The following is a 56,894-nucleotide window of genomic DNA, read 5'->3' as shown; positions in this document are numbered from 1 at the left end:
GACCGACAAGGTCACGACGCTCGACCCCGCCGGCTCGTACGACAACGGCTCGTTCGCCGTGATGAACCAGGTCTTCCCGTTCCTCATGAACACCCCGTACGGCAGCCCCGACGTCGCCCCCGACATCGCGGAATCCGGCGAATTCACCTCGCCCACGGAATACACGGTGAAGCTCAAGAAGGGCCTGAAGTTCGCGAACGGCAACGACCTCACATCCTCCGACGTGAAGTTCAGCTTCGACCGCCAGCTCGCCATCGCAGCCGACAACGGTCCGTCGAGCCTGCTCCAGAACCTCGAGAAGACCGACGCGCCAGACGACCTGACCGTCGTGTTCACGCTCAAGTCGGAGAACGACCAGACCTTCCCGCAGGTGCTCTCGAGCCCGGCCGGGCCCATCGTCGATGAAGACGTGTTCTCGCCCACCGAAGTCACCTCGGACGCGGACATCGTCAAGGGCAAGGCGTTCGCCGGCCAGTACGAGATCTCCAGCTACAAGTTCAACGACCTCATCGGCTACAAGAAGTTCGACGGCTACAAGGGACTCCTCGAGCCGGCGAAGACCGCATCGGTCAACGTGAAGTACTACACGGACGAGTCGAACCTGAAGCTCGACGTGCAGAAGGGCAACATCGACGTCGCCTTCCGCAGCCTGTCCGCCACGGACATCGCCGACCTGAAGAAGGACGACAAGGTCAAGATCGTCGACGGCCCCGGCGGCGAGATCCGCTACGTCGTGTTCAACTTCAACACGATGCCGTACGGCGCGACCACGCCGGAAGCCGACGCCGCGAAGGCGCTCGCCGTCCGCCAGGCCGCTGCCGATCTCGTCGACCGCGACGCGATCGCGAAGGACGTCTACAAGGAGACCTACACGCCGCTGTACTCCTACGTCCCCGCTGGCCTGACCGGCGCGACGGAATCCCTCAAGGGCCTCTACGGCGACGGCAAGGGCGGTCCAGACGCCGACAAGGCGAAGCAGACCCTCGAGGCCGCCGGCGTGACCACCCCGGTCAAGCTCAACCTGCAGTACAACGGTGACCACTACGGTTCGGGCTCCGGCGACGAGTACGCCGCCGTCAAGGACCAGCTGGAGCAGGGCGGCCTGTTCGAGGTCAACCTGCAGCAGACGGAGTGGGTGCAGTACTCCAAGGACCGCACGGCCGATGTGTACCCCGCGTACCAGCTCGGTTGGTACCCGGACTACTCCGACGCGGACAACTACCTGACGCCGTTCTTCCTCGAAGGTGGATTCCTCAAGAACCACTACAACAACGAAGAGGTCAACTCGCTCATCCGTGAGCAGGTCTCGACGGTGGACACCACGCAGCGCACCAAGCTCATCGAGGAGATCCAGGACAAGGTCGCAGCCGACCTGTCGACGATCCCGCTGCTGCAGGGTTCTCAGGTCGCGGTCGTGGGCAAGGACGTCAAGGGCACCACGCTCGACGCTTCGTTCAAGTTCCGGTACGCGCCGATCAGCAAGTAGCGCGAAAGATATCTGATGGTCAGCTAAGCTGACTGACACGTCCGGCCGGGGTGGGCAGCAATGACCACCCCGGCCGAACTGTCTGACATCATGGGTCTCGTGCATCGAGGAGGATTCACCGTATGACGACTGCTGTCGCGTCACCACCACCGAAAACCGCTCGGAAACGGTCGTCTGGAGGTGGTCTCTGGCGCTACCTGCTGATTCGTTTCCTGCTGATCATCCCCACGATCTTCATCCTCGTGACGCTCGTCTTCGTGCTCATGCGCCTCACGGGTGATCCGATCACGGCGGCCCTCGGCGGCCGACTCCCACCGGAACAGCTGGCGGAACGCATCAGTGCCGCCGGGTACGACCGGCCGATCATCGTCCAGTACTTCGAGTACGTCGGTCAGATCTTCACGGGCAACTTCGGAACCACGATCTCCGACAACCGTCCGGTGACCGAGATCCTCCTGACCTACGGCGCGGCAACCCTCGAGCTCGCGTTCTACGCGCTCATCGTCGCGTTCATCGTCGGCATCCCGCTCGGCATGATCGCCGCCTACCGCCGTGACAAGTGGCAGGATGCGAGCCTGCGGGTCTTCGCGATCCTCGCCTACGCGACGCCCGTCTTCTTCGCCGGTCTGTTGCTCAAGCTCATCTTCTCGGTGTGGCTGGGCGTCCTGCCGGTCGCCGGTCGCGCGTCCACGGGGACCGACCTCAATCTGCAGACCGTCGAGAATCCGACGGGCATCTACCTCATCGACGCGATTCGATTGGGCGATGGCGATGCGATCGGCGACGTCCTCTCCCACGCGGTCCTCCCGGCGCTCGCGCTCGGCCTCCTGACCGCCGGCGTCTTCCTGCGGCTCGTCCGGACGAACGTCATCGGCACGCTCGGCTCCGGCTACGTCGACGCGGCCCGCTCACGCGGCGTGAGCGAGTACCGCCTCGTGGCGAAGCACGCCTACCGGCCGGCGCTCATCCCGATCATCACCGTCATCGGCCTCCAGATCGCGCTCCTCCTCGGCGGCGCGGTCCTCACGGAGACGACGTTCGAGTGGAAGGGCCTCGGCTTCATGCTGAGCGAGTACCTGAAGGCCCGCGACTTCGTGGCGGTCCAGGGGATCGTCGCCCTGCTGGCGGTGATCGTCGCCCTCACCAACTTCATCGTCGACATCATCGCGGCGATCATCGACCCGAGAGTGCGGTACTGACATGACCACCTCACCAGTCGTCACGCCCGATTCCGCAGTGGATTCCGCATCGGCAAAACGGCCGCTGCGGGACCGTCTGCCCGTCGTGAAGCAGTTCCGCCAATCGGTCGGTCTGCAGCGCGGGATGCTCGTCGTCGGCCTCGTCGTCACGGGCGTCTTCATCCTCATCGCGCTCTTCGCGCCCTTCATCGCGCCCTTCAAATTCAACCAGCTGCGCGGCCCGGACGGCACCTTCGGCACCCAACAGCCGCCCGGCCCCGTCAACCTCCTCGGGACGACGGTCGGTGGATACGATGTGCTGTCCCGCGTGCTCTGGGGTGCTCAGACCGCGTTCCTCGTCATCGTGTGCGCGCTCATCCTCTCCCTGTTCATCGGGGTGCTCCTCGGCCTCGTCTCCGGTTACTTCGGCGGCTGGCTCGACCGCATCCTCGTCGTCGTGTGCGACGCCGTGTACGCGTTCCCGTCGCTCCTGCTCGCGATCGTCATGTCGATCGTGATCAGCCGCGGGCAGTCCAGCCTGTGGGGCGGCATCCTCGCGGCGGCGATCTCGATCACGGTCGTGTTCATCCCGCAGTACTTCCGGGTCATCCGCTCCGAGGTCGTCCGCATCAAGGGCGATGCGTTCGTCGAGTCCGCGAAGGTCATCGGCGCGTCGAACTCCCGCATCATGTTCCGGCACATCCTCCGGAATGCGACGAGGACGTTGCCGCTCATCATCACGCTCAACGCGTCCGAAGCGGTCCTCACGCTCGCCGGCCTCGGCTTCCTCGGCTTCGGCATCGAACCGACCGCCGCCGCCGAGTGGGGCTACGACCTCAACCGCTCCGTCTCCGACGTGACGAGCGGAATCTGGTGGACCGCCGTGTTCCCCGGTGTCGCGATCGTGCTCGTCGTCCTCGGCATCACGCTCGTCGGCGAAGGCCTCAACGACCTGTCCGACCCGCGTCTGCGCGGTCGTCGTCGCGTCGGCGCCTCATCCGGCGTCGTCGCCGCGACCTCGAGCATCTCGACCCTCGGCGGGACCCCGGACACGCCAGGCGGTGCCGGGTTCGAGGACGCGGAGGCGCTCGGGCTGATCAGCGACGACGCGGCAGCGAGCGATGCAGAGACCCGACGAGAGGACGAACGATCATGAGCGACCGCACCACCGACATCGTCACGATCACCGACCTCGGCGTCTCCTTCTCCACCGACGCCGGCGCCGTGAAGGCGATCAACGACATCTCCTTCTCCGTCGCGGCGCGCGAGATCGTCGCGATCGTCGGCGAATCCGGCTCGGGCAAGACCGTGACCGCGAAGACGATCCTCGGCCTCCTCCCGGAGACCGCCGTGGCGAGCGGCGCCGTGATCCTGCGGAGCCGCGACGGCGCATCGGAACAGGACGTCATCTCGGCGAACCCCGAACAGCTGCGGCAGATCCGCGGAGGCGACGCGGCGATGGTCTTCCAGGAGCCGTCGACGGCCCTCAACCCCGTCTACAAGGTGGGTTGGCAGATCGCCGAGGGCCTGCGCGCGCACGGTTCGTACACGAAGGCCGAGGCGCGGGCGAAGGCCATCGACATCATGCGTCGGGTGGGCATCCCGGACCCGGAGGAACGGGTCGACCACTACCCGCACCAGTTCTCCGGCGGGCAGAAGCAGCGCATCGTCATCGCCATGGCCCTCGTGCTCGACCCCGGCCTGATCGTGGCCGACGAACCGACGACCGCGCTCGACGTGACCGTGCAGGCCGAGATCCTCGACCTCCTGCGCCGGTGTCGCGACGAGTTTGGGACGGCGATCGTCCTCATCACCCACAACATGGGCGTCGTCGCGGACCTCGCCGACCGAGTCGTCGTCATGTACCAGGGCGACATCGTCGAAGAGGCGCCCGTGCGCGAACTGTTCGCGACGCCGAAGGCGGACTACACGAAGCGGCTGCTGGCCGCCGTGCCGCACGTCGGCCGGGGCAAGAGCGCCGTCGTCTCCGAGGTGGGGCGCGTCGCGGAACTGGCGAAGGCCGCACCCGTCGTGACCGCGCGCGGACTCGAGATCGAGTATCCGGGCCGCTTCGGCCGTTCCGGCTTCCGCGCGGTCAAGAGCGTCGACTTCACGATCCACTCCGGCGAAGTCCTCGGGCTCGTCGGCGAATCCGGATCCGGCAAGACGACCATCGGGCGCGCCATCGCGGGCCTCACGAAAGTGACGGGCGGCTCGCTGTCCGTGCTCGGCGTCGAGATGAACGGTGTCAAGGAGCGGGAGTTCGCACCGAAACGACGCGAGATCGGCTTCGTGTTCCAGGACCCGGCGACGAGCTTCAACCCACTGCTGACGATCGCGGAGTGCGTCGCGGAACCGCTCGTCGTGCACGGCCGGTTCGGAGACTCCCGGGCCGCTCGCCGGCGGGTCGATGAACTCCTCGAAGCCGTCCAACTGCCGAAGGCGTACGGGGACCGCTACCCGCACGAGCTCTCCGGCGGGCAGCGGCAGCGCGCATCGCTCGCCCGGGCGCTCGCGCTCGAACCCGCCCTGCTCATCGCCGACGAGCCCACCTCGGCGCTCGACGTCTCGGTGCAGGCGCGTGTCCTCGAACTGTTCGCGGAACTGCAACGGGAGTTCGGGTTCGCGTCGCTCTTCATCAGCCACGACCTCGCCGTCGTCGACATCCTCGCCGACCGCATCATCGTCCTGTACCGGGGCGACATCGTCGAGGAGGGGTCCGGCGCCGACGTGCTCGGCAGCCCGAAGGACGTCTACACGCAGCGCCTCCTGGCATCGCTCCCCGTACCCGATCCCGATGCGCAGGCGACCCGTCGTGAGGACCTCCGCCGGTTGACGGTGGGGTCGTAGGGGGACTTCGTCGCTGTTCTGCCCTCTGTGATGTCCCTGCCGGCGTTCCGTGTCCGGGACGTCGGGGCCCTTCGACAGGCTCGGGGACCGGGTGGGGCTCGGTGCGGAGACCGGCGTCGGCGGTGGGGTGCAGACTGGTTGGATGCATCTCGCCGTCCATCAACTGCCGGGTGGACGGATCCGCATCGTGGACGTCGGAGACGACGAGGGCGCGGGCCGTCCGTCCGCCCCGAACCCGACTCCGTTCGCTGAGCCCTCCGCCCTGGTCCTTGAGCCCTCCGCTCCGGTCCCTGAGCTTGTCGAAGGGCGCCCGACCCCGACCCCGATCGACCTCACCCTCACCGCCGCCGACTTCCCCGCCGCCGTCCGCCGTCTCGAAGCCAACGCCCCGCGCTGGGTCTGGGACGACACGGCCGCCTGGTACCCGCGTCTCCTCGCAGCCGGCGTGCGCGTCTCTCGCTGCGTCGACCTGCGCCTCTGCCACCTGATCCTCCGCGCATCCGTCTTCACGGCCGGTTCGGCGCTCGCCGCAGCGCCGCCGGGTCCGTGGGACGTGGCGATCGATCCACGGATCGCTCAGCGGGCGGAGTCGGCCGGGGCGCTGTTCGACCTCGACGCGCCCGAGGGGGAGCGGGACACGATCGCGGAGTTCGCGCTCCAACGGGATGCGGTGGCCGGGGCGAGTGCGCAGGGCCGGTCCCACCTCGCGCTCCTCCTCGCCGCGGAGTCCGCGGGAGCCCTCATCGCCGCAGAGATGACGTTCGCGGGGCTCCCGTGGGACGCCATCGCCCACGATCGGCTCCTCGAAGAGGTCCTCGGCCCGAAGCCCGCCCCCGGGATGCGGCCCGCCCTGCTCACGGCCGTCCTCGACGAGGTGTGCGCTGCTCTCGGCGTCGACGAGCTGTATCCGGAGTCGCCCGGCGAACTCCTCAAGGCCCTGCAACGCGCCGGTCTCAACGTCACCTCGACGAGGTCGTGGGAGCTGCAGGAGATCGAGCACCCCGTCATCGAGCCGCTCCTCCGCTACAGGAAGCTCTCGCGCCTCATGACGGCGAACGGCTGGAACTGGGTCGAGACGTGGGTGAAGGACGGTCGGTTCCGTCCCGTCTACGTGCCCGGCGGGGTCGTCACCGGTCGGTGGGCATCGGACGGCGGGGGAGCGCTGCAGTTGCCGCATCAGATCCGGCGCGCCGTCATCGCGGATCCCGGCTGGTTGTTCGTCGTGGCCGATGCCGCGCAGCTGGAACCGCGCATCCTCACGGCGATGTCCGGCGACGTCGCGATGGCGGACGCCGGCCGCGGCGTGGATCTGTACCAGGGCATGGTCGATGTCGGAGCGGTCGACACCCGTCCGCACGCGAAGATCGCGATGCTCGGGGCGATGTACGGCGCGACGACGGGGGAGAGCGGGCGGCTCCTGCCGCGGCTCACGAAGGCGTTCCCGCACGCGATCCAGTTCGTCGAGGATGCAGCTCGTGCCGGGGAACGCGGCGAGCGGGTCCACACCAGGCTTGGGCGGACATCGCCGATCCCCGGCCGCGAGTGGCACGAGCTGCAGTCGGCGGCGTCGACCGAGTCGGCGACCGAGGGGATCACGCGCCGTGCCCGTACGGAGGCGCGGAGCTGGGGTCGGTTCACGCGCAACTTCGTGGTGCAGGGGACGGCGGCGGAGTGGGCGCTGTGCTGGATGGCCGGTCTCCGCACGCGTCTGCAGGCGCTCGCGGGCGACGCCTTCGTGACCGACTCCGCGCACCTCGTCTTCTTCCTGCACGACGAGATCGTCGTCCACTGCCCAGAGGCGCAGGCGGAGGACGTCGTCGCGATCGTCCGTGCGTCCGCCGCAGAGGCCGGCCGGCTCATCTTCGGTGCCGCGCCCGTCGACTTCCCGGTCACGACTGCCGTGGTCCGCACCTACGCCGAAGCCAAATAGCTCGCTCTCCTTCCCGTCACTCTTCTGCCGAGGGGCCCCAAAGTGCGGGTGCGACGGCCCGACACCCGCACTTTGGGACCCCTCGGCAGAAAAAAGCTGGGGATTTCGGCGGAGGTGTCGATTTGGGAGAGTGGTGTTCGACGTATGGATATGAGGTGGTTCCGGACAGAGGAGCCGCCGAAGCGACACGACAGAAGAAGGTAGCCCTCATGAAGTACATGCTCATCATGCGATCCACCCCCGAAGCCGACGCGGCTGGCGCCGAGATCCCCTTCGAGGAGATCATCGAGGCCATGGGGAAGTACAACGAATCCCTCATCGAGGCGGGCGTGCTCCTCTCCGCCGAGGGTCTCGCCCCGGTCGAGGAGGGCTTCGTCGTCGACTTCGACTCCACGCCGCCCGTCATCTCCGACGGCCCGTACGCCGAAGCGAAGGAACTCTTCAACGGGTTCTGGATCATCGAGACCGCCACGAAGGAAGAAGCCGCGGAATGGGCGAGCCGCTGCCCTCTCGGCCCCGGTGTCAAGCTCGAAGTGCGTCGCGTCCAGACGCTCGACGAGTTCGACCAGGACAACGAGTACATCCAGCGCGAGGCCGAGTGGCGCGAGTCGAACGACGCCGCTTCCACGAACTGACGCGCAGCATCCGAACGACAAGCACCCGATGACGACGATGCCGGAGCCGGGCGGGACCGCGAATGAAGCGGACCGCTCGGCTCGGGCGCGCCGTGCCGTGGAAGCGGTGTGGCGCATCGAATCGGCGAAGATCGTCGCGACGCTCACCCGTATGGTCGGCGACTTCGGTCTCGCCGAGGACCTGGCGCAGGAGGCGCTCGCGGACGCGCTCGTGCAGTGGCCGGAGTCCGGGACGCCGCAGAACCCGGGCGCCTGGTTGACGGCCGTGGCCAAGCGCAAGGCGATCGACGGCTGGCGCAGGCGTGAACGGCTCGACGACCGGTACGCGGCGATGGCGCACGAGCTGCGGGAGGAGACGGATCCGGACGCGCTGCCGTGGGATCCCGATCACATCGATGACGACGTGCTCCGGCTCGTCTTCATCTCCTGTCACCCCGTCCTCTCGCGTGAGGCGCAGGTCGCGTTGACGCTGCGTGTGGTCGGCGGTCTGACGAGCGAGGAGGCCGCGCGGGCGTTCCTCGTGCCGACGGCGACCATGCAGCAGCGCATCGTCCGCGCGAAGAAGACGCTGGCCGCCGCGAAGGTGCCGTTCGAGGTGCCGGACCGGTCGGCGTATCCGGAGCGGCTCGCATCGGTCCTCGGAGTGCTGTACCTGGTGTTCAACGAGGGCTATGCGGCGACCTCCGGCGACGACTGGATGCGGCCGGAGCTGTGCCGCGAGGCGTTGCGGCTCTCCCGTCTGCTCGTCGGGCTGGTCCCGAAGGAGCCGGAGGCGCACGCGCTCGTAGCGCTCATGGAGTTCCAGTCGTCGCGATTCGGCGCCAGAACCACGCGTGACGGCGAACCGATCCTCCTCCTCGACCAGGATCGGACGCGGTGGGACCGCGCGCAGATCGTCCGCGGGTCCGCCGCACTGGCCCGTGCCGATGCGCTGGGGCGTGGACGCGGCGCGTACGGGCTGCAGGCGGCGCTCGCCGAATGCCACGCGACCGCGCGCACCGCTGCGGAGACGGACTGGGAGCGCATCGTCGTCCTCTACGAAGCACTGGGCCGGTTGGCGCCGTCGCCTGTCGTGGAACTGAACCGGGCGGCAGCCGTCTCGATGGCGACGGGCCCGGCATCGGCGCTCCGCATCATCGATTCGCTCGTCGCGGGCGGCCAGTTGGCCGGTTCGCACCTGTTGCCGAGCGTCCGGGCGGAGCTCCTCGTCAGGCTCGGCCGTCTCGATGAGGCGCGCGCCGACTTCACCCGGGCGGCATCGCTCACCGCCAACGCGCGTGAGCAGTTCCACCTCCGCTCCCGCGCCGCCTCCCTCTAACCCCGGCCTCCGGCCTCCCGCCTCCGGCCTCCCGCCTCCGGCCTCCCGCCTCCGGCCTCCCGCCTCCGGCCTCCGGCCTACTTCTGCCGAGGGGTCCCAAGTTGCGGGTGTGAGCGCGCCGGACCCGCACTTTGGGACCCCTCGGCAGAAGGAGGGGCGGGAGGGGCGGGAGGGGCGGCGGAGGCGAGGGCGAGGCCCGCAGCGTGGACGAAGGTCTCGAGGGGACCGCGGCGATGCGTGGCCGCGATGAGCCAGCCGATCAGGAGCGCAACGACCACGTGCGCAGCCCACAGCTGGGGACTCGAGATGAGCCACCCGGCGTCGTCCCTCACGAACCAGGCGATGCCGTCGCCGATCGCGACGAGGAGCACGTGCGACGCATAGACGGTAAGCGGCGCGGCTCCGGCACCCGTCAGCGGCATGAGCGCTGTCCGCCAGCGCGCGCTCAGCACGAGGCCGAGCGCGAGGCAGAGCCCGATGACGGCCGCCGCGATGCCCGCCGTGAACGCGAGGTCGAGCGTTGTCCCGCTGTGCGGCGATCGTCCCGCCAGCCACCACACGGAGTCCGTGGGACTCGTGCCGTACATGCCGTCGGCCAGTTGCGCCTCGATCGCACGGGTCGTGCCGAGGCCGAGCCCGTCGGCGATCGCCTGCACGCCGCCGAGCGGCCCGAGGAGGAGTGCGCTGAGCCGGTCCGCGAGGATGGCGGTCACCGCACCGATGCCGGCGAGCACGAGGGAGAACCGCCGGAGCGTCCCGGCTGCGCGCGCCGCGAGCATCCCGCGCCCGATCGCCATCCCCACGAGCACGTAGACGATCCAGGTGAGCGCCGGGTACACGCCGGTGAGGAGGATGCCGCGGCCGAACGCGGCCGGGTCGGCGAGGTCGAACCAGGAGGCGCTGCCGATCTCCGGCGAAGGCACATCGTTCCCGATGCCGCTGCGCCACAGGTGCGAGACGAACGGCCACACGACGGCCCACACGGCAGCGGTGATGAGGAGCGGGCGGATGCGCCAGCGCAGCATCGGGATCGCGAACCAGAACGTGACGCCGTAGTAGACGATGATGACGTACACGCCGCCGGGGATGAGCCCGAGGCAGAGGCCGAGGAGGATCAGGGCGAGTCCGCGACCGAAGACCGCCAGTCGTGCGGCCGCAGCGTTGCCATCCGCGAGCGCGCGCCGTGTGGTGAGGACGATGCCGACGCCGGCGAGCACGGCGAAGAGCGCGGCGGCCTTGCCCGACAGGAGCGCGGTGACGATCGTGTCCTCGCCCGTGTCGAGGTCGGTCGACCAGACGTGGGTGCCCATCATCCCGACGAGGGCGAGGAAGCGGGCGATGTCGAGGCCGACGAGGCGGTCGGCGGTCGCTCGGCGGCGCGTACGATCCGCTCGCAGCGCGCGGTCCCGTGATCCGGGGCGGGGCCAGTCGCCCGGTCTGCGGCCGGGTGGGGTGGGAGCGCCGGGTGTGCTCGGCAGGGCAGGGGCGCCGGGCACGGCGCCGGAGCCGGATGAACCAGGTGGACGGGCCGAGTCGGCGGAGAGGTCCTGCTGGGACACGGCGTTCCTCTCGTTCCGCTGTCGCGGCCTGGCTCCGCGCGGTGTGCGATCAGGGTACCTCGCCCGGTTGCTTCTCGATGGGGAGCGGCTATACTGAACATCTGATCAACCTCGCGCACCAATGTTCGGAGATCACAGTGCAGAGACGCACCCGCATCATTCTGGGAATCGACGCCGGAACGACGTCGGTCAAGACCGTCGCCTTCACGCTCGACGGCCGCATCGAGGGCGTCGCGCGGTCGACCGTCCACCTCGATCGAGGCGACGACGGCCGAGCGGAAGCCGACATGGACCACATCTGGGACGCGGCGACCTCGACCATCACGGCCGTCGTCGACCAGCTCCGCGACCTCGAGGACGGTGGCGGCGCTGAAATCGTCGCGATCGGGATCACCGGTCAGGGCGACGGCGCCTGGTTCGTCGACGATCGCGGCAGGCCGGTCGGTCGGGCGGCGCTGTGGCTCGACGGCCGCGCGAACGACCGTCTCGAGGGCTGGCTCCACGACGACCGCGCGGCGGCGGTGCAGCGGGCCACCGGTTCGCCCCTCTTCGCCGGTGCCCTCCCGCTCCTCGTCGATGAGCTCACCGCGGCCGATCCGACGCTCCGCGATCGCGTCGCCCACCACCTCAACTGCAAGGACTGGCTGCGGTACAGGCTCACCGGAGCGATGGCGACCGACCCGAGCGAGGCATCGCGCACCTACCTCGACACGGCGACGGGTGCGTACTCGGACGACCTCCTCGCGGCACTCGGTCAGGAGGACGTGCGCGCGCTGCTCCCCGAGGTCCGGGACCCGCAGAGCATCGCCGGTGTCATCGACCCGCACGTCGCCGACCACCTCGGCCTCGAACACGGCATCCCCGTCATCGTCGGCCTCGTCGACACCGCGGCTGCCGGCGTCGGCCTCGGCGCGATCGGCGACGCCCAGGGCTACGCGATCCTCGGTACGACCGGGTTCGTCGGTCTCAACCATCCGACCCGCGCCGGTGTGCGTCGTGAGGAGAGCATCGTCCTCGCGACGGGCCGCGGCTCCCAGGTCCTCGAATCCCTCGCGCCGATGACGGGCACACCGAATCTCGACTGGGTGCGCGAGTGCCTGGGCCTCACCGACCAGCACTGGTCGGACGTCGAGCGGCAGGCGGCGACCGTGCCGCCCGGCAGCGGCGGCATCGTCTACCTGCCCTACGGGTCACCGAGCGGGGAGCGTGCGCCGTTCTTCGACGCCGTCGCATCCGCTTCGTGGTTGGGCATGAGCATCACGACGACGTCCGCGGAACTCCTGCGGAGCGTCTACGAGGGCCTCGCCTACTCGCTCACGGAGTGCCTCGACGCGCTCGGACTGCACGGCACGCTGCTCATCTGCGGCGGCGGCTCCGACTCCAACCTGTTGTGCTCGATCCTGGCCGATGTCTCCGGTCGCGAGATCGTGCGGCAGGAGGAGCCGGAAGTGGGAGCGAGGGGCGTCGCGACGCTCGCGCTCGCCGCTGTGGGGCTGGCGCCGGATCTCGCCGCGGCCGTGGCGCAGCTCGCACCTCGGTCGAGCACCTTCTCCCCAGACTCCGTGCGGCACGAGCTGTACCGGGAGGCGTACGCCGCCTTCCTCGCCACGCGGGATGCGATGAAGCCGCACTGGTCCGCACTCCGACGCCTGCGGACGCACTCCGGTCAGACGCCCGTCGGTTCTGGGGCTCCGCAGCCGACGGGGAACCGGGACGACGTCGCGGATGGCCTCGAGCCGCGTGCTGGGAGTGCCCCCGCGACTGCGCCCGCAACCGCACAGCAGGCACCCGCACCCGCGCACGCGACCGCATCGCGATGATCGACCGTCCGTGAAACGTCCCACGAGCGATGATCCCCACCCCGCGATCCCTCAGCCCCACCCCAGACCAGCGACCCATCAGGAGGAAGCCATGACCGACCAGCACCGCACGAGAGTGCTCGTGACCGCGCCATTCGACGAGAGCGTCGCCGAGGCGCTCGCCGACGAGTTCGAGGTAACGCTCGTGGAGCCGTCGTCGGCCGGCGCTTCGCTCGCGGAGCGCCCCGACCTCGCCGCGGCGCTCGCCGAAGCGGAGATCGTGGTCGCCGAGCTCGACGTCGTGGACGAGGCGACCCTCGCCCTCGCCCCGAACCTCCAGGCGGTCGTCTCCTGCCGCGCGAAGCCCGTCAACGTCGACCTCGACGCGTGCAGCGCCCGGGGCATCCCCGTGCTCACGACGCCTGGCCGCAACGCCGAGGTGACGGCGGACCTCAGCTTCGCCCTCCTCCTCGCGACCGTCCGCCAGGTGAGCGCGTCGGAGCGCTGGCTGCGCGAGGGCAACTGGACGAGCGATGACGTGTTCGAGCCGTATGAGCGATTCCGCAGCATCGGTCTCGGCGGTCGCACGCTCGGCATCCTCGGCGGCGGCGCTGTGGGGAAGCGGATGCTGCGCCGCGCGCTCGGCTTCGGCATGACCGTCAAGGTCTACGACCCCTTCCTCCCCGCCGACGCGTTCGGTGCGGACGCGACGGTCGCCCCGCTCGACGAGGTCCTCTCGACCTCCGACATCGTGACCGTCCACGTGCCGCTCATGCCGGAGACGGAGGGGCTCCTCGGTGCCCGGGAACTGGCGCTCCTGAAGCCGCACGCGTTCCTCATCAATGCCGGGCGCGCGGCGATCATCGACGAGACGGCGCTCATGAACGTCCTGCGGGATCATCGCATCGCCGGTGCCGGATTCGACGTCTTCTACCAGGAGCCGCTGCCGGCCGATTCCGAGCTGTTCTCCTTCGACAACGTGACGATGACCCCGCACATCGCGGGTGCGTCGAACGATGTGATCGCCGAGCACTCGCGGATCGCTGCGTCGTCGATGCGCCTGTGGGCGAAGGGTGAGCGGGTTCCGGGCGTCGCGAACGCGGGTGCGCTCGCTGCGGCCGTGAGCTGAGGCGGGACGAGCCAGAGGTGAAGGTGCGTCGAGTCGAGTCCGGCTGAGACCAGGCCGTTCGTCAGGCGAGCAGCGTCGCGGCCGTCGCGGCGTCCGTCACGAGCATGTTCACGAGGCCGTTCTCGAGGGCGACGCGCAGTGCGTCGACCTTCGAGGCGCCGCGGGCGATGACGAGGCGGTGCGGGATCTGCTGCATCTGCGTGAGGGTGAGCCCGACGACGCGTTCGTCGAGTTCGCCCGTCACGGCGCGCCCCTCGGCGTCGAAGAAGCGGCCGGCGAGGTCGCCGACGGCTCCGAGGGCGCGGAGTTCGGCGTGCTGGCGTTCGTCGAGCGAGCCGAGGAGGAGGCCCTGTCCGGCCTCCGAGCCGCCGAGTCCGGCGACGAGGAGGTCGGCCTTCGCGGCGAGCCCGAGCACGTCCGCGACGCCGGGGTCGGCCGTCGCGGTGCGTGCGGCTTCGGCCGAGACGGCGAGGAGCGGTGCTGGCAGGTAGAACGCCTGTCCGCCGGTCTTGGTGCCGAGGGAGAGGGCGATCTCGTGCGGGTTTGCGCCGTTCACGAGGCCGCTGGCGCCGCCGGCGAGCGGGACGAAGCGCGCGCCGAGCTGCCGCTGCGGCACTTCGCGGACGACGAGGGCGACGGCCGTCGAGAGTCCGAGGGCGACGACGGCGTCCTTCTCGATGACGGATCCGAGTGCGTCGGCCCCGACGGTCGCGAACGCGCGATCGGCTTTCGCGCTGTCAGGCACGCTCGGCGCCACCCAGGCCTGGAGGAGGCCGTAGCGGGCGGAGAGGTCGCGTTCCTCGTCGGCGAAGAGCGATTCCTCGACGTGCACGATGATCTCGACGAGACCCTTGTCGCGTGCTTCGGCGAGGAGGCGCGTCACGCGGATGCGGGAGAGCCCGAGCGCGTTCGCGATCTCCTGGTGGGTGAGCCCGTGTTCGTAGTACATGCGCGCGACGCGTCCCAGTAGCATGCGGCAATCCTTCCATGGCGCGGTCGTCGATCGTGGTCGGGAGTCGATGTTCGTCACGATGCGGCTTGACATCGTCCGTCTCGTGATCCACTCTGTAGTTCATAAGTTCATCCTGATGAACAATTGTTCACTTTACCCCGAGTCGACCGGCCCCGCACCCCGCAGCACCCCCAGTACCAGCAGCACTACCAATCCCCCCACTGCCCCGCTCAATGAGGAGTCTCGTTATGGTCAGCACCACTCCGACGACGGAAGGCCGGTTCGCCCGCCTCCTGCGCACCCAGGGAATCGCCCGTCCCATCGCCTGGGGCTTCGTCGCCCTCACGATCTTCATGGTCGGCGACGGCATCGAGGCCGGCTTCCTCTCCCCGTACCTCGACTCCCTCGGCTTCAACGAGGGCAACGTCGCCACCCTCTGGGCCACCTACGGCATCGTCGTCGCGGCCGCGGCCTGGTTGAGCGGCGCGCTCGCAGAGGCCTGGGGCCCCAAGCGGGTCATGATGCTCGGCTTCGCCATCTGGGTCGTCTTCGAGATCGTGTTCCTCGTGTTCGGCGTCATGCAGCAGGACTTCACGGTCATGCTCATCGCCTTCGGCATCCGCGGCCTCGGCTACCCGATGTTCGCCTACGGCTTCCTCGTCTGGATCACGATGGGCACGCCCGAGAACGTCATGGGTCGCGCGGTCGGCTGGTACTGGTTCTTCTCCACCCTCGGCCTCGGCGTCATCAGCTCGTACTTCGCAGGAGCCGTGATCCCCGTCATCGGTGAGCTCGCGACCCTCTGGCTGGCGCTCGCGTTCGTCGCGGTCGGCGGCATCATGGTCCTCGTCCTCCTCAAGAACCCCGTCACGAAGCCCGTCACGCTCAGCAACAGCATCAAGGGCGTCGTCAGCAGCATCACGATCGTCGGCACGAACCCGAAGGTCGGCATCGGCGGCGTCGTGCGCCTCATCAACACGCTCTCCTTCTACGCGTTCGTCGTCTTCCTCACCACGTACATGGTCCGCGACATCGGTTTCGGCCTGGCGGAATGGCAGGTCATCTGGGGCACGATGCTCGCAGCCAACGTTGCCGCGAACCTCATCTCCGGCTACCTGTCCGACTGGATCGGCCGCGTCAACGTCGTGGCGTGGGCCGGCGGCATCGGCTGCTTCGTGACCGTGCTCGCCCTCTATTACGTGCCAACGCTCATCGGCCCGAACTTCGGCGTCACGATCACGATCGCGATCCTCTACGGCCTCGCGCTCGGCATGTTCGTGCCGCTCTCGGCGATCGTCCCGCTCCTCGCCCCCATGAACAAGGCGGCGGCGGTCGCGATCCTCAACCTCGGCGCCGGTCTCAGCCAGTTCATCGGTCCGGTCATCGCCGGGCTCGTGACGCCCATCGGCATCGAGGGAACCATCTGGGTGATCGCGGCGATGTACATCGTCGGCTTCGTCCTGACCTTCGCGCTGCGCACCCCGAAGGCGGATGCGGGTCCCGCGATGCCGGTCGCCGTCGGCGTGGACGTCCGCAACCCGCAAGCCGCCGGCTGAGTCCTGCGGACCGGCGCCTTTGTCGGCCCGTAGCCCGGCGTACCCCGCAGCCGGTCCCACCCGGCAGCCGTACCCGACCATCACATCCCGCATCCGATCCCACTCACCATCAGGAGACATCGTGACCGAGCAGACCACCCTCGCAACCCGCATCGCCGAACTGAGCGACGTCGGCCGCAGCGCCGTCCACCACGGCCTGGCCCTCGCGAGCGGCGGCAACCTGTCCGCGCGCCTCGACGACGGCACCTTCGTCGTCACGGGTTCCGGCACCTGGCTCGACCGGCTGACCCCGGACGACTTCTCCGTCATGACCCTCGGCGGCGAGGTCGTCTCCGGACCCTCGCCGTCGAGTGAGTGGAAGCTGCACCAGCGCGCCTACCAGGAGCGGCCCGACGTCAACGCGGTCGTGCACGTGCACCCGCAGCACGCCGTGCTCCTCGACGCGCTCGGCCACTCGGTCCGCCTCATCACGCTCGACCACGCGTACTACGTGCGCAGCGTCGGGACGACGCCGTACTACCCGAACGGATCCGACGAGCTGGCGGACTCCGCGGCGGAACAGGCGCGCGAGCACAACTGCATCATCATGGGCAACCACGGCTGCTCCGCCCTCGGCGAGAACGTGCAGATGGCGTACCGCCGCGCGCTCAACCTGGAGGAGGCTGCGACCGCCACCTACCGCGCGCTGCTCCTCGGCGACACGACGACGACCATGCCGGCCGACGCGTTCGCGGCGCTCCACCACGCCTGAGCGCCTGCACCCACCAGCATCGCCCACTCGACCCCGCACGGACCAGGAGCCCCAGGACACCATGACCTCGACCAGCGCACCCACCGGCACCCCGAACCCCGACATCGCCCTCGACCCGGACATCAGCTCCGCGACGAAGGCGTTCCTCGCCCAGCCGCCCCGTCTCCTCATCGACGGCCGGATGGTCGAGGCGAACTCGGGGCGGACGATCGAGGTCGTCGACCCGGGAACCGGCCGGGTCATCGGCCTCGCGGCGGCGGCGGACGCGAGCGATGCGGATGCAGCCGTTCAGGCGGCTCGTCGGGCGTTCGCGCCGTCGGCTCCCTGGCGACGGATGAGCGGCCTCGACCGCGGCCGGATCATCGAGCGCCTGGCGAGACTCCTCGAGCAGCACGCGGAGGAGTTCGTGGAGCTCGAGGTCCTCGACGGCGGCAAGCTCAAGGGCGCCGCGACGGCCGTCGACCTGCCGCTCGCCATCAAGCACTTCGAGTACTTCGCAGGGTGGGCGTCGAAGATCGAGGGCAACACGATCCCCGTCTCGGTGCCGGACACGATGGTGCGCACGGAGCGTGAGCCCGTCGGCGTCGTGGCGCAGATCGTCCCGTGGAACTACCCGCTCCTCATGGCCGTGTGGAAGCTCGCCCCGGCGCTCGCCGCCGGCTGCACGATCATCCTGAAGCCCGCCGAGAACACGCCGCTCTCCGTGCTCCGCCTCGGCCAGCTCGCGCTCGAGGCCGGACTGCCGGCCGGTGTGCTCAACATCCTCACCGGCTACGGTGCGGAGGCCGGGGAAGCGCTCGTCGACCACCCCGGCGTCGACAAGATCGCGTTCACCGGTTCCACGGCCGTCGGCACCCGCATCGCCGCTCGCGCCGCGTCGCAGGTGAAGCGCGTCACACTCGAACTCGGAGGCAAGAGCCCCAACATCGTCTTCGCGGACAGCCCGGTCGCCGAGGCCGCCGCCGGCGCCGCGAGTGCCATCTTCTTCAACGCAGGGCAGGCGTGTGCGGCGGGCTCTCGGCTGTACGTCGAATCGCGGGTCTTCGACGATGTCGTGGGCCGGCTGAGCGACATCGCCTCCGGCATGCGCATCGGTCACGGGTTCGACAGCTCCGCCGTCATCGGCCCCGTGATCAGCGCCAGGCAGCACGAGCGGGTGCTCGGCTACATCGACGGCGCGCTCGAACAGGGCGCCACCGTGGCGACGGGCGGCTCCGGCTTCCCGGGGTCGGTCGATCCCGGCGGGTTCTACATTCGCCCGACCGTGCTCACCGACGTGAACGACTCGATGGACGCGGTGCGCGAGGAGATCTTCGGTCCCGTCGTCGTCGCCCAGCCGTTCGACGACATCGAGGACATCGCCCGCCGTGCGAACGACTCCCCGTACGGGCTCGCGGCCGGCATCTGGACCCGCGACATCGGCCGGGCGAATCGCCTCGCGAACCTCCTGCAGGCCGGCACCGTCTACATCAATATGTATGGAGCGACCGATGCCGCGGCGCCGTTCGGCGGGTACAAGATGTCCGGCTACGGCCGCGACATGGGGCACGCGAACCTCGAGTCCTACCTGGAGACGAAGACGGTGTGGACGAGCCTCGCGCACTGAGCGCGGTCGCCTCGTGACTCCGTCCGCCTGAACGCGGCTCAGGCGGCGAGTTCGATGCCCGACCGCCGGTGAGCCTCAGCGCCCGGGTGTTCGGGGTCTCCTCGCCATTGGTCCGCTCATCGCCGCAATCGCCCTCCGACCAGGGCCCTGGTGGCGCATGAGCGCCCAGTCCGGTACGCTGTGAAGGTTGCCCGGGTGGGTTCAATCTGTCCACGCCCGATCGCAACGATGCTATTACACCCTCCTGTCACAGAAAGTCTGTGGCCGTTCGAGTCCGAAGGAGGTGGGTTAGTGACGCATCAGTACGAACTTATGGTTATCCTCGACCCGGAAATTGACGAGCGCACGGTTGCACCGAGCCTCGACAAGTTCCTCAATGTCATCCGCAACGATGGTGGAACCATCGACAAGGTTGACATCTGGGGCCGTCGTCGTCTGGCCTACGAGATCAACAAGAAGACCGAGGGCATCTACGCCGTCGTCGACTTCACCGCCACGAGTGCTGCAACGCAGGAGCTCGACCGTCAGCTGAAGCTGTCCGAAGCCGTCATGCGCACCAAGGTGCTGCGTGCGGAAGAGGCCATCGCTCAGGTTGCCGTCGAGACCAAGCGTGTCGAAGAGAAGGCCGCCCGCAAGGCTGCTGCCCCCTCGAAGGCTCCCAAGGTCGAAGCCAAGCCCGCTGCTGCTGCTGAGGCGCCTGCCGCCGAGGCCAAGCCCGCTGCCGAAGCTGCACCTGCTGCCGAGGCGCCCGTCGCCGACGCTGCTCCCGCAGCCGAGTCCACGGAAGCCTAGAGCTCATGGCTGGCGAGACCGTCATCACCGTGGTGGGCAACCTGACCAGCGATCCCGAGCTGCGTTTCACGCAGAACGGGCTGGCGGTTGCCAACTTCACCATCGCTTCCACGCCGCGCAACTTCGATCGTGCGGCGAACGAATGGAAGGATGGCGAAGCGCTGTTCCTGCGTGCGAGCGTCTGGCGTGAATTCGCCGAGCACGTCGCCGGTTCGCTCACCAAGGGGAGCCGCGTCATCGCGACCGGGCGTCTCAAGCAGCGTTCCTACGAGACGAAGGAAGGCGAGAAGCGTACTTCGATGGAACTCGAAGTCGACGAGATCGGCCCTTCGCTCCGGTACGCAACCGCAACCATCAGCCGTGCACCGTCTTCGGGCGGCGGCAACGGCGGAGGCAACTTCGGAGGCCGCGGTGGGGGAGCCCCCGCCGTGCAGCAGGACGAGCCCTGGGCTCAGAGCGCTCCCGCCTCCTCCGGCCCCGCCGGCGGCGCAGATGCCTGGAACACTCCGGGCAGCTACGGCGACGAGACCCCCTTCTAAACAGGATTCGATCGGGTGGGCCGGTCCACGACATCGTGGACCGTCCCGCCTGATCACCACACTTCATACGCAAAGGAACAACCATGGCTGGAAAGTCGAGCGGCGACCGCCGCAAGCCCGCCCGCGGTGCTAAGGGCGGCAAGAACGTCGCCCCCGCGAAGGCGATCCGGGTTGGTGTCATCGATTACAAGGATGTCGCCACCCTTCGCAAGTTCATCTCCGAGCGAGGCAAGATCCGCGCTCGTCGCATCACCGGAGTCAACGTCCAGGAGCAGCGACTCATCGCACGCGCAGTGAAGAACGCGCGTGAGATGGCTCTGCTGCCATACGCCGGCTCTGGCCGCTAGGAGGCACGCACATGTCGAAAGTGATTCTGACGCACGAGGTCTCCGGCCTCGGCTCCGCTGGCGATGTCGTTGACGTCAAGAACGGCTACGCGCGCAACTACCTCGTCCCGCAGGGCTTCGCTACGGCGTGGACCCGTGGCGGCGAGAAGCAGGTCGAGCAGATCAAGGCAGCCCGCGCAGCGCGCGAGCACGCCACGATCGAAGAGGCACAGGACCTGAAGGCTCGCCTCCAGGCGACGAAGGTCAAGCTCACGGTCAAGACCGGTGGCGAAGGCCGTCTCTTCGGTTCGATCAAGCCCGCTGACATCGCTGACGCGGTTGCAGCTGCCGGCCTCGGTGAGGTCGACAAGCGCAAGATCGAGATCGCAACGCCGATCAAGTACGTCGGCGAGCACGAGGCCACGATCAGCCTCCGTGACGAGATCGTCGCGACGATCACCCTTCAGGTGGTCGCTGCAAAGAAATAGTTCCGTCCACGTCGGTCGCCCTCGAGGCGACTGGCCGGACACAACAGATGGCGGTGGGCTTCGGCTCACCGCCATCTGTGTTTCACCCGGGCGCTTTTGCTGGGCGTCCCGGGAACCGCGAGGTTCGGGCACAAGCGTTTCCTGGCGCGTTTGCACGGCCCTGCGGGGGAGCTGGGTCGGCGTCGACACGGGAGTGATGGAGCAGGTTTACACCCGTTGCGCCCTCCGCGTCAAGGACAGTTGTGCACAGGTGAGGGTGGATATCCACATCGATCACCCCTGTTCGGGAACTGATTTGTACACATCGCCTGTGTACTACGGAAAGCCTGATCAGGCGGCGATTCCAAGGCCAAATTACTTTTCTCTCCACAGGGTTTCCCACAGGTTGTGCACACGATCTGTGGAGTTTCGCCCAAGTTGTGCACATAGTTATCCACAGGCCGAGTTGTCACATCGGATTCGTGCTCTTAGGGTGAGTCATCGGCCTCTCGAGCGGCCCGGCGCACCCGTTGCCGGACTCGCGCGTGGCGGGCCGAAACGGTCAGTCCGGCATCCGTGTCGGGGGGTGCTGCAATCATGCAGCCATCAGTCACGCACACCGGGAGACCCCCACCGTGCCGTGCAGTCGCGAGAGGAAGTTGCGTTGTCGATCGCTCATCTGGGTGGGACGGACTCACGTTCGTACGATGAACCACGGAGCTCGGAGCGCACACCGCCCCACGATCTGCTGGCCGAACAGAGCGCCCTCGGCGGCATGCTCCTCAGCAAGGACGCCGTTGCGGACGTCGTCGAGATCCTCCGCGGCGTCGACTTCTACATCCCCAAGCACGAGGTCATCTACGACGCCCTGCTGACGCTGTACTCGCACGGTGAGCCCACGGACGTCATCACCGTCACTGACGAGCTCGTCAAGACGGGCGAGCTGTCCCGTGCCGGCGGCGCCGACTACCTCCACACGCTCACGAGCCTCGTGCCCACGGCGGCCAACGCCGGCTACTACGCCAGGATCGTCTCAGAACGCGCTCTGCTGCGTCGTCTCGTCGAGGCCGGCACCCGCATCGTCCAGATGGGGTACGCGGCCGAGGGCGAGGCTGTGGAGCTCGTCAACACGGCTCAGGCGGAGATCTACGCCGTGTCCGGCACCCAGGAGGTCGAGGACTACGTCCCCCTGACCGAGGCCGTGAGTGCCGCCATCGACGAGATCGAGGCGGCGAAGCACACCGATGGCTCCATGACGGGTGTGCCAACGGGCTTCAAGGAGCTCGACGAGCTCACGAACGGCCTGCACCCGGGCCAGCTCATCATCGTCGCGGCCCGACCCGCCATCGGAAAGTCGACGCTCGCACTCGACTTCGCCCGTGCGGCATCGGTCCATTACGGCCACCCGTCGATCTTCTTCTCTCTCGAAATGGGTCGCAGCGAGATCGCCATGCGTCTCATGAGTGCCGAGGCGTCCGTGCCGCTGCAGAGCATGCGCAAGGGAACGGTCGACTCGCGCGACTGGACCACGATCGCGCAGGTCCGTGGCCGCATCAACGACGCCCCGCTCTACATCGACGACAGCCCCAACATGACGCTCGTCGAGATCCGAGCGAAATGCCGTCGACTCAAGCAGAAGGTCGGCCTCAAGATGGTCGTCATCGACTACCTGCAGCTCCTGACCTCCGGCAAGCGTGTCGAGAGCCGTCAGCAGGAGGTCTCGGAGTTCTCGCGTGCACTGAAGCTCATGGCGAAGGAGCTCCAGGTCCCCGTCATCGCCCTGTCGCAGCTGAACCGTGGTGCAGAGCAGCGTGCCGACAAGATGCCGGCCCTTTCTGACCTCCGTGAATCCGGCTCGATCGAGCAGGACGCCGACATGGTGGTGCTCCTGCACCGTGAGTCCGCCTACGAGAAGGACAGCCCGCGAGCCGGCGAGGCCGACCTCATCATCGCCAAGCACCGCAACGGCCCAACCCGCACCATCACCGTCGGCTTCCACGGCCACTTCTCGCGCTTCGCGGACATGGCGCCGGGGATGTAGTTCGGCAGCTCTTCGTCGAGTGTTGCTTTGCAATCTCAAGTGTCGCTTTCCGTTCGGGGCGAGGCTTGTGTCCGGCAGGTTTGCTTACTGGCACGACCCCTAGGGATGGACAAAGCGTAGGAGTGCAGGCAAGGACGAGTGGACCGACCGAGAGATTCGCATACGTGAGCTCGGCACCGTGGAACAGATCGACCGTCTCCTCGCGAGGATCAGCGAACTCGCCCAGACTGTACTTCGTTCACTGTGTTTTTCGGAGGCGGGCGACAATCGCCGCCACGGGCCTCTGACCTGCGATTCTCCGGATGTGGGATTCGACCACCTCGAATCCGGCCGCGCTAAGTTCAGCACCAAAATCGTCCACCGACCACCGATAGGCCGGCGTGACCGCGTGCGCGAATTTCTCAACGGCGGAACCCTCGAAGAACCCAACAAGCAGCGTGCCTCCGGGGTTGAGTACCCGGCTGAACTCTCGCAGAGGAACCCGCACCGTTTCGGGCTCATGGTGAATCAGCGAGAACCACGAGAGGACTCCTGCAACTGATCTGGTACTGGCGTCAAGCGCGTCGAGGCTTCCAAGGGTGAAATCCACGCCGGGATGCGTTCGCGTCGCATGCGTGACGAACTCCGGCACCTGATCAACGCCCCGGGCATCATGCCCCTGCTCGACGAGGAAGCTCGTCCAATGACCTGGACCACATCCAGCGTCGATGATCTCACCGTCGATCTGACTTGCCCAGGTGAGCACCAGTTGGCGATCCACAGGGTGCACGGCCGCCATCGACCCCAAGTGTTCGATGTACTCCGCAGCCCTGCGCGAGTACGCTGCACCACTGACCTCGTTGACCACGCGACCGAGTCTAGATCCCAGTGAGTGACGTGCGCGCCTGGAATCCGATCCCTCACCGGGACGTTTGGTTGACGCATGGAGATGGTCAACGCACGTCATCATGAGCGCTCTTGCCCGGCCACCTGCGAACAAGCGCGTTCCTGTCGATTCGACGGTCCTGCCGACCGTACCGACCTCGATGATCTACGTCAGAGGATTTCCCCGCAAGGACGTATTGTTTCTGGTATTCAAGAAGTTCTAGGGCGAGACTGCCGAGACCGAGGTGCGACGGTGAACACGAGAGCACTCCTGACTGTCGCAATCATTCTCGGTGCCACAGCCGGAGCCTTGCTCGCGCTCGGAGCCATCCAGAGCTTCTGGGCAGGCCAGGTTGCAGACGACCTGCCCTACAGCACCACACACTCCGGTATCGCGGACCTCGCGGCGATCCAGAGTCGCGCCGGAGTGCTCATTGTGCTCGGCGGGGTCGTTGGTCTTGCTTCTGGCGCCGGATTCGTGTGGCGGTATGAGGTGATGAGAGCGTCCCGCTGAAGTGGATGTGCACGAACGCTCAGACTCCCCGTCGGTGCGGATGGTCGCCCGAAAGTCTCGGAAACCCACCACCGAAACGAGGCATATCCGATGACGTCCGCGGCCGCGCCAAACGGGATCACCATCCGCGAAGCAACCGATGAAGACTGGTCGGCGATCTGGCCGTTCTTCTCGGTCATCGCAGAGGCCGGAGAGACCTACGCCTTCCCCGAACCGCTGACGTCAGATGCGGCGCGCGCATTGTGGATGCAGCAACGCCCCGGCGCGACGTTCGTCGCGGTCGACGGAGCGCAGATCCTCGGGACGGCGAAAGTGATCCCGAATCAGGCGGGTCGCGGCTCCCACGTTGCCAACGGCTCGTTCATGGTCAATCCGGCAATGGCCGGCCGAGGGGTCGGGCGAGCATTGGCCACGCATGCGGTCGAGTGGGCGCGAGCTGCGGGCTACCGGAGCATGCAATTCAACTCCGTGGTCGAGACGAACACCGCGGCCGTCGCGCTGTGGAAGTCGCTGGGCTTCCAGGTGCTCGCCACCGTCCCCGAGGCGTTCGATCACCCCGTGCACGGACTGGTTGGCATCCATGTGATGCACAAGCGGCTGTAGTCGCGCCTCTGTGGCAGGGGAGAACCCCCTACTCCTCCGAGTGACGCCCAGCATTCGCCCGCAGCTTCGCGACGACGGGCCCGAGCGCGAACGCGACGAGCAGGAGCGCCACGATCCCCACGGCGAGCGGCACGCTGCCTCCGACGAGCGTCGGCAGGTTCTGGAGGATGAGCACCAGGAAGACGACGAGCCCGAGCAGGCCGAGGGCGGGCGCGATGGCCCGCCGCCAGAGCGATGCCGCGGCGCGGTTGCGAGCGAAGAAGACGAGTACGGCAACGCTCGTGATGCCGAGCAGGAGCACCACGCCGACCGACGAGAACCCGGCGAGCCAGGTGTAGTACTGGTTGATCGGATCGAGGCCGGTCGCGGCTCCGACGATCAGCAGCACGCCCACCACTCCGCCGGCGGCGATGGATGCCCGGTGCGGTGACCCGAAGCGCCCGTGCGCGTGCCCCAGCCGCTGCGGGAGGGCGGCGCGCGCCGAGAGCGTGAACACGTACCGCGACACGATGTTGTGGAACGAGAGGATGCACGCGAACAGGCTCGTGACGAACAACACCTGGATGATGTGCTCGCCGACCGTGCCCAAGTACCGCTGCGTGACATCGGAGAGCAGCGTGCCACCGTTGTCCGTCGCCGCCTTCACCACCTTCGAATCGCCGACCGCGCTGATCAGCGCCCAGCTCGAGAACGCGTAGAACACGCCGATCAGCACGAGCGAGAGGTACGTCGCGCGCGGGATGGTGAGATCGGGGTCGCGCGCCTCGTCGCGGAACACCGCGGTCGCCTCGAAACCGATGAAGCTCAGGATCGCGAAGAGGATGCCGATGCCGGGCGCACCCGAGAGGATCGCGGACGGTGTGACGATGCCGGTCGAGAGCCCCTCCGGACCGCCTCCGCTGAACACGATGACCGCGTCCAGCACGAGGACGATCGCCACCTCGGCGATGAGGAGCACGGCGAGCACCCGTCCGGAGAGCGCGATGTTGCGATACCCGAGGAACACGACGACGGCGAAGGCGACGAACGCGTAGATCCACCACGGCACGCTCGGCACCCCGTACGAGCCGAGGAGCGAGTCGATGCCGGGGCCGATGAGCCCGAAGACGGCGGCCTCGAGCGTCAGGTAGGACAGCAGGGCGGCGAAGCCCGTGCCGAGCCCGGCGCTGCGGCCGAGGCTGCGGTCGACGTACGAGTAGAACGCGCCGGCGGACTTCACGTGCGGGGTCATCGTGGTGAAGCCGACCGCGAAGAGCAGCAGGACGACGGTCGCGATGATGAAGGTCGCCGGGAAGCCCGCACCGTTGCCGACCGCGATGCCGAGCGGCACCGGCCCGCCGATGACGCCGAGGGGCGAAGCCGCCGCGACCACCATGAAGACGATGGAGGCGACGCCGAGATTGCCTCGGAGGCGGGAGGTTGCCGGAGCGGCTGGCGTACCCAGGCGGGCGGATGTCGCGGTCTGGTCGTCGATGGCCATGGGGTCCTCGCGGTTCGGGGAGGTGATGCGGGAAGTGAATCGGGCTGGACGGAATGTAGCGCCGCAGACCTCCCGCTGTCGCGCCTGATTACCGAATGTTGCCTGCGAGCGGTTCGCCCACCCCATCGAGCGTCACGGCGGCCGCCGGGTGGGCGGCATCGATCCGCGGACCGTCCGCGCCGAGCTTCTCCCGGAGCGTGCCAGGACGGTACGCCGTCTGGTACCTGCCGCGGCGCTGGAGCTCCGGCACGAGCAGGTCGACGACGCTCTCGAACGTCTCCGGCACGGCGGCCGCCGCGAGGTTGAAGCCGCTGACCCCGGTCTCGTCGACCCATTCCTCCAGGCGGTCGGCAACGGTCTCAGCCGAGCCGGCGATGACGGGACCGTCGCCGCCGATGCGGGCGTACTCGGCGATCTCCCGCACCGTCCACTTCCGCTCGGGGTCGGCGGCGGTGAAGGCGCGAACGACGGACTGGATGGCGTTGGAATCCTGGTCCCGCAGCACGGCATCCGGGTCGAGCCGGGAGAAGTCGATGCCGGTCCAGCCGGACATGAGCGTCAGCGCGCCCTCCGTGGAGGCGACGGCCAGGTACTCGTCGAGGCGCCGCTGCGCCTCCGCATCCGTCTCCGCCACGATGACCGTCTGCTGGTTGATCACCGCGACCGCATCCTGGTCGCGCCCTGCTTCGCCGACCGCATCGCGAAGCGCGGCGACCTGGGCGGCGAGCACACGCTTCGACGGCGCGGCGACGAAGACGTTCTCGGCGTGCCTCGCCGCGAACAGGACGCCGCGCGGCGATGCGCCGGCCTGGAACAGGAACGGCGTGCGCTGCGGGCTCGGTTCGCTCAGGTGGATGCCCGGCACGCGGAAGAATTCGCCGACGTGCTCGATGGGGTGCACGCGGTCCGGATGCGCGTACACGCCGCTCTCGGCATCCGCGATCACCGCGTCGTCATCCCAGCTGCGCTCCCACAGCTTGTACGCGACCTCGAGGTACTCCTCCGCGATCTCGTAACGGCGGTCGTGCGCCTCCTGACCGCTCACGCCCAGGTTGAGGGCGCCGCTGTTCAGATAGCTGGTCACGACGTTCCAGCCGATGCGGCCGCGAGTGAGGTGGTCGAGGGTCGACATCCGCCTGGCGAACGGGTACGGATGCTCGAACGAGACGCTCGCGGTCACACCGAAACCGAGGTGTTCGGTTGCAGCGGCCATCGCGGGGATGACCTGGAGCGGGTCGTTCACGGGCACCTGCACGCCGCCGCGCAGGGCCGCGTCGCGAGTCCCACCGTAGACGCCCAGCACATCGGCGAGGAAGACGGCGTCGATCAGACCGCGCTCGAGGGTCTGCGCCAGCTCGGTCCAGTAGTCGAGGTCGAGGTAGCGGCGCGACTCGTCGCGCGGGTGCCGCCACAGACCGGGCGAGAGGTGCCCGACCGAGTTCATCGTGAAGGCGTTGAGGCGGATCTGCTGCGGCATCCCGGTGCAGCCGCTCAGATCCAGGAGTGCCGGGCCGGCAGCGTGCCGTTGAGCACGTAGTCGCCGATGATGACGGGCTTCCAGCGAACCGGGTCGTGCAGCGTGTGCACCCGGGCGTTGCGCCAGTACCGGTCGAGCGCCTTGGCCCCGAGGGTCGAACGCGTGCCGCCCAGTTCGAGGAGGCGGGTGGAGGCCTCGAGCGCGAGCTCCGTCGTGAGGACCTTGGCGCGGGCGACGGCGATGGAGGCCGCGGCCACGTTCTGTTCGTCGGCGGCCGGCTTGGCGGCATCGATGGCTTCCGCCGCCTTCTCGGTGAGGGCTTCCGCCGCGGCGAGATCGATGTCGAGACGCCCGAGGCGTTCCAGGGTGAGCTGGTCCTTGCTCGCCGAGTCCACGCCGCTGTCGATCCACGGACGAGCCGCCCGCACAGCGTCGTGGGTCTCGCGGATCGCACCCCTCGCGATGCCGAGGTCGATCGCGAGCGTCGTCAGCTGCGCGAACGGCCCGGCGATCGTCGGATTCTCGTACTCCGTGTGCATCGGGAAGACACGATCCGCCGGCACGCGCAGTCCGTCGAGCAGGACGGTTCCGCTGGACGTCGCCCGCTGGCCGAACGCGGACCAGTCGTCGACGACCGTGAGGCCCTGACTGTCGTGCTCGGTGAAGACGAGCTGCTCGCGGCCGTCCTCGTCCACCGCGAGCACCGGGATCCAGTGCGCGTACGCGGACCCGGTGGAGTAGAACTTCCGGCCGGTCACCACGACCTCGTCGCCGTCGGTCACGAGCTTGGTCGCGATCTCGGCGACGTTCTTGCCGCCGGCCTCCGAGAACGCGTTCGCGAAACGGGCGCCTGCGAGCACCAGGCCGAAGAAGAACGCCTGCTGCTCGGGGGTGCCGGACAGCCGGATGTCCTCGACCAGGCAGAAGTGGTTCTGCGGGATCTGCCCGAGCGACGGTTCGACCGCGGAGACCGTCGCGATCACATCGGCGAGCGTCGCCTGCGAGACGTCGGCTCCACCGTGCTCGCGAGGGATGGTGATCGCCCAGAGTCCGGTGGCGCTGAACGCGTCCACCGCCTCGGCCGGAATGCGCCGTTCTGCGTCGATCTGGGCCGCGTACGCTCGCACCGACTCGGCGAAGTCACGTGCGACGGCACGCGCCTCTGCGTCGGACGCGATCACGCGCGCGAGGGGTGGGGCGATGGCGACGACGGGGTCAGTGGTCATGGCTGAAACGGTAGCGGGGCGCGGCCCGGCGCGTGCACGCGATGAAACGTTCGGTAACAACCGTCACCGCCGACGTAATTACCGGTAATGCAGGAGCGTCGAACGCCTTGAATGGTGATAATCGGTCCACTGGACTCGATCCAGCTGATCTGGCATGGGTGAGTCTGGAAGGTGTCCGCAATGAGTGGTGAACCGGTGTCCGCCGTCGGTGCGCGCTTCTTCCCGGTGACGCAGCGCGTCGCCCGAGGAGCAGTGGCGTCCGGTGCGCTGCGCGGTGCCACAGTTGCGGTGGCAGATCCCGCGTTGCGTGCCTCCCTGGCCGGCGTGCTGGAGCAACTCGGTGCACGCGTCGACGTCGAGGCGACCGGCGGGCCGCTCGCCGAGACCGCTCCGCTGCGGGATGCCATTGCTCGCTCGGCCTCGATCGCTGCGGCCGAGTCGTCGGCCTGGGCCGAGGTCGCCTTGCGTCACTTCGCCCGCCGCACGAACCTGTTGCTGGCGAGCACCGAGACGCTCGTCGTCGGAGACGGACCCGTCGCGGAGCGCCTGCAGTCGGCGCTCGCCGTGATCGGGGCCAGATCCACGAGGGTCGACCGGATTCCGGGGGCTGGCGTCGGCGAGAGCGGAGCGGTGGTCTTCGCCACCCGTGAAGGCCACGAGGTGATCGGCCCGGATTCGATCGGTGCGGACTGGATCGGCGCGGACTCGATCGGCGCGGGTGCGACCCACCCGCTCGTCATCGTCGATGCCGCGCGCGTCGGCTCGGCCGTCGATCGGACCGCGTTCGCCACTGGGGATCGCATTCCGGCACGGGAGGGGATCGAGGGGTTCCAGCACGGCAGGGAGGTGTTCCTCCTCGACCAGCCGGACCAGGCGGACCCTGCCCTCGCGAACACCACTTCGGACCTGACGATGGCCCTCGCCCTCGCAGCCCTGTCCTCGTGGGCCGCCGGCCAGCGGGACGTCGAGGCCGCGTTCGCCGATGCGGAACGCACCCTGGCCGAGGAGACGAGCCGATGAGCGACATCGCGCGTCCCGAGCTGTGGCGCGAGGGGCAGGAGAAGATCGACTGGGCTTCGCGCTTCATGCCGATCACCCGCGCCATCGCCGATGACCTGCGGGCGAGCGGCAGTGTCCGCGGCACACGCATCGGACTCGTGCTCGTGCTGGAGCCGAAGACTGCGAATCTGGCCCTCGAACTCGCGAGGGCGGGCGCCGACGTCGCGGTCATGTGCCACGCGTCGAGCGCCAGGGACGACACCGCCGCGGCGCTCGACCACGCCGGGATCGCCGTGTTCGCACGCGAGGACGCCTCGCCCGCGACGGACCGCCGCTTCGCGCTCGACCTGCTGGACCTGCGGCCAGACATCCTCGTCGACGACGGCTCGTCCGTGACACGCCTCGCGCACAGCGAGCGGCCCGGTGTGCTGGAGACGATGATCGGCGCCACCGAGGAGACCACGAGCGGTCTGCGGCCGTTGCGCGTGATGGAGCGCGCCGGTGACCTCCGGATCCCCGTACTCGCCGCGAACGATGCCAGGTGCAAGACGCTCTTCGACAACGGCTACGGCACCGGGCAGTCCACCCTGTTCACGATGCTCGACGTCCTGGGCGCTCCACTCGGCGGACGCAGCGTGGTCGTCGCCGGATTCGGCTACGTCGGGCGAGGCGTCGCACGTCATGCGCTGGCGCTCGGCGCACGGGTGACGATCGCGGAGGTCGACCCGGTGAAGGCGCTCGAAGCGACCTTCGCGGGCTACTCCGTCGAACCGTTGGCGACTGCGGCCCGACACGCGGATCTGCTCATCTCGGCCACGGGGATCGCGCACACGATCGACGTCGAGCATCTGCTCGCTCTGCCGGAAGGGGCGGCGGTCGCCGTGTCCGGTGGCGTCGAACAGGAGATCGCGATCGATGCCGCCATCGCCGCTGGAGCGCGACGTCGCACGGTCGCGCCGGACCTGGAGCAATTCGATCTGCCGAACGGCCGCAGCATCCTCGTGCTCGATGACGGCGGCTGCATCAACTGCACGGTGGGGGAGGGGAACCCGATCGAGATCATGGACCTGTCCTTCGGGGTGCAGACGGCTGCGATCGACTTCCTCGCCCGTGAAGGCTCGACCCTCTCGCGTGCGGTGCACCTGCTGCCGCCGAGCGTCGACGACCGCGTCGCTCGCGTGAAGCTGGAACACTTCGGTTCGCGGGTCGATGACGCGAGCGACGCGCAGCTGCGATTCCTGTCCGAGGGGCAGCCGGCAGGGGACCGATCGTGACCGCGATCATCGAGCTGATCGACGTCGGCGTCACCTACCGCAACGCGGAGTCGCCCTCCCTGACGGGCGCCTCCCTGAGCATCGCGCCCGGCGAGATCGTGCTCGTCGCCGGTCCGTCCGGCTGCGGCAAGAGCACGCTGCTCCGCGTGATCAACGGACTCGTCCCCAGGGCGTACCGGGCCGAGGTCACGGGCACGGTGCTCATCGACGGCGCGGACACCACCGCGTTGAGCATCCGGGAGATCTCGGAGAGCGTCGGCACGCTGCTCCAGGATCCGATGAAGCAGGTCGTGGGGACGACCGTGCTCGCCGAGTTGGCGTTCGGACTGGAAAATCGGGGAGTCGCGCCGGACGAGATCCGCAAGCGGGCGGAGGACATCGCCGCTCGGCTCGGCATCGAGCACCTGTTGTCCAGCGCGACGCACGAGCTCTCGGGCGGACAACTGCAGCTCGTGGCGTTCGCCGGCATCCTCATCCTCGAACCGCGGGTGGTCGTGGTGGACGAGCCGCTCGCCAACCTCGACCCAGACGCCGCCCATCGGCTGCTGAGCGCCGTGCACGAGTACGTGCGAGGCGGCGGCGCGGCCATCATCGTCGAACACCGCGTGGACGAGATCGTCGCATTCGAACCCGACCGCGTGATCTACCTCGAGGACGGCGCCGTCGCCTTCGAGGGCGACCTCGACGGGTTCCTCGCCTCCGCATCCCCGACCACGATCAAGCTGCCGTTCGCCACCCTCGTCGCCACGCACGAGACGCTGCCGGAGCAGACCCGGCAGGCGTCGCGAGCAAAAAAGCGGGCCGTGCCTGGGCAGCCGGAAGCCGCCGCGATATCGCCCGACGAGCACCCCAGGCTCTCCTTCCGCGGCGCCGACCTCGGCTACGGCGAGACCAGGATCCTGACCGGCGTCGACCTCGAGCTCTCGAAGGGCGAGCGGGTCGCCGTGCTCGGCCGCAACGGAGCCGGAAAGTCGACCTTGTTGCGCGCGGCGGTCGGCCTCGTGGAGGCGACGGCAGGTTCCGTCACCCTCGACGGCCGGACGGTCAGCGACCTCGGAGCGAAGGAACTCGTCGCGATCTGCGGCTACCTGTTCCAGAACCCCGGGCAGGCGTTGTTCAGCAACACCGTCCGCGCCGAACTCGAATTCGGGCCCAAGAACCTCGGCAAGACCGCCGACGAGGCCTTCACGACCGCGCTCGCCGCGCTCGCCGCCGTGGCACTCGATGATCTGCCCGGCATCCTGGAACGCTCGCCCCGCACCCTCTCCTTCGGGCAGCAGCGGCGCCTCGCCGTCGCGCTGGCACTGACGCTCGGGCCGAAGACGCTCATCCTCGACGAGCCGACCGCCGGTCAGGACCTGCGCTCGTCGAGCCACTTCCTCGATGCGATCTGGCGTGTCGACGGCATCGACAGCGTCTACTTCATCACCCACGACATCGACCTGGCCCTCGAACGCGCGGACCGCGTGGTCGTCGTCGACGGCGGCCGGATCGCCGGCGACGGCACCCCGGCCGAGATCGTGCACGAGCTCGGCCTATGGCAGGACCTCCTCCGGGAGACCGAGTACGTGCGGGCGCTCCGCTCGACGGTCGGCGCCGGGGATGCCGTTCCCTCCATCTTCGACCTCGCCCGCGTCATCGGCTCGACCGCCGGGACACCAGCCCCCTGATCCGCCCACCCGCACCATCCACCCCGAGAACTCCCCTCCCGAAAGGACCGCTCATGTCCGCAGCAGTCACGACCACCGCCGTTGCCAGGCGCAACCCGTGGGCCATCACGTCCCGCACGATCGTCTTCGGCGCCATCGGCGCGGCGCTCTACGGCGCCCTCGGCATCTTCAGCTTCATCATCCCCGGAACGGGCAACGTCGCGATCCGGCCCGCGATCGCCCTGATCCCGTTCGTCGGCGCGCGCTTCGGACCGATCGCCGGCTTCTTCACCGGGGCCATCGGCAACGCGATCGTCGACCAGATCCAGGGCGCCGGGTTCCTCACCTACTGGAACTGGAGCCTCGCGAACGGTCTCACGGGTCTCGTCGCCGGCCTCATCGCGCACTACGTCAGGGAGCCGAAGAAGACCGGCCCGCAGCTCCTGCGCGTCGCCGTGATCTCGCTCATCGCCGTGGTGATCGGCATGCTCTTCACCGCGTCGGACATCCTGCTCGGCAACACCGCGGAGTACTGGTTCTTCGCCGAGTACCTGCCGGCGCTCCTCACGACCGTGATCGCCTCCGTGATCATCGCACCGGCCCTCGATCAAGCGTGGAAGCCTCTGCAGAACCTCTCCGGACGCTAGATGGAAGCGTCACCGCGGTACCTGGGCGGCGGCTCCTTCCTGGCGAGACGCGATCCGAGGGTGCTCATCCTCGTGCCGATCGCGTTCGTCGTGGCCGCGGCCCAGGTGCGTGATTGGCGGGTGATGCTCGTGCTCGTCGCCATCGCGTTCTGGTACTACGCGGCCGCCCGCATCCCGTGGCGGGCCGTGCGCGCCAACTGGACGTTCGTGCTCGTGTTCGTGTTCATCATGGCCGGTGTGAACGGCATCATCGCCGGAGCCAAGTCGGCGGGGGAGGTCGACACCTCTGCGACGCTCTTCACGATCCCGCTCATCAACGTCGACGTCACGGGCGGCTCGCTCTCGTTCGCGTTCAACCTGTTCCTGCGGTTCCTGGCGATCGCGGCGACCGGGTTCCCGCTCGCGTTCTCGATCCGGCCGGGTGACCTCGCCGTCGCGTTCGCGCGGCTGGGCGTGCCTGCGCGGTTCGCGTACGGCATCGACCTCACCTTCAAGTTCCTGCCCACCACCGCGGCCAGCCTGCGTGAGACCATCGCCGCCCAGCGGCTCCGGGGCTACGAGCCGCCGCCGACGCGCAATCCGATCCGTCGGATCCTGCAGCTGCGCCCCCTGATCATCCCGGTGGCGATGAACTCGTTCATCGAGGCCGAGGACGTCGTGGACGCGCTCGACCTGCGCGGGTTCGGAACCCAGAAGCGCACCTGGTTGCGACAGCTGGCGTTCGGTCCCCTCGACATCCTCATCATCGTCTTCTTCGCCCTGCTCGCCGTCGCCGCTTCCGCGGCCAGTCTCACCGGATGGATGCCGCCCCTGTGGACACCGTGACCCGTCAGCACGCCCAAACCCACGTGATCGTCGCCGACTGGGTGGTCCCCGTCATCGGCGAACCGATCCGCCATGGCGCAGTGGCCGTCGTCGGCGATCGCATCGCAGCCGTCGGGAAGGCCGCCGACATCGTGCGCGACGCCCGCCGAGACGGAGACGTCCGGGAGACCGAACGTCCGGGCATCCTGACCCCCGGCCTCGTCAACGCGCACTCGCACCTGCAGTACACCTGCATGGCCGAGGTCGGACAGGGCGTCTACGAGGGCTTCGAGGACTGGTCCCACGCGTTCCAGGACCTGTACGAACAGCCGCACGACTGGGCGACGTCCGCGGCGGACGGCCTGCGCATCGCGATCTCGACGGGCACCACCGCGATCAGCGACATCGTGACCGATGCCCAGGCGTTGCGTGTGCTCGAGGACGGGCGCGTGCACGGCATCGCGTACTGGGAGCTGATGAGTTGGCTCACCGATGAGTGGAGCGCCCGCGGCCGATCCGAGACCGAGGCGCTGCTCGAAGGGGCGCAGTCACGTTGGCTCGGGCTCTCCCCCCACGCCCCGTACTCCCTCGACACCGATGTGATCAGGGATCTCGGACGTCTCGCCGACGAACGCGGTGTCCGCCGCCACATGCACCTCGCCGAGTCCGCGTGGGAGGCCGAGTACACCCAGCACGGCACGGGTGCCCTCGCCGACCAGTGGCGCGACTGGGGGTTCGCTGACTTCCAGCTGCTCCGTCGCGGCGGCAGTCGGCTCCGGCCCGTGCCGTACGCGGAGTCCATCGGCGCCCTGGGGCCGACGAGCCATGTGGCCCATGGCATCTACACGGATGCCGTCGACCGCGAGATCCTGCGGAGGACCGGGACGGTCGTCGCCCTCTGTCCGCGCTCGAACGCCGTCATCGGTCTCGACGAGGCCCCGGTGGCCGACTATCTGCGTGAGGGGAACGCGATCGCCGTCGGCACCGACTCGCTCTCGTCCACCCCCTCCCTCGACCTCTCGGGGGACGTCGCAGCGCTCTTCGCGATCGCCCGTCGTCAGGGCTACAGTGGCGACGACCTCCACGAGCGCCTGTTCCAGGCGGCGACGCATGGCGGTGCGGTGGCGATGGGGCTCGATACCGGAAATCACCGGCTCGGCGCACTGGAAGCGGGAGCGCTGGCCGATCTCGCGGTGTTCGATCACGAGGCGACGACGGCACGCGATGTCCTCGCGGGCCTCGTCGAGGGCGGCGACGGGCATGTGACGGCCACGTTCATCGCAGGCGAGTTGCGCTGGGAGGCTGGGCGATGAGTGCGGACCCAACGGTATTCGGAGGCGGACCGGAGCCGGTCGGCGACGATGCGGCACTGCTGAGCGACGGCCCGGAGCTGTTCGACGGTGGCTCGGAGCTGTTCGACCGGAGGACCGTTGACGGCGACCTCATCGAGCGGGTCCGCCGGTCACCGACTGCTGTGGCGCTCTCCCTCGAACCGCATCCCGAGGGCGGATGGTACCGGCGCACGTGGACGTCGCCGGACGCGGTGACGGTGGACGCGGGCGACGGCGGATCGGTCGTGCGTCCCGCGGCGACGCTCATCCACTTCTTCCTGCCGCCAGGGGAATCGTCGGCGTGGCATCGGGTGCGCTCGACCGAGATCTGGCTCTGGCACGGCCCCGGCCGGATCTCGCTGCAGTACGGCGGCTCCGGCGAGGTTCCCGTGCCAGGGGAGATCGTCCTCCTCGGGCCCGATGTCGAGGGCGGTGACCTCGCTCAGGCGACGGTGGAGCCCGAGGTCTGGCAGCGGACGCTGCCGGCGGCGGAGGGCGCTCTCGCGAGTTGCCTCGTCTCTCCGGGATTCGACTTCGCCGACTTCACTCTGGCGTAGCACCTGCCCGTCGTCCGTCCGAGTGAGCCGGCCCGCACCCGGTCGGCTACAGTTCAGGCATGACCAAGCCTGACCCGATCGACGAGATCCCCATCGGCGGCGACGGCATCCGGCTCGGCCAGTTCCTGAAGTTCGCCGGGCTCCTCGACTCCGGTGGGATGGTGAAGGAGGTCATCGCCGAGGGCCTCGTGGCCGTGAACGGCGAGACCGATCTGAGGCGGGGGCGCCAGCTCCAGCTCGGAGACATCGTGACCTTCGAGGGGCGAAGCGTCCGCGTCGGCCCGTGAGGGTGTGAGTCGCGAGCCCCTGGTCTGCCATTCGCGGTTTGCGGCACGCTGCGGGGCTCCGAAGCAGCCTGTTACGGTGATTTGATGAACCGCTCTGCCGCGCCTTCTCGCCGACGCATCGCCGTCGTCGGGGCCGGAGTCCTGGGCGCTGCGATGGCGTACTCGCTTGCGCGCGAGGGGGCTGAGGTGCACCTCATCGAGTCCGGGCGGGTCGGCGGGGGAGCCACCAACGACGCGTTCGGGTGGGTCGGGCTGTCTGCTTCCGCGCCAGACGCGGAACAGGCGGCGTTGCGGCGGGTCGCATCGGTCGAACTCGACCGCCTCGCGGGAGAGCTTCCACTTCCGTTCTCGCTCCGCCGATCCGGTGCGCTCTCCTGGTCCGCAGAACGCGGCGACACCGACTCGGTCGCGGCCACCGGTGCAGCGTGGGGTTCCGCGATCCGCGTCGTGGACCGTGCTGAGATCGGGCAGCGCGAGCCGGGGCTCCGTCACCCTCCCGGTGCCGCCGTGCTCGCGGAGCACGATGGAAGCCTCGACCCCGTAGCCTTCACCGTTTCGCTCCAGCGCGGGGCGCAGGACCTCGGTGCGGTGCTGTCCGAGCAGACGCACGTGCACGAAGTCCTGGTTGCTGACGGTCGAGTGCGCGGTGTGCGGACATCGGGCGGAACCGTGGATGTCGACACCGTCGTTCTGGCGGCCGGCACAGGCACTCCTGCGCTGGCGAGCGTCCTCGGCGTGACGGTGCCGGTCGCGTCCTCGCCGTGCATCCTGATGCGGTTCACCACGTCGAGACCACTGCTGAACGGCATCGTGTCCGGGCCAGACTTCGAGCTCCGCCAAGCGGGCGAGACGACGTTGCTCGCGGCCGAGGACTACATCGACGATTCCCCGGAGAACGGACCGGCGGCGCTCGCCGCACTCACGCTCGACACCATCCGTCGCGAGATCGCCGGTTCTGAGGACGTGGCCCTGACCGATGTCGCCGTTGGACTCCGGCCGATTCCCGCGGACGGCAGACCGATCATCGGCACCGTCGAACCCATAGCTGGTCTCTACATCGTGTCGGCCCACGCCGGCATCGCTCTGGCCGCGGGCATCGGTCGCCTCGCGGCGGAAGAGATCATGCACGACCGCGTGTCCGAGATCCTCAGCCCGTTCCGGCCGGCCCGCTTCCCCATCGCCTAGCTGGAGGTCGTCCCCTCATCCCGCGAGGTGTCACATATGGCGAGTTCGAGCGCCCTCGGACGAGCCATATGCGACCCCTCGCGGGCCGTGAGCGGGGAGGTGGGCATTGCCGTACCGGAGTCTCAGGAGGAGGATCGGGTGATGAGACTGCTCCTGGGGAGAGAACGTCCACCGCTGCTCCACGTCGCCTTCGAGCGCGGAACCGGGCCGACCGTCCTGCTCCTCCACGGCGTCGCATCCTCCTCGGTCACGTTCCAGAACGTCGTGCCGCTCATCGAGGACCGGCACCGCTGCATCGCGATCGACCTCCTCGGGTTCGGCGAGTCACCCATCCCGGAGGACTGCGCCTACACGATCGAGGATCACTCGGAAGCCGTGAACCGCACGGTCGAGTCGCTGCACCTCGACTTCCCCGTCATCCTCGTCGGGCACTCGATGGGCGCGCTCATCGCCGCCCGCCTCGCTGCGCAGCATCCGGACCGCATCGCCAAACTCGTGATGGTGAGCCCGCCGATCTACCTGTCGCCCGGCGAACTCTCCAACCCGCTCGACCGCACGGTGATGGACTTCTACCTCCGTGCGTACGACTACATCCGCCACAACAAGGACTTCACCCTCCGGCACGCGCGCGCCGTCGAACGCCTCCTGCCGATCCCGAAAGCGATGGACATCAACGAGCGCACCTGGGTCCCGTTCGTGAAATCGCTCGAGAACGCGATCGAATCGCAGACGAGCGTGAGTGATATCGCGGCCGTTCAGGCGCCCGTCGAGATCGTCTACGGGAGCCTCGACGAGTTCCATTCCGACGGTGTGCTGAAGATCGTGTCGCGGATGCGCGGTGTCGGCGTGCACCGGGTGCTGGGGAGCGATCACCTGATCGGGAAGCGGTTGGCGAGGGCGGTGGCGGCCGCGATCGGGTGAACGGGAGGTGAGGCGGTCGGTGGACTGCCGGCTGTGCTGCCCGCCGCCTGGGCTGCTCGCCGCTTGGGAGAAGGAGAACTGCCTGACGGGAGGAGGCAATGCGCGAATCCGTCCTTCTGTGGCGCGGTTCTCCTTCCGTCGTGCGGTTCGGAGGCCGTCGGAGGCCCCAGCGGCCCGCCCGCAAACCGTCGCGCGAGAGCCCGTCCAGGCGCCCGGCAGTTTCGGAGCCGCCGAGCGCGTAAGCTGGTATCGACTTCCTGCAAGAGATGAGACGTTCACCGTGGCCACCATTCCGTTCGACGGCGCCAGGCGTGATCGGTACTGGATGGTGCCGATCCTGCGTGCTGTGGTCGCGCTCGCGACCGCCGGCGTGATCACCTTCACCGCCGGACACGACGCCCGCTTCGGGCTCACCGTCTTCGGCGTCTTCGCTCTGCTCTCCGGTCTCGTCGTCGGCATCCTGAGCTGGCGTTCGCTGTCCGATCCCGTGACGCGCGCGTTCTTCGTGGGCCAGGGCGTCATCGGCGTCGCCACCGGTGTCCTGTCGCTCGCGCTCAGCGGCGGCGGACTCGGGATGCTGCTCTACGTCGTCACCGTGTGGGCCGCGCTCACCGGGTTCCTCGAGCTCTACAGCGGCATCCGTTGGCGTGGACGCACTCCCGCCGCCAAGGATTGGACCGCGACCGGCGCGTTCACCGTGCTGCTCGCCGTCGCCACCCTCCTCGTCCCGCCCGGCCTCGAGCAGCGGTTCGCCGCTCCCGGTGGTGTCGAGGGCGTCCTGCGTGCCGACATCGTCGTCGTCGGTCTCGTCGGAGCGTATGCCGCCATCGTCGGCGTGTACCTCGTCATCGGCGGCCTGTCTCTGAAATGGGCTGCGGCGAAGCAGACCGCCACATCGAGCGAGCCGGAGGCGGCGCAGTGACCAAGCCCAACCGAGACGACCTGTTGCGGCCGATCGAACTGCTCATCCTGTCCGGTGTGATGGGTGTGTTCACGGGCCTCGTCGTGCTCATGTCGACGCGTGAGCTCATGTACGCGGTCATCGGTCTCGGTGTCGCGTTCATCGTGTCGCTCGTGGTGTTGGCGATGCTGGCGCTCGCGATCAAGCCGGACTTCGAGGAGAAGCAGGACCTCGACGAGCAGGACCGTGGCCCCGACGCCCCGCCTGCGCCGCGCCCGCCTTCCGGTCACTGAGCCGCGCCAGGCTTCCAGCCTGCCCGGCCACGTCCTCTCCTCTCCTCTCACCCCTCGGTGGTTGCAGAATTCAGGATGATTTTCAGAATTCAGGACAGTCGAAGCGTGTCGCCGATGAAATCCTCCTGAATTCTGCTGATCATCCTGAATTGTGCAAACCCTAGGCGCAGGGATCCGGCGCGCAGGGACGCAGAACGCCACGCCCCGAGCGGGAGCGTGGCGTTCTGGATGCCAGTGGCGGCCGCGGGCGAGACCGCGAAGCCCGAACTTACGGCAGGTAGTCGACGAGCGGGACCGCGTAGCCCGAACTTACGGCAGGTAGTCGACGAGCGAGTCCGACAGGCCGATGTACGTGGCCGGCGTGAGCGCGAGCAGACGCTGCTTGGCGGCATCGCCGATGTCGAGTCCGTTGAGGAACTCGACGAGGTCGGCCTGACCGATGCGCTTGCCGCGCGTCAGCTCCTTGAGCACGGCGTACGGGTCCTCGATCGTGGATCGACCAGCGGTGACCTCAGCGCGGATGACCGTCTGGATCGCCTCGCCGAGCACCTCCCAGTTGGTGTCGAGGTCCGCAGCGAGGGCGTCTTCGGCGAGGTCGATCTGGCCGAGCCCGCCGAGGATGTTGTCGAGGGCGAGCAGCGAGTGCCCGAAGCCGACGCCGATGTTGCGCTGCGCACTGGAGTCCGTGAGGTCGCGCTGCAGTCGTGAGGTGACGAGCGTCGCCGCGAGGGAGTCGAGGATCGCGCTCGAGAGTTCGAGGTTCGCCTCGGCGTTCTCGAAACGGATCGGGTTGACCTTGTGCGGCATCGTCGAGGAGCCGGTCGCGCCTGCGACGGGGATCTGACGGAAGTAGCCGATGGAGATGTACGTCCAGATGTCGGTCGCGAGGTTGTGGAGCACGCGGTTGGCGTGGGAGATCTTGCCGTAGAGCTCTGCCTGCCAGTCGTGCGATTCGATCTGCGTGGTGAGCGGGTTCCAGTCCAGGCCGAGGCTCTGGACGAACTCGCGCGAGATCGTCGGCCAGTCGGCCTCGGGGTCCGCGACGAGGTGGGCTGCGAAGGTGCCGGTCGCGCCGGAGAACTTGCCGAGGTACTCGTTCGCCTCGATCTGCAGGGCGATGCGCTCGAGCCGGTAGACGGTCACGGCGAGTTCGCGGCCCATCGTGGTGGGTGTCGCTGGCTGGCCGTGGGTGCGGGCGAGCATCGGCACGGCGCGGAAGTCCACGGCCTTCGTGCGGAGGGCGTCGAGGACGAGACGCAGCTTCGGCAGCCAGATCGACTGCACGGCGGCGGAGACGGTCAGCGCGTAGGCGAGGTTGTTGATGTCCTCGCTCGTGCACGCGATGTGGGTGAGCTCGGCGATGCGGTCGAGGCCGAGCGTCGCGAGGCGGTCGCGCACGAGGTACTCGACGGCCTTCACATCGTGGCGGGTGACGGCTTCCTTCTCGGCGAGCCAGTCGATCTCCTCCTGGCCGAAGTCGAGGTAGAGGGCGCGGAGGCTGTCGATCTCGTCGGCGCTGAGTGGGGAGGATCCGAACATCGAACGGTTCGTGAGCGCGATGAGCCACTCGACCTCGACCTGCACGCGGGCGCGGTTGAGGCCGGCCTCCGACAGGTACTCGCCGAGCTCGGTGACGGCGGCGCGGTAGCGGCCGTCGAGCGGGCTGAGCGGCTGGGCGGGGAAACGAGTCATGGGGTGGCTCCCTGTTGTAGTGCTGGTTCGAGTTGGCGGAACAGTGCGCGGCAGGCGTGGTCGATCATGTCGAGGACGGTGTCGAACATCTGCGCGTCGGAGTAGTACGGGTCCGGGACGTCCAGTTTCCCAGCCTGTTGCCGGTCGAAACCGAGCAGGAGGTGGATCTTGGAGCGGTCGGCTTCGGTCGTCGCCCACGTGCGAAGGATGCGGTCGTGGCTGCGGTCGAGTGCGACGACGAGGTCGTACTCGGGAAATCGGTCGGCGTCGAACTGCTTGGCCCGATGCGATGACGCGTCGAATCCGCGTTGGCGGAGGGCGGTGACGGTGCGGTGGTCGGCGTGTTCGCCGACATGCCAGTCGCCCGTTCCGGCGGAGGAGACGGCGACGCGATCGCTGAGGCCGGCCGCGTCGACGAGTCCGGCGAACACGATGGCGGCCATGGGCGACCGGCAGATGTTGCCGGCGCAGACGAAGCACACGCGGAACGGGGCATCGCCGGGGTCGGCCTCCCCATTCGTTGTCATGGTTCCATTCTGGGGGACAGGGGGTCGATGCACGACCACGGATCCGCTGAGAAGCGCGCCAGGCTGCTCCACAGGCGGCGCGCGGAGCGAGTTGTGCACAGTTCGGGAATCCTGCCCGCGGGGGAACGGTGCTTCGGCGAGGGTGGAAGGAGCGGTACTGAGCCGGGCGGGTGACGAGGCGTTTGGATCCACGAGGTGATGCGGAGTCTGCCGACGGCGTGCTGTCCGTCGTCGGCGTGCAGCGACCGTGCTTTCGGTCGGAATCGGCCCGGCTGCCGTTGAGAAGGGATCTGGCTGTTGTCGAGGAAGAAGGGGAATGGATGAGCGACTCGGGATGGGACGAAGCCGCCGTGCAGGCGCTCGTCGCGCGTGAGGGGCTGGTCCGTGACGCGTGCGCATGGGTGGAGTCGGCGATCGGCGAGGTGTCTGGGCTCGGCCCGCCCGGGTGGACGGGCGCGGCGTCGGTCGCGTTCGTCTGGCGTCTCGACGCGCTGGAACAGGAGTTGCGTCGGGCGGAGACATCGCTCGATGCGGCGTGGCAGGCGATCGGCGCGACGAGGGCGGCTGCCGCAACGTCAGGGGTGGGCTGAACGATGTCGGACGATCTCGTGTTGAGCGGCGGCGGGAGGACTGCGGTCGCCACGGACGAACTCCTGCACGTCGTCGAGCGGTTGCGGGTGCTGGCTCACGATGCCGAGAGCTGGGCGGACCGTTTGTCGGGCGCGGCGGCGCTCGCCGCAGTCGGCCCGCCGTCAGTGATGATCGTCCCGCCGTCGGGCGTCCTCCCCGCGCCGATGACACCTGTCGGATTCGAAGCGGGCGCCGATGATCTGGCCGTTGCGGCCGCATCGATCGCGGAGGCGGGAGCGGAGGCCGAGCGACTCGCGTTCGTCCTCCAGCTCTCGGCCGAGGCGTACGGTGCAAGTGAGCGCGTGCAACGCGGGGTGTTCGAGGCACTCGGGTCCGTTCTCGCGACGACTGTCGGCTTCCTCGTCGGGCGAGTGCCCGGTCTGCTGGTTCCACTCCTCGGCGTCCTGGTGCCTGTGTCTGCATACTTCGCCGCGAGCATGGCCTTCCGGACGAGGCCGGACGGCTCGCCCGTCGACACCCTGCAGGATGCCAGACGCACGCTCCTCTCGAGCGAGGTGTTCGTGGCGATCGTTGGCCTCGCCGTGTCGTCGGCGGACGATGCCATGCTCGGGCTCGCCGGCCTGCCACCGTCACTCGCCGGGGTGTTCGGTGATCGAGGGCTCGGTCTCTTCGGCGTTGCGCAGGCGGCAGGGGTGGTCGGCATCGCCGCGGCGGCGACCGGGACGCTGCGCAACAGTGGTGTGACGGTGGGCCCGGTGACCGGCCCAGTGCGCAGGCCGCCGGCCGGCCCCGCCGGGTTCGCCGCGGTCATGCAGCGGATGCCGCCGAGCGAACACGGAGCTCCCCAAGTCCGGATCGAGCGGTACAGGGACGCGCACGGCGTTGATTCCTGGGTCGTCTCCACCGGCGGCACGATCGATGCCTCGCTCCAGACGGGTTCGGAACCGCTCGACATGGAGAGCAACCTGCGGGCCGTCGCGGAGGCGAACGCCGCGAGCGTGCGGGCGACGGAGCAGGCGATGGCCGCTGCGGGCATCCCCGACGGAGCGCGTGTGGTGCAGGCCGGCTACTCGCAGGGCGGGATCGCCGCAGCGACCGTCGCAGCGAGCGGTCGCTACGACACCACTCTCGTCACATTCGGCGCACCCGTCGTCGGCATCGAGCTGCCGGAAGGCGTCGCATCACTCAACGTCGAGCACACCGAGGACCTCGTCCCCAAGCTCGCCGGAATGCGTTCCTTCGAGGTCGACGGCCCGACCGTCGTCGCGAGATCGCTCTGGGACGGTGCGCCGCCGCCAGCGGAGGGCGATGATCCGCTCCCCGCCCACGCGCGTGGAGCGTACGAGGAGACCGCGCAGCTCATGGACGACGCACAGGATGCGCGGATCGCACAGGTGCGCGACGTCCTCGCCGACGTCACTTCGGGTGAGGGGACCGCGGTGCACTACCGGGCGGAACGGGTGACGCCATGACTCCCGTCGAGCAGGTCACGCCGGGTCGGGCCGTCGAGCACGTCGAGCACGTCCGGCCTGACCTGCCCGTCCGGCCTGACCTGCCCGTCCGGTCAGCCGAATCGGGTAGGACGGAACGGAGCTCAGCGCTTCGTCTGCGAGCGGGTGATGATGCCGAAGAGCCAGTTGACGATCGAGATCACGATCGCGCCGAGCACGCCCCACCAGAAGCCGTCGACGGTGAGGCCGAACCCGAACCAACTGCTCACCCAGGCGGTGAGCAGCAGCAGGAGGCCGTTGATGATCGGAGCGATGAGCCCGAGCGTCAAAATGTAGAGGGGGAACGCGAGCACCTTGATGATCGAGCCCACGATCGTGTTGACCACCGCGAAGATGAACGCGACGAGCGCATAGGTGAGGATCGTCGCGAGCGTGTCGCCCGGCGTGTACGCGGTCATGTGGATGCCGGCCACGAGCAGCGTCGTGATCCAGATCGCGAAACCGTTGGCTACGAGGTTCAGAAGGAAGCGGCCCATGCCATCCATTGTCCCAGTTCGAGGCCGGTCGCCCAAGGGCGCACTCGATGCAGGGTCGGCCGCCGGGCCTCCCGGGCCCCGCTGGGCGCGCGGAGTTCATGCCGTTCGCGGAATCAACCGGCCATAGACTCGTCGAGTGAGTGCGCAGAACCAGCCAGAAGCAACGCAGGCGGCCCCGGTGAGACTCCGGCCCGAGATCGCCGTCCTCCCTCCCTACCGGCAGGGCAAACCCGCGGCAGCGGACGCGTTCAAGCTCTCGAGCAACGAAACGCCGTTCCCGCCGCTCGATGCCGTGATCGAAGCGATCCGGGAGACGGCCGCAGACGTCAACCGCTACCCGGACGGCGGCGCCGCCCGGCTCCGCGGCGTCATCGCGGACTGGCAGGGCGTCGACGTCGAACGGATCCACGTCGGGTCCGGTTCGCTCGCGATCCTCAGCCAGCTCGTCAACGCCGCTGCAGGACCCGGCGACGAGATCCTCTACGCCTGGCGCTCCTTCGAGGCCTACCCGGGCCTCGTCACCGTCGCAGGCGCGACGAGCGTGCAGATCCCCGTCCGCGCCGACGGATCACACGACCTCGATGCCATGGCCGCCGCCGTCACCGACCGCACGCGCCTCATCATCGTCTGCACTCCCAACAACCCCACGAGCACCATCGTCACCCGCGAAGCCTTCGAAACCTTCGTCGCAGCCGTGCCATCGGACGTCCTCATCGTCCTCGACGAGGCCTACCGCGAGTTCGTGACCGACCCGGACGCCGTCAACGGCATCCCGCTGCTCGAGGACCACCCCAACGTCGTCGTCCTCCGCACCTTCTCCAAGGCGTACGGGCTCGCGGGCCTCCGCATCGGCTGGGCGATCGGGAACCCCGCCATCCTCGACGCCGCCCGCAACGCGGCCCTCGCGCTCTCGATCACCGCCGCGGCGCAGGAGGCTGCAGCAGTGGCGATCGCGCACGAGCCGGAGATCACCGAGCGCGTCGCAGAGATCACCGAACGCCGCGACCACGTCGCGACGTCCCTCCGCGAACAGGGCTGGTTCATCCCCGAGGCCAACGGCAACTTCGTCTGGCTCGGCCTCGGCGCCGAATCCGTCGCCGCGAACGACGTGTTCGTCGCGAACGGCATCGTCGGACGACTCTTCCCGGACTCCGGGATCCGCATCTCGATCGGCGAAGCAGCCTCTGTGGAGAACCTCCTCACAGCGGCGGCCGAGATTGTCGCCACCCTTCCGGACGGCCACCCGGCCAGGCGGGTAGCGTAGAACGATGGCTCGAACAGGAGAAGACGACCGCATGACACCCGTGCAGTTCCTCGACGCATCCGGGACGTTCACCGCGTCCGCGGCGTCCGAGCAGTACCAGCCCTTCCTCGATCACCTCTCCGAGGCCGACCTGCAGCAGTTCTACCGCGACATGGCGAACGTTCGCGCGTTCGACGAGGAAGCGACGAACCTGCAGCGCCAGGGACAGATGGCCCTGTGGCCGCCGAGCCACGGGCAGGAAGGCGCCCAGGTCGGCTCCGCACGCGCCGCCCGCGCCCAGGACACGATCTTCCCGTCCTACCGCGAGCACGTCGTCGGCATGATCCGCGGCATCGACCCCATCGACATCATCCGGCTCATGCGCGGCAACACGCACGGCGGATGGGACCCGGCAGACCCCAAGAACGGCAACTTCCACCTGTACACGCTCGTCCTCGGCGCGCAGACGCTGCACGCCACGGGCTACGCGATGGGACTCAACTTCGACGGTGCCGTGGGCACGGGCGACCCGGAACGCGACGAGGCAGTCCTCGTCTACTTCGGCGACGGCTCCAGCTCAGAGGGCGACGTCAACGAGGCGATGGTCTTCGCCGCCAGCTACCAGACGCCGGAAGTGTTCTTCCTGCAGAACAACCAGTGGGCCATCTCGGTGCCCGTGTCGCGTCAGTCGCGCACACCGCTCTACCAGCGCGCCGCCGGCTTCGGACTCGACAGCGTCCAGATCGACGGCAACGACGTCCTCGCGAGCTACGCCGTCTCGGCGAAGCACCTCGACGACGCGCGTGCGGGCCGCGGCCCCAGCCTCATCGAGGCGATGACGTACCGCGTCGGCGCCCACACCACGAGCGACGACCCCACGAAGTACCGCACCAACGCGGAGACCGAGTCCTGGATCGCCCGCGACCCCATCACCCGCTTCAAGACCTACCTGCAGGGCCTCGGCGCCTCCCAGGCGTTCTTCGACGAGGTCGATCAGGAAGCAGCGGCGCTCGCCGAAGACGTCCGTGTCCGCACGCTCGCCCTCGAAGCGCCGGGCGCCTCGCTCATCTTCGAGCACGTCTACTCCGAGCCCCACCCGCTCATGGAGCAGCAACAGGCCTGGCTGGCGCAGTACGAAGCATCGTTCGAAGGGGGAGAGGCATGAGCGTCGAGACGATGCCGATGGCCAAGGCCCTGAACGCGGGTCTGCGCAAGGCGATGACCGAGGACGAGAAGGTCCTTCTGATGGGCGAGGACATCGGCCCGCTCGGCGGCGTCTTCCGCATCACCGAGGGCCTGCACGCCGAATTCGGCGACAGCCGCGTCCTCGACACCCCACTGGCGGAGTCCGGCATCGTCGGCACCGCGATCGGCCTCGCGATGCGCGGCTACCGGCCCGTGTGCGAGATCCAGTTCGACGGGTTCGTCTTCCCCGCCTTCAACCAGATCACGACGCAGCTCGCGAAGCTGACGAACCGGCACGAGGGTACGCTCTCGCTTCCGGTCGTCATCCGCATCCCGTACGGCGGACACATCGGCGCCATCGAGCACCACCAGGAGAGCCCGGAAGCGTACTTCGCGCACACGCCCGGCCTCCGGGTCGTGAGCCCGTCGACGCCGAACGACGCCTACTGGATGATCCAGGAAGCGATCCAGTCGAACGACCCCGTCATCTTCTTCGAGCCGAAGAGCCGGTACTGGCCGAAGGGCGAGGTCGATCTCGCATCCTCAGCCGCACCGCTCCACGGCAGCCGCATCGTCCGCACGGGAACCGACGTCACGCTCGTCGGCCACGGCGCCGTCGTGAGCGTCCTGCTGCAGGCGGCGGAGATGGCCCAGGCCGAGGGGACGAGCGTCGAGGTCGTCGACGTCCGTTCGCTCTCACCCGTCGACTACGGCCCGATCCTCGAATCAGTCCGCCGCACGGGCCGCATGGTCTACGTGCAGGAGGCGCCCGGATTCACGAGCATCGGCTCCGAGGTCGCCGCGACCGTCACGGAGCGTGCGTTCTACTCCCTCGAAGCCCCAGTCCTGCGGGTCTCCGGATTCGACGCACCCTTCCCACCGGCGAAGCTCGAGGGCCTCTACCTGCCCGACGCCGACCGGATCCTCGAAGCCATCGACCGATCGTTGGCCTACTGATGCACCGGCTCACCCCGGTCACAAGCGCACTGGCCGCTCCGGCGGCCGCCATGGAAGTGAGGAACGGCGATGAGTGATCTGCAGTTCGAACTGCCCGATGTCGGCGAAGGCCTGACCGAGGCGGAGATCGTCTCGTGGAAGGTCGCGCCCGGCGACGCGGTGTCCGTCAACCAGGTGCTCGTGGAGATCGAGACGGCCAAGTCCCTCGTGGAGCTGCCGTCGCCGTTCGCCGGCACCGTCGGCGCCCTGCTCGTCCAGGAGGGGCAGACGGTCGACGTCGGCACGCCCATCATCCAGGTGAGCACGGACGGCCAGGTCGTCGCGTCCGGTGACGCGCCCGCTGCCGCAGCGGCAGCCGAGGCAGCGCCCGTGAACGAGGGCGCGCAGATCGTGGCCGACGCCGCAGCGACCGTCTCGAACGAGGAGGGCGGCGGCGCAGTCCTCGTCGGCTACGGCTCGGCCGGGCACGCGCAGAGCCGTCGTCGTGGTCGTGGGTCTGCCGCTCCCGCCGCCCCGACCGCTGCAGCACCGGCAGCGCCCGCTGCGCCCGTCAAGCGCGCCGCACCGTCGAGCGTCCCGGCGGCATCCGCATCGCCCGTCATCGCGAAGCCGCCCATCCGCAAGCTCGCGAAGGACCTCGGCGTCGACCTGTCGACGGTCGAGGCGACAGGTCTCGTGGGCGAGATCACGCGCGACGACGTCGTTCGTGAAGCCAGCCAGGCGAGTGTCTTCCGCAACATCCAGACGCCGGACTGGGCCGACGAGCGCGAGGAGCGGATCCCGGTCAAGGGCGTCCGCAAGGCCATCGCGACGGCCATGGTCAAGAGCGCGTTCACGGCGCCGCACGTCTCGCTGTTCGTGGACGTCGACGCGACGCGCACGATGGAGTTCGTCAAGCGGCTCAAGGCGTCCACCGACTTCGCCGGTGTGAAGGTCTCGCCGCTGCTCATCATGGCGAAGGCGATGATCTGGGCCGTGCGCCGCAACCCGACGGTCAACAGCAGGTGGACGGACGAGGAGATCATCGTCCAGCACTACGTGAACTTCGGCGTCGCAGCTGCGACCCCGCGCGGCCTGCTCGTGCCGAACATCAAGGAAGCGCAGGCGATGAGCCTGCTCGAACTGGCGCAGGCGCTCGAGAAGCTCACGCTCACGGCTCGCGACGGCAAGACGACGCCGGCCGACCAGCAGGGTGGCACGATCACGGTCACGAACATCGGCGTCTTCGGCATGGACACCGGCACGCCCATCCTGAACGCTGGCGAGGCCGGCATCGTCGCCCTCGGCACGATCAAGCAGAAGCCGTGGGTCGTCGACGGCGAGGTGCGTGCGCGCTACGTCACGACGCTCGGCGCCTCGTTCGACCACCGCGTGGTGGACGGCGATGTCGCGAGCCGCTTCCTGGCGGACGTCGCGTCGATCATCGAGGAGCCGGCGCTGCTCCTGGAGTAGATCGCGACACCCCGTGCGCCGCGACTGGCACCGCACGACAGCAGGACAACCGCCTGAGGGAAGGACCATCCGAGAGGATCGGTCCTTCCCTCAGGCGGTTTTCCTGTTCTCAGGCGCACCTCGGGCCGTCCGCCTCGGGCGGTCCACCTCGGGCGGGCCGCCGGTCCGCCGGGCGGTCCACCGGGCAGCCGTGGAGGGTCAGATACAGTGAGTTTGAGAATCAGTCTCAATAGGCGTAGCGTGGAGGCATTCACCCCGACCTAGAAAGTCTGCCGATGCGCACACGCTCAACCACCGCACTCCTCGCGATCATCCCCGCGGCCGCCCTCGTCCTGGCCGGTTGCGCCACGACGCCGGCCGCATCGTCGGAGTCGGGCAAGGTGGACGTCGTCGCGTCCACCAACGTCTACGGCGACATCGCGTCGAAGATCGGCGGGTCGGACGTCAGCGTCACCTCGCTCATCTCCTCGAGCGCCCAGGACCCGCACTCCTTCGAGGCCAGCGCGCAGGACCAGCTCGCCGTCAAGAAGGCCGACGTCGTGATCGAGAACGGCGGCGGCTACGACCCGTTCATTGACACGCTCGTCTCCGCGGCCGGCAACGACACGACGAAGGTCATCAACGTCGTCGACCTCTCCGGCCTCGCCGGCGACGACCACGCGGACCACGATCACGCCGATGCCGACCACACAGACGCCCCGGCCGACTCCACCGAGAGCGCCGATGACGGCCACGGCCACATCGAGGGCTTCAACGAGCACGTCTTCTACGATCTGCCCACGATGGCGAAGCTCGCGGACGAACTCGCGAAGGAGTTCGGCGCGGCGGACAGCGCCAACGCGGACACCTTCACGAAGAACGCCGAGTCCTTCAAGGCCAGCCTGACCACGATCGAGAACGCTGCGGCCGCGATCAAGACCGATCACGACGGCGCGGGCGTCGCGATCACCGAGCCCGTCCCGCTGTACCTGCTGCAGTCCGCCGGCCTCGTCAACAAGACGCCCGCCGAGTTCAGCGAGGCCATCGAGGAGGGGACGGACGTCTCTCCAGCGGTCCTCAAGGAGACGCTCGACCTCTTCGGTACCGGAACCGTGTCCCTGCTTGCCTACAATGAGCAGACGAGCGGCGCCGAGACCGAACAGGTGGAGAAGGCCGCAACAGCTGCAGGCGTCCCGGTCGTGTCGTTCACCGAGACCCTGCCGGACGGCAAGGACTACCTCTCCTGGATGACCAGCAACGTCGAGGCCGTCGCCAAGGCCCTGCAGAAGTGACCGATTCCGCAGCCGCAGCAGCTCGGGGCGCGCGTGAGCCCGTTCTCGAGCTGCGCGGCGCGGAACTCGGGTTCGGCGGCCGAACCCTCTGGCACGACCTCGATGTGAGCGTCGCGCCGGGTGAGTTCCTCGCGGTCCTCGGACCGAACGGCTCCGGCAAGACGAGTCTGCTCCGCACGATCCTCGGCCAGCAGGCGCTCGATTCCGGCAGCATCCGCTTCAACGGCGGATCGGTCCAACGCGGTGATCGTCGCATCGGCTACATCCCGCAGCAGAAGCTCATCCCGGCGGGCACGCCGATGCGGGCACGCGATCTCGTGGCACTCGGCGTCAACGGTCACCGGTTCGGGTTCCCCGTCTCCGGCAGGGCGACGAGGGCGCGCGTCGATGCACTCCTCGACGCGGTCGGCGCCACGGCGTATGCGGACGGCCCGGTCGGCAGCCTCTCGGGAGGCGAGCAGCAACGACTCCGCGTCGCGCAGTCCCTCGCGGATGATCCGCTGCTCCTCCTGTGCGACGAACCCCTCCTCAGCCTCGACCTGCAGCATCAGCGCGGGGTCAGCGAGTTGATCGACGAGCGTCGCCGCGAGCACGACTCCGCCGTCGTCTTCGTGACGCACGATGTGAACCCGGTCCTGCCGATGGTGGACCGCATCCTGTACCTCGCCGGCGGCCGTTTCCGCGAAGGCACGCCGGACGAGGTCCTCCGCAGCGAGGTCCTCTCCGAGCTGTACGGCACACCCGTCGACGTCATCCGCAGCCATGGCCGCATCGTCGTCGTGGGCATCCCGGACAGCGAGACGCATCACCACCACCACGACGAGCACGGTCTCGTCGTTCCGGAGGCCACACGATGAGCGCCGCGATGGTTCTCACAGCGGCGTCGGACGACAGCGTCTGGGGTCGCCTGTTCTCGTTCGAGAACTACGGCGCGCTCTTGGAACTCGTCCACAATTCGATCGCGGCCGCAGCGGTCCTCGGCATCGTCGGCGGCTTGATCGGCGTGTTCGTGATGCAGCGCGACATGGCGTTCGCCGTCCACGGCATCAGTGAGCTCTCGTTCGCGGGGGCCGCCGGCGCCCTGCTCCTCGGCCTCAACGTGGTCGCCGGGTCGCTCGTCGGCTCGCTCATCGCGGCGATCATGATCGGCCTGCTCGGTGCGAAAGCGCGCGATCGGAACTCGATCATCGGCGTCCTCATGCCCTTCGGCCTGGGACTCGGCATCCTTTTCCTGGCGTTGTATCCGGGGCGGAGCGCCAACAAGTTCGGCCTCCTGACCGGCCAGATCGTCTCGGTCGACGATCCGCAGCTCCTCTGGCTCATCGGCATCAGCGTCGTGGTCCTCGTGAGCCTCCTCCTCATGTGGCGGCCGCTCACCTTCGACAGTCTGGATCCCGATGTCGCGGCCGCGCGCGGGGTGCCCGGCCGGTTCGTCTCCCTCGCATTCATGGTGCTCCTCGGCCTGATGGTCGCGGTCTCGGTGCAGATCATCGGCGCGCTCCTCGTCCTCGCCCTCCTCGTGACGCCGGCCGCCGCTGCCCTCCGCGTCTCGGCCTCGCCGGTGCTCGTGCCGGTGCTGAGCATGCTCTTCGGCTTCGTCTCTGCCGTCGGCGGGATCCTGCTCGCGCTCGGCGGTTCGCTCCCGATCAGCCCGTACATCACCACGATCTCGTTCCTGATCTACCTCGTGTGCCGGCTCATCGGTCCGCGGGTGATGCAGCGGAAGAGTGATCGTGCGCGTGCCGTCCTCGGCGCGGCGACCGGAGGAACGGCGCCCGGAACCACCGGCTCCCAGACACCTGTGGGGACGCGATGAAAGACCGGACGGCGGCGGCGGAACGGGTACCCTTGAGGCGAGGAGGAGTCGTGGCGAAACGCAACACCTGGCAGCGCGAAGCCGTTCGTGAAGCCCTTGGCGGCAACGACGGCTTCATCAGCGCGCAAGGACTGCACGCCGAGCTCCGCGACACGGGTTCCCCCATCGGCCTCGCCACCGTCTATCGCGCACTGGCGGATCTCTCGGTCGAGGGAGAAGCCGACTCGCTGCAGTCGCCGGAGGGCGAGAGCCTGTACCGCGCCTGCACGCCGGGCAAGCACCACCACCACCTGATCTGCCGGAACTGCGGTCTCACGATCGAGATCGAGGCGGACGAGGTCGAGGCGTGGGCCCGTCGCGTCGCATCCGAGCACGGATTCACCCAGGCGCAGCACGTCGTCGACATCTTCGGCCTGTGCGAAGCGTGCTCGATCGCTGCAGCCACAGGCGAGGGCGCCACCGCAGCAAGCGCTGTCACCACCGTCGGCTCGACCCCTCCCGCGCCGCAGCAGTGAGCCCCACCAGGGACAGCCTCCGGTCCGAATTGTGGCCTGAGACGGAGACCTGGCATCTCGAGGAGGAGCGCGCACCGCGCAACGTCAGAACACCCCTGCTCATCACGGGTGCAGCGGTCGTCATCGTCGGACTCTTCGTCCTCCGCGCCGTCATGCCGCTCGGCGATGCGCTCTCCCCGCCGCACGCGGTCCGGGACTTCTTCACCCTGACGCTCAGCGTCGTCGTCGAATCGTTGCCGTTCGTCGTCCTCGGCATCGTGCTGTCGATCCTCGTCCAGGTGTGGTTGCCCGCCGGGTGGCTCGAGCGATGGCTGCCGCGGAACCAGGTCCTCCGCCGCGCGTGCATCTCGCTCCTCGGGATGTTCCTGCCGGTCTGCGAGTGCGGGAACGTCCCGCTCGCCCGGGGCCTCATCCTCCGCGGCTTCACCGTGCCGGAGTCGATCACGTTCCTCCTGGCCGCGCCGATCCTCAACCCGATCGTCATCGTCACGACCCACCAGGCCTTCGGTTGGGACGGCGGCATCCTCGTCGCGCGGCTCGTCGGCGGCTTCGTCCTCGCGAACCTCATCGGCTGGCTGTTCAGCCGCCACCCCGATCCGTCGTCGCTCCTCACGCCGCGCTTCCAGGCGTACTGCGAGGTGACGGAGGAGCACGACCACGAGCACAGCCGCCTGGAGCAGACGCTGCAGCAGTTCGTCGCCGAGGCGCGCGCGATCATGCCGGCGCTTCTCATCGGTTCGGCCGTCGCCGGCGCCGTGCAGGTGCTCGTGCCGCGGGAGGTGCTCGTGACCCTGGGCGCGAACCCCGTGTGGTCGGTGCTGGCGATGATGGCGCTCGCGCTCATCGTGTCGATCTGTTCCAACGTGGACGCGTTCTTCGTCCTCTCGTTCGGGTCGACGTTCATGCCGGGATCGATCGTCGCGTTCCTCGTGCTCGGGCCCGTCGTGGACGTCAAGATGCTCGCGCTCATGCGCACGACCTACACGACCCGCACGCTCGTCGTCATCACGGGCATCGCGATCCTCTTCTCGGCCGCGCTCGGATTCGGGGTGAACGCCCTTGCCTAGCGGGACGCACGACCACGCCCACAGCCATTCGCACAGCCCTGACCACGCGGCGGTCGCCGCCCGCCCGCGCCGCCGCTTCAGCATCGACCATCTCCGCCAGCGCTGGTGGGGCGTCCTCCTCCTCGTGACCGCGGCGGTCTGCATCCTGTGGCTCGCGGCCACGGATCGCCTCGGCCTGTACGTGCACCCGCGCTACTTCGTCTTCACGGTCGTCATGGCGCTCATCGCCGTGGCGCTCGGCCTGTTCAGCGTGCTCGTCCACGTGCCGGCGGAGACCGAGACGCCGCGGCGCGGGCGGGCCGTCCTCGCGACCCTGTCGGTCCTCGGCAGTCTCGCGATCGTGACGGCGATGGTCGTCCTCCCGCCGGCGACGCTCTCCGTCGCGACCGCGGACCAGCGCCAGGTCAACTCGGGAACGCTCTCCGGGACGGTCGACGGCAAGGACGCGCAGACCGTGCTGACCGCGAATCCGGACTTCTCCACCTTCGGCATCAAGGACTGGGCGACCCTGCTGCGTCAGACCACGCGCCCCGCGGATCTCGTCGGCAAGCCGTTCACCGGTTCCGGTTTCGTGATCGCGGACCCGGACGACCCGGACGTGTTCTTCGTCTCGCGCTTCGTGGTCAACTGCTGCGCGGTCGACGCGCAGCCCGTCGGCGTCCCCGTGCATCAGCCGGGGTGGGAGAAGGATCACGAACCGGGGGCGTGGGTACAGGTCGCCGGGACGATCGCCGATGGCGGGTCGACGGCCCAGCCGCTCCGCGTCGCTCCCAAGGACGTAACCGCCATCCCGGAACCGAACGATCCGTATGAGTACTAGTGGTTCCAGCCGGGATGCGGGCGATCGCCGTTTCCGCCGGCTCGTGGGCATCGTCCTCGTCTCGCTCCTGCTGGTCGCGGGGATCGCTGCGTTCGCGGGATCCGTGCAGGGGCCGAAACTCGTTCGCACCGATGTCGACACGGCGGGTCTCGTGGAGACGTCCGGGCAGCGTGTCGTCATGTACGTCAACCAGCAGTTGGGCGAGCTCGACGCCGACGCGGTGACGATCACCCCGAAGGCCGACTTCCAGACGAGCGCTTCCGGGAACATGATCACGCTGCAGTTCGCGGGACCGCTCGCGTACGACACGCAGTACACGGTCGCCGTGAAGGGGGCGCGGAGTCCCGGTGGCGGAGTCGCGTCCGATCTGAGCACGTCGTTCGAGACGAGCCGGCCGGCGCTGTACTCGCTCGTCCGTAAGCCGGTGCCCGCCGATGATCCGCAGGCGAAGAAGGGCGACGACCGCATCGAGGAGGTCTCGCTCGACGGCTCGCCCGCACGGACGGTGTACTCGGCGCCGCGGATCCAGGAGTTCGCCGAGGTCGGCTCGTCGCTCGCGGTCGTCACGCAATCGCTCGGCGGCTTGAACGAACTGGCGCTCGTCGATGTCGCGAGCGGGAAGGCGACACCCGTCGAACTCCCGAAAGGCGGTGTGATCACGCAGGTCCGGAGTTCTCCGTCGCAGGGGATCATGGGCTTCCTCTTCACCGAGCAGTCCTTCGGTCGCGAGGGCGGCGACAACCTCACGCTGTACTCGCTCGACACGCGGAAGGCGGATGCGAAGCTGCAGCGCGTCGCCGGGATCGACGGCGGCGCGGTCCATTCGCTCGAGTGGCAGTTCGTGCCGCAAACCGCATCGATGCTCGTCCGCACCACCGACAGCTCGCTCGAACTCCTCGACCCCACGGGTCAGGCCGCTCCTGCACTGCTGGGGAGGGCGACCCTCATCCAGAGCTTCATCCCCAACACCACGAAGGTCATCGTGGAACAGCTCGACGGGGTGGTCGTCCTCGACCTCACGACGGGCGAGTCGGTCCCGCTCGTCCTGCCGGCGTTCGGCAAGGAGGAGATCCCCGGGCAACTCGTCTCGTTGAGCGATCAGCTCTATGCGCGGATCTACTCCCTGTACGACGCGAAGACGGTCACGACCGATCAGCGGGTGCTCGCCGTCAAGGACGGAGCGACCGCAGAACTCTTCCACCCGAAGGACGGAACCGTCGTGTGGGGGATCTGCGCTTCACCGAACTCGCAGTACGTGGGCGTGGTGACGGTGCCGGGGTTCGCGACCGGAGGGTTCGACGGATACGCGAACCTCCCGATGCCGCGTGGCCCGGTGACGGAGATCGTGGAATCCGCCACGGGACGGGTCGTCACGTCCACCCCCGGGTTCGACCTGTCCTGGTGCCCCGGACCGTCGAGTCCCAACTGATCCCACGTGTTTCCGGGCGACACGCCCGGGATGACTGCGGGATTTGCGGGCCCCCCGGGACACACGTAAAGTAATCACTCGTCACCCCAAAGGTGCGGGAAGCGGAAGAGCTTCCCGGCCTCAAGCGGGACTGATACCCAGCCAAAAGTGAAGCTCCAAGAGCGCATCGAGTCCAGATTCGGGCCGTGCAGTTCTTGGTAATTTCTTCCTTCAAGACTAGGCTAAAACTTCCCCTCTTCGGACAAGTCTCTTCAGTGCGCTCTCCTCGTGAGAGCAGCTGAAAACTGGGACTTGACAAACTGAATGAGAGTGGTAAGCTAGAGAAGTTGCCCTGCAGGGCGGTCGTGATGGCCAAAGGCAGGAGCATCCGATCCTTGAGAACTCAACAGCGTGCACAATGTCAAATGCCAAAAACC

The 56,894-nt window shown here is 68.5% G+C and carries 52 protein-coding genes and 1 pseudogene (1 of these 53 running past the window's edge); 44 read left to right on the top strand and 9 right to left on the bottom strand.

All coding sequences use genetic code 11. From position 1 onward, the window contains the following. The 7 genes from ACQ3HB_RS18845 to ACQ3HB_RS18815 form a co-directional block, all read left to right on the top strand. Window positions 1-1,486, top strand: the 3' portion of a protein-coding gene (locus ACQ3HB_RS18845) for an ABC transporter substrate-binding protein (protein WP_430922195.1). The gene continues 143 nt to the left of window position 1, outside the view; 1,486 of the gene's 1,629 nt are visible here — the last part of the coding sequence; the start codon falls outside the window, past its left edge; the stop codon is at window positions 1,484-1,486. A gap of 122 nt (window positions 1,487-1,608) precedes the next feature. Then, window positions 1,609-2,685, top strand: coding sequence for an ABC transporter permease (locus ACQ3HB_RS18840; RefSeq protein WP_430922193.1), 1,077 nt, complete (start codon window positions 1,609-1,611; stop codon window positions 2,683-2,685). A 1-nt stretch (window position 2,686) separates the two neighbouring features. Then, window positions 2,687-3,820, top strand: a complete 1,134-nt coding sequence (locus ACQ3HB_RS18835; protein WP_430922191.1) for an ABC transporter permease — start codon at window positions 2,687-2,689, stop codon at window positions 3,818-3,820. Beyond that, a complete protein-coding gene (locus ACQ3HB_RS18830) occupies window positions 3,817-5,514 on the top strand; it encodes a dipeptide ABC transporter ATP-binding protein (RefSeq protein WP_430922189.1) in 1,698 nt (565 codons plus the stop codon). Before ACQ3HB_RS18835 ends, ACQ3HB_RS18830 begins: the two co-directional genes overlap by 4 nt. Before the next feature lie 142 nt (window positions 5,515-5,656). After that, the gene (locus ACQ3HB_RS18825) at window positions 5,657-7,444 is read left to right on the top strand and encodes a bifunctional 3'-5' exonuclease/DNA polymerase (protein WP_430922187.1); all 1,788 of its coding nucleotides are present in this window, start codon (window positions 5,657-5,659) and stop codon (window positions 7,442-7,444) included. Between the two features lie 209 nt (window positions 7,445-7,653). Continuing rightward, window positions 7,654-8,079: a YciI family protein gene (locus tag ACQ3HB_RS18820; RefSeq protein ID WP_430922186.1), complete on the top strand. Its 426-nt coding sequence runs from the start codon at window positions 7,654-7,656 to the stop codon at window positions 8,077-8,079. Between the two features lie 37 nt (window positions 8,080-8,116). Beyond that, on the top strand, window positions 8,117-9,397 hold the full coding sequence (locus ACQ3HB_RS18815) for an RNA polymerase sigma factor (RefSeq protein WP_430922246.1): 1,281 nt from the start codon (window positions 8,117-8,119) through the stop codon (window positions 9,395-9,397). A gap of 77 nt (window positions 9,398-9,474) precedes the next feature. Here ACQ3HB_RS18815 and ACQ3HB_RS18810 read toward each other — a convergent pair whose 3' ends face one another. Next, window positions 9,475-10,956: a DUF418 domain-containing protein gene (locus ACQ3HB_RS18810; protein ID WP_430922184.1), complete on the bottom strand. Its 1,482-nt coding sequence runs from the start codon at window positions 10,954-10,956 to the stop codon at window positions 9,475-9,477. 137 nt (window positions 10,957-11,093) lie between these two features. On the opposite strand from ACQ3HB_RS18810, the gene ACQ3HB_RS18805 reads away from it, so the two are divergent. Both ACQ3HB_RS18805 and ACQ3HB_RS18800 read left to right on the top strand, forming a co-directional pair. After that, window positions 11,094-12,776 carry an FGGY family carbohydrate kinase gene (locus ACQ3HB_RS18805; protein ID WP_430922182.1) on the top strand — a complete coding sequence of 561 codons (1,683 nt, stop codon included), beginning with the start codon at window positions 11,094-11,096 and terminating at the stop codon, window positions 12,774-12,776. A 91-nt stretch (window positions 12,777-12,867) separates the two neighbouring features. After that, window positions 12,868-13,884, top strand: a complete 1,017-nt coding sequence (locus tag ACQ3HB_RS18800; protein ID WP_430922180.1) for an NAD(P)-dependent oxidoreductase — start codon at window positions 12,868-12,870, stop codon at window positions 13,882-13,884. A gap of 61 nt (window positions 13,885-13,945) precedes the next feature. Here the strand turns inward: ACQ3HB_RS18800 and ACQ3HB_RS18795 are convergent, their stop codons facing one another. Continuing rightward, window positions 13,946-14,857 (bottom strand): sugar-binding transcriptional regulator, encoded by a 912-nt coding sequence (locus ACQ3HB_RS18795; RefSeq protein ID WP_430922178.1) that lies wholly within the window; start codon window positions 14,855-14,857, stop codon window positions 13,946-13,948. Window positions 14,858-15,084: 227 nt separating this feature from the next. On the opposite strand from ACQ3HB_RS18795, the gene ACQ3HB_RS18790 reads away from it, so the two are divergent. The 8 genes and pseudogenes from ACQ3HB_RS18790 (at window position 15,085) to dnaB (ending at window position 22,914) form a co-directional block, all read left to right on the top strand. After that, window positions 15,085-16,392, top strand: coding sequence for an MFS transporter (locus ACQ3HB_RS18790; RefSeq protein WP_430922176.1), 1,308 nt, complete (start codon window positions 15,085-15,087; stop codon window positions 16,390-16,392). 121 nt (window positions 16,393-16,513) lie between these two features. Next, complete coding sequence (locus ACQ3HB_RS18785; protein WP_430922174.1) at window positions 16,514-17,143, top strand: class II aldolase/adducin family protein; 630 nt, start codon at window positions 16,514-16,516, stop codon at window positions 17,141-17,143. 61 nt (window positions 17,144-17,204) lie between these two features. Next, entirely contained in the window at window positions 17,205-18,749 is a 1,545-nt protein-coding gene (locus ACQ3HB_RS18780) for an aldehyde dehydrogenase family protein (RefSeq protein WP_430922172.1), read from the top strand. Between the two features lie 312 nt (window positions 18,750-19,061). After that, window positions 19,062-19,406: pseudogene (gene rpsF / locus ACQ3HB_RS18775) on the top strand (30S ribosomal protein S6); the annotation flags it as partial. A gap of 140 nt (window positions 19,407-19,546) precedes the next feature. Further along, a complete protein-coding gene (locus ACQ3HB_RS18770) occupies window positions 19,547-20,080 on the top strand; it encodes a single-stranded DNA-binding protein (RefSeq protein ID WP_430922171.1) in 534 nt (177 codons plus the stop codon). An 83-nt stretch (window positions 20,081-20,163) separates the two neighbouring features. Beyond that, on the top strand, window positions 20,164-20,427 hold the full coding sequence (gene rpsR, locus ACQ3HB_RS18765) for a 30S ribosomal protein S18 (protein ID WP_056010351.1): 264 nt from the start codon (window positions 20,164-20,166) through the stop codon (window positions 20,425-20,427). An 11-nt stretch (window positions 20,428-20,438) separates the two neighbouring features. Continuing rightward, a complete protein-coding gene (gene rplI / locus ACQ3HB_RS18760; RefSeq protein ID WP_430922169.1) occupies window positions 20,439-20,894 on the top strand; it encodes a 50S ribosomal protein L9 in 456 nt (151 codons plus the stop codon). A gap of 643 nt (window positions 20,895-21,537) precedes the next feature. Next, window positions 21,538-22,914: a replicative DNA helicase gene (gene dnaB, locus ACQ3HB_RS18755; protein WP_430922167.1), complete on the top strand. Its 1,377-nt coding sequence runs from the start codon at window positions 21,538-21,540 to the stop codon at window positions 22,912-22,914. A gap of 238 nt (window positions 22,915-23,152) precedes the next feature. Here the strand turns inward: dnaB and ACQ3HB_RS18750 are convergent, their stop codons facing one another. Beyond that, window positions 23,153-23,761, bottom strand: coding sequence for a class I SAM-dependent methyltransferase (locus ACQ3HB_RS18750; RefSeq protein ID WP_430922166.1), 609 nt, complete (start codon window positions 23,759-23,761; stop codon window positions 23,153-23,155). 270 nt (window positions 23,762-24,031) lie between these two features. Here ACQ3HB_RS18750 and ACQ3HB_RS18745 point away from each other — a divergent pair, with 270 nt between their 5' ends. Both ACQ3HB_RS18745 and ACQ3HB_RS18740 read left to right on the top strand, forming a co-directional pair. Further along, on the top strand, window positions 24,032-24,292 hold the full coding sequence (locus tag ACQ3HB_RS18745) for a hypothetical protein (protein WP_430922164.1): 261 nt from the start codon (window positions 24,032-24,034) through the stop codon (window positions 24,290-24,292). 90 nt (window positions 24,293-24,382) lie between these two features. Next, window positions 24,383-24,895: a GNAT family N-acetyltransferase gene (locus tag ACQ3HB_RS18740; protein WP_430922162.1), complete on the top strand. Its 513-nt coding sequence runs from the start codon at window positions 24,383-24,385 to the stop codon at window positions 24,893-24,895. A gap of 28 nt (window positions 24,896-24,923) precedes the next feature. On the opposite strand, the gene ACQ3HB_RS18735 is transcribed toward ACQ3HB_RS18740, so the two are convergent. From ACQ3HB_RS18735 to ACQ3HB_RS18725, 3 genes are all read right to left on the bottom strand, one after another. Beyond that, window positions 24,924-26,375 carry an APC family permease gene (locus tag ACQ3HB_RS18735; protein WP_430922160.1) on the bottom strand — a complete coding sequence of 484 codons (1,452 nt, stop codon included), beginning with the start codon at window positions 26,373-26,375 and terminating at the stop codon, window positions 24,924-24,926. Window positions 26,376-26,463: 88 nt separating this feature from the next. Beyond that, the gene (locus tag ACQ3HB_RS18730) at window positions 26,464-27,852 is read right to left on the bottom strand and encodes an LLM class flavin-dependent oxidoreductase (protein ID WP_430922158.1); all 1,389 of its coding nucleotides are present in this window, start codon (window positions 27,850-27,852) and stop codon (window positions 26,464-26,466) included. Window positions 27,853-27,866: 14 nt separating this feature from the next. Further along, entirely contained in the window at window positions 27,867-29,078 is a 1,212-nt protein-coding gene (locus ACQ3HB_RS18725) for an SfnB family sulfur acquisition oxidoreductase (protein ID WP_430922157.1), read from the bottom strand. A gap of 180 nt (window positions 29,079-29,258) precedes the next feature. Here ACQ3HB_RS18725 and ACQ3HB_RS18720 point away from each other — a divergent pair, with 180 nt between their 5' ends. The 12 genes from ACQ3HB_RS18720 to ACQ3HB_RS18665 all read left to right on the top strand — a co-directional run bounded on the left by ACQ3HB_RS18720 (window position 29,259) and on the right by ACQ3HB_RS18665 (window position 39,926). After that, window positions 29,259-30,098 carry a hypothetical protein gene (locus ACQ3HB_RS18720; protein ID WP_430922156.1) on the top strand — a complete coding sequence of 280 codons (840 nt, stop codon included), beginning with the start codon at window positions 29,259-29,261 and terminating at the stop codon, window positions 30,096-30,098. Next, window positions 30,095-31,351: an adenosylhomocysteinase gene (locus ACQ3HB_RS18715; protein WP_430922154.1), complete on the top strand. Its 1,257-nt coding sequence runs from the start codon at window positions 30,095-30,097 to the stop codon at window positions 31,349-31,351. The genes ACQ3HB_RS18720 and ACQ3HB_RS18715 overlap by 4 nt, the downstream gene beginning before the upstream one ends. Then, a complete protein-coding gene (locus ACQ3HB_RS18710; protein ID WP_430922152.1) occupies window positions 31,348-33,021 on the top strand; it encodes an ABC transporter ATP-binding protein in 1,674 nt (557 codons plus the stop codon). The genes ACQ3HB_RS18715 and ACQ3HB_RS18710 overlap by 4 nt, the downstream gene beginning before the upstream one ends. 53 nt (window positions 33,022-33,074) lie before the next feature. Further along, window positions 33,075-33,647 (top strand): ECF transporter S component, encoded by a 573-nt coding sequence (locus tag ACQ3HB_RS18705; protein ID WP_430922150.1) that lies wholly within the window; start codon window positions 33,075-33,077, stop codon window positions 33,645-33,647. Beyond that, window positions 33,648-34,472, top strand: a complete 825-nt coding sequence (locus ACQ3HB_RS18700) for an energy-coupling factor transporter transmembrane component T family protein (protein ID WP_430922149.1) — start codon at window positions 33,648-33,650, stop codon at window positions 34,470-34,472. It begins immediately after the preceding gene. Continuing rightward, a complete protein-coding gene (locus tag ACQ3HB_RS18695) occupies window positions 34,445-35,764 on the top strand; it encodes an amidohydrolase family protein (protein ID WP_430922148.1) in 1,320 nt (439 codons plus the stop codon). The genes ACQ3HB_RS18700 and ACQ3HB_RS18695 overlap by 28 nt, the downstream gene beginning before the upstream one ends. After that, window positions 35,761-36,339, top strand: coding sequence for a cupin domain-containing protein (locus ACQ3HB_RS18690; RefSeq protein ID WP_430922146.1), 579 nt, complete (start codon window positions 35,761-35,763; stop codon window positions 36,337-36,339). The genes ACQ3HB_RS18695 and ACQ3HB_RS18690 overlap by 4 nt, the downstream gene beginning before the upstream one ends. Window positions 36,340-36,398: 59 nt before the next feature. After that, on the top strand, window positions 36,399-36,626 hold the full coding sequence (locus tag ACQ3HB_RS18685) for an RNA-binding S4 domain-containing protein (protein ID WP_430922145.1): 228 nt from the start codon (window positions 36,399-36,401) through the stop codon (window positions 36,624-36,626). 84 nt (window positions 36,627-36,710) lie between these two features. Further along, a complete protein-coding gene (locus tag ACQ3HB_RS18680) occupies window positions 36,711-37,811 on the top strand; it encodes an NAD(P)/FAD-dependent oxidoreductase (protein WP_430922143.1) in 1,101 nt (366 codons plus the stop codon). Between the two features lie 141 nt (window positions 37,812-37,952). Next, a complete protein-coding gene (locus ACQ3HB_RS18675; protein WP_430922142.1) occupies window positions 37,953-38,732 on the top strand; it encodes an alpha/beta fold hydrolase in 780 nt (259 codons plus the stop codon). 280 nt (window positions 38,733-39,012) lie between these two features. Next, entirely contained in the window at window positions 39,013-39,654 is a 642-nt protein-coding gene (locus ACQ3HB_RS18670; protein WP_430922140.1) for a hypothetical protein, read from the top strand. After that, on the top strand, window positions 39,651-39,926 hold the full coding sequence (locus ACQ3HB_RS18665) for a hypothetical protein (protein ID WP_430922138.1): 276 nt from the start codon (window positions 39,651-39,653) through the stop codon (window positions 39,924-39,926). The genes ACQ3HB_RS18670 and ACQ3HB_RS18665 overlap by 4 nt, the downstream gene beginning before the upstream one ends. 309 nt (window positions 39,927-40,235) lie before the next feature. Here ACQ3HB_RS18665 and purB read toward each other — a convergent pair whose 3' ends face one another. Further along, the gene (gene purB / locus ACQ3HB_RS18660; RefSeq protein WP_430922136.1) at window positions 40,236-41,618 is read right to left on the bottom strand and encodes an adenylosuccinate lyase; all 1,383 of its coding nucleotides are present in this window, start codon (window positions 41,616-41,618) and stop codon (window positions 40,236-40,238) included. Next, the gene (locus ACQ3HB_RS18655; protein WP_430922134.1) at window positions 41,615-42,145 is read right to left on the bottom strand and encodes a low molecular weight protein-tyrosine-phosphatase; all 531 of its coding nucleotides are present in this window, start codon (window positions 42,143-42,145) and stop codon (window positions 41,615-41,617) included. The genes purB and ACQ3HB_RS18655 overlap by 4 nt, the downstream gene beginning before the upstream one ends. 320 nt (window positions 42,146-42,465) lie before the next feature. Here ACQ3HB_RS18655 and ACQ3HB_RS18650 point away from each other — a divergent pair, with 320 nt between their 5' ends. Continuing rightward, a complete protein-coding gene (locus tag ACQ3HB_RS18650) occupies window positions 42,466-42,735 on the top strand; it encodes a hypothetical protein (RefSeq protein WP_430922132.1) in 270 nt (89 codons plus the stop codon). A 3-nt stretch (window positions 42,736-42,738) separates the two neighbouring features. After that, complete coding sequence (locus tag ACQ3HB_RS18645; RefSeq protein ID WP_430922131.1) at window positions 42,739-44,208, top strand: hypothetical protein; 1,470 nt, start codon at window positions 42,739-42,741, stop codon at window positions 44,206-44,208. A gap of 122 nt (window positions 44,209-44,330) precedes the next feature. On the opposite strand, the gene ACQ3HB_RS18640 is transcribed toward ACQ3HB_RS18645, so the two are convergent. Then, window positions 44,331-44,723, bottom strand: a complete 393-nt coding sequence (locus ACQ3HB_RS18640) for a phage holin family protein (protein WP_430922129.1) — start codon at window positions 44,721-44,723, stop codon at window positions 44,331-44,333. A gap of 136 nt (window positions 44,724-44,859) precedes the next feature. Between ACQ3HB_RS18640 and ACQ3HB_RS18635 the strand changes: the two genes are divergently transcribed. The 11 genes from ACQ3HB_RS18635 (at window position 44,860) to ACQ3HB_RS18585 (ending at window position 56,478) form a co-directional block, all read left to right on the top strand. Beyond that, on the top strand, window positions 44,860-45,987 hold the full coding sequence (locus ACQ3HB_RS18635; RefSeq protein WP_430922127.1) for a histidinol-phosphate transaminase: 1,128 nt from the start codon (window positions 44,860-44,862) through the stop codon (window positions 45,985-45,987). Window positions 45,988-45,991: 4 nt separating this feature from the next. Further along, window positions 45,992-47,131 (top strand): thiamine pyrophosphate-dependent dehydrogenase E1 component subunit alpha, encoded by a 1,140-nt coding sequence (locus ACQ3HB_RS18630; RefSeq protein ID WP_430922125.1) that lies wholly within the window; start codon window positions 45,992-45,994, stop codon window positions 47,129-47,131. Then, window positions 47,128-48,108, top strand: coding sequence for an alpha-ketoacid dehydrogenase subunit beta (locus tag ACQ3HB_RS18625; RefSeq protein WP_430922123.1), 981 nt, complete (start codon window positions 47,128-47,130; stop codon window positions 48,106-48,108). The genes ACQ3HB_RS18630 and ACQ3HB_RS18625 overlap by 4 nt, the downstream gene beginning before the upstream one ends. 69 nt (window positions 48,109-48,177) lie before the next feature. Continuing rightward, window positions 48,178-49,560 (top strand): dihydrolipoamide acetyltransferase family protein, encoded by a 1,383-nt coding sequence (locus ACQ3HB_RS18620; RefSeq protein WP_430922122.1) that lies wholly within the window; start codon window positions 48,178-48,180, stop codon window positions 49,558-49,560. Between the two features lie 275 nt (window positions 49,561-49,835). Further along, entirely contained in the window at window positions 49,836-50,831 is a 996-nt protein-coding gene (locus ACQ3HB_RS18615; protein ID WP_430922121.1) for a metal ABC transporter solute-binding protein, Zn/Mn family, read from the top strand. After that, the gene (locus ACQ3HB_RS18610; protein ID WP_430922120.1) at window positions 50,828-51,688 is read left to right on the top strand and encodes a metal ABC transporter ATP-binding protein; all 861 of its coding nucleotides are present in this window, start codon (window positions 50,828-50,830) and stop codon (window positions 51,686-51,688) included. Before ACQ3HB_RS18615 ends, ACQ3HB_RS18610 begins: the two co-directional genes overlap by 4 nt. An 8-nt stretch (window positions 51,689-51,696) precedes the next feature. Further along, entirely contained in the window at window positions 51,697-52,647 is a 951-nt protein-coding gene (locus ACQ3HB_RS18605) for a metal ABC transporter permease (RefSeq protein WP_430922118.1), read from the top strand. Window positions 52,648-52,697: 50 nt separating this feature from the next. After that, window positions 52,698-53,162 carry a Fur family transcriptional regulator gene (locus ACQ3HB_RS18600; RefSeq protein ID WP_430922116.1) on the top strand — a complete coding sequence of 155 codons (465 nt, stop codon included), beginning with the start codon at window positions 52,698-52,700 and terminating at the stop codon, window positions 53,160-53,162. A 152-nt stretch (window positions 53,163-53,314) separates the two neighbouring features. Next, a complete protein-coding gene (locus ACQ3HB_RS18595) occupies window positions 53,315-54,229 on the top strand; it encodes a permease (RefSeq protein ID WP_430922244.1) in 915 nt (304 codons plus the stop codon). Further along, window positions 54,222-55,049, top strand: coding sequence for a TIGR03943 family putative permease subunit (locus ACQ3HB_RS18590; RefSeq protein ID WP_430922114.1), 828 nt, complete (start codon window positions 54,222-54,224; stop codon window positions 55,047-55,049). The genes ACQ3HB_RS18595 and ACQ3HB_RS18590 overlap by 8 nt, the downstream gene beginning before the upstream one ends. Continuing rightward, entirely contained in the window at window positions 55,039-56,478 is a 1,440-nt protein-coding gene (locus tag ACQ3HB_RS18585) for a hypothetical protein (protein WP_430922112.1), read from the top strand. Before ACQ3HB_RS18590 ends, ACQ3HB_RS18585 begins: the two co-directional genes overlap by 11 nt. Window positions 56,479-56,894: the final 416 nt, after the last annotated feature.

It is taken from the genome of Plantibacter lichenum (genome assembly GCF_050587525.1).
GTDB lineage: Bacteria > Actinomycetota > Actinomycetes > Actinomycetales > Microbacteriaceae > Plantibacter.
This window is presented reverse-complemented; position numbering and strand designations above follow the sequence as displayed.

Coding starts and splice junctions, on each gene's coding strand:
- ACQ3HB_RS18840 (WP_430922193.1), top strand. CDS start 1,609: ATGACGACTGCTGTCGCGTCACCACCACCGAAAACCGCTCGGAAACGG.
- ACQ3HB_RS18835 (WP_430922191.1), top strand. CDS start 2,687: ATGACCACCTCACCAGTCGTCACGCCCGATTCCGCAGTGGATTCCGCA.
- ACQ3HB_RS18830 (WP_430922189.1), top strand. CDS start 3,817: ATGAGCGACCGCACCACCGACATCGTCACGATCACCGACCTCGGCGTC.
- ACQ3HB_RS18825 (WP_430922187.1), top strand. CDS start 5,657: ATGCATCTCGCCGTCCATCAACTGCCGGGTGGACGGATCCGCATCGTG.
- ACQ3HB_RS18820 (WP_430922186.1), top strand. CDS start 7,654: ATGAAGTACATGCTCATCATGCGATCCACCCCCGAAGCCGACGCGGCT.
- ACQ3HB_RS18815 (WP_430922246.1), top strand. CDS start 8,117: ATGCCGGAGCCGGGCGGGACCGCGAATGAAGCGGACCGCTCGGCTCGG.
- ACQ3HB_RS18800 (WP_430922180.1), top strand. CDS start 12,868: ATGACCGACCAGCACCGCACGAGAGTGCTCGTGACCGCGCCATTCGAC.
- ACQ3HB_RS18795 (WP_430922178.1), bottom strand. CDS start 14,857: ATGCTACTGGGACGCGTCGCGCGCATGTACTACGAACACGGGCTCACC.
- ACQ3HB_RS18790 (WP_430922176.1), top strand. CDS start 15,085: ATGGTCAGCACCACTCCGACGACGGAAGGCCGGTTCGCCCGCCTCCTG.
- ACQ3HB_RS18780 (WP_430922172.1), top strand. CDS start 17,205: ATGACCTCGACCAGCGCACCCACCGGCACCCCGAACCCCGACATCGCC.
- ACQ3HB_RS18770 (WP_430922171.1), top strand. CDS start 19,547: ATGGCTGGCGAGACCGTCATCACCGTGGTGGGCAACCTGACCAGCGAT.
- rpsR (WP_056010351.1), top strand. CDS start 20,164: ATGGCTGGAAAGTCGAGCGGCGACCGCCGCAAGCCCGCCCGCGGTGCT.
- rplI (WP_430922169.1), top strand. CDS start 20,439: ATGTCGAAAGTGATTCTGACGCACGAGGTCTCCGGCCTCGGCTCCGCT.
- ACQ3HB_RS18740 (WP_430922162.1), top strand. CDS start 24,383: ATGACGTCCGCGGCCGCGCCAAACGGGATCACCATCCGCGAAGCAACC.
- ACQ3HB_RS18735 (WP_430922160.1), bottom strand. CDS start 26,375: ATGGCCATCGACGACCAGACCGCGACATCCGCCCGCCTGGGTACGCCA.
- ACQ3HB_RS18730 (WP_430922158.1), bottom strand. CDS start 27,852: ATGCCGCAGCAGATCCGCCTCAACGCCTTCACGATGAACTCGGTCGGG.
- ACQ3HB_RS18725 (WP_430922157.1), bottom strand. CDS start 29,078: ATGACCACTGACCCCGTCGTCGCCATCGCCCCACCCCTCGCGCGCGTG.
- ACQ3HB_RS18720 (WP_430922156.1), top strand. CDS start 29,259: ATGAGTGGTGAACCGGTGTCCGCCGTCGGTGCGCGCTTCTTCCCGGTG.
- ACQ3HB_RS18715 (WP_430922154.1), top strand. CDS start 30,095: ATGAGCGACATCGCGCGTCCCGAGCTGTGGCGCGAGGGGCAGGAGAAG.
- ACQ3HB_RS18705 (WP_430922150.1), top strand. CDS start 33,075: ATGTCCGCAGCAGTCACGACCACCGCCGTTGCCAGGCGCAACCCGTGG.
- ACQ3HB_RS18700 (WP_430922149.1), top strand. CDS start 33,648: ATGGAAGCGTCACCGCGGTACCTGGGCGGCGGCTCCTTCCTGGCGAGA.
- ACQ3HB_RS18695 (WP_430922148.1), top strand. CDS start 34,445: ATGGATGCCGCCCCTGTGGACACCGTGACCCGTCAGCACGCCCAAACC.
- ACQ3HB_RS18690 (WP_430922146.1), top strand. CDS start 35,761: ATGAGTGCGGACCCAACGGTATTCGGAGGCGGACCGGAGCCGGTCGGC.
- ACQ3HB_RS18685 (WP_430922145.1), top strand. CDS start 36,399: ATGACCAAGCCTGACCCGATCGACGAGATCCCCATCGGCGGCGACGGC.
- ACQ3HB_RS18680 (WP_430922143.1), top strand. CDS start 36,711: ATGAACCGCTCTGCCGCGCCTTCTCGCCGACGCATCGCCGTCGTCGGG.
- ACQ3HB_RS18675 (WP_430922142.1), top strand. CDS start 37,953: ATGAGACTGCTCCTGGGGAGAGAACGTCCACCGCTGCTCCACGTCGCC.
- purB (WP_430922136.1), bottom strand. CDS start 41,618: ATGACTCGTTTCCCCGCCCAGCCGCTCAGCCCGCTCGACGGCCGCTAC.
- ACQ3HB_RS18655 (WP_430922134.1), bottom strand. CDS start 42,145: ATGACAACGAATGGGGAGGCCGACCCCGGCGATGCCCCGTTCCGCGTG.
- ACQ3HB_RS18650 (WP_430922132.1), top strand. CDS start 42,466: ATGAGCGACTCGGGATGGGACGAAGCCGCCGTGCAGGCGCTCGTCGCG.
- ACQ3HB_RS18645 (WP_430922131.1), top strand. CDS start 42,739: ATGTCGGACGATCTCGTGTTGAGCGGCGGCGGGAGGACTGCGGTCGCC.
- ACQ3HB_RS18640 (WP_430922129.1), bottom strand. CDS start 44,723: ATGGGCCGCTTCCTTCTGAACCTCGTAGCCAACGGTTTCGCGATCTGG.
- ACQ3HB_RS18630 (WP_430922125.1), top strand. CDS start 45,992: ATGGCTCGAACAGGAGAAGACGACCGCATGACACCCGTGCAGTTCCTC.
- ACQ3HB_RS18625 (WP_430922123.1), top strand. CDS start 47,128: ATGAGCGTCGAGACGATGCCGATGGCCAAGGCCCTGAACGCGGGTCTG.
- ACQ3HB_RS18620 (WP_430922122.1), top strand. CDS start 48,178: ATGAGTGATCTGCAGTTCGAACTGCCCGATGTCGGCGAAGGCCTGACC.
- ACQ3HB_RS18615 (WP_430922121.1), top strand. CDS start 49,836: ATGCGCACACGCTCAACCACCGCACTCCTCGCGATCATCCCCGCGGCC.
- ACQ3HB_RS18605 (WP_430922118.1), top strand. CDS start 51,697: ATGGTTCTCACAGCGGCGTCGGACGACAGCGTCTGGGGTCGCCTGTTC.
- ACQ3HB_RS18595 (WP_430922244.1), top strand. CDS start 53,315: ATGCCGCTCGGCGATGCGCTCTCCCCGCCGCACGCGGTCCGGGACTTC.
- ACQ3HB_RS18585 (WP_430922112.1), top strand. CDS start 55,039: ATGAGTACTAGTGGTTCCAGCCGGGATGCGGGCGATCGCCGTTTCCGC.